The following is a 52,129-nucleotide window of genomic DNA, read 5'->3' on the forward strand; positions in this document are numbered from 1 at the left end:
CCGCGCCAAAATGCAGGTGGTCGTTGGTCGCGGCCAGCAGCACTTTTCCCGGCTCCGGGCGATCACCCTCGCGGGCGACGCGCACCGGCAACTTCGACTGCGCGTTCAGCCATTCGGCCATGCCGACGGCAAACGCCTGATCCACATGTTGCACGATCACGGTTGCGGGCGTGAAATTCGCGGGCAACGCGGCGAGCAGCACGGCAAGCGCCCCAGGACCACCGGCCGATGCCCCGATTGCGAGCAAATCCGTGCCGGATGTAATACGTGGCGCGGTATCGAACGGATTCGCGGCCGTTTTCGCGCGCTGCTGCGCCCCAACCTGATCGATCTTCGCAATCAATGCGGCAATCCCGCGTTTTGCATCAGGGCCGGCAAGCGCGGGGGTATCGACGGCATCGAGCGCGCCTGCGCCCATTGCCTCGTACACCCGCCACGCGTTCGCGCCCACGTCCACCGTCACGATCAGGATCGCGCACGGCGCCTGACGCATGATGCGGCGCGTGGCTTCCGTGCCGTCCACATTCGGCATCACGAGGTCCATCAGCACGACATCGGGCTTCTCCGCTACACAATAATCGACCGCCTGACCACCGTCCGTTGCCACCCAGATCACATCGAAATCATGCCGGGTCGCCAGCGCCGAGCGCATGGATTCCACCGCAAGCGGCATGTCGTTCGCAATTCCGATCCTCATTTTGCCCGCCCTCTCTGGTCTCTCTTTTTATATATACGGCTTTACGACTGTGCTTCGCCGATCAGATCGCGCACGGCGTCGAGCAGGGTTTGATCGTGAAAACTGCCCTTTGCCAGATAATAATCCGCGCCGGCGTCGAGCCCCCGCTGCCGGTCTTCCGCGCGATCCTTGTACGAGACGATCATGACCGGCGTGTCGCGCAGATGCGGGTCGCGCCGGATCAGCGCCACAAGTTCGATGCCATCGAGCCGCGGCATGTCGATGTCCGTGATCACCAGGTCGAAGCGATCCCCGCGCACCGCGTTCCAGCCGTCCATGCCATCGACGGCAATGGTGACGTCGTAACCACGGCCGGCAAGCAGCTTGCGCTCAAGCTCACGGACGGTCAGCGAATCATCGACCACGAGCACGCGCTTTTTCGGCGTCGCAACCGCGCGCGCCGTGCCCGCCGAAACGCGGCCGAGTTCGCCATCGACGACTAGTTTTTCAACCGCGCGCAGCCAGTCGTCGAGATCGGCGATCAGGAGCGGATCGCCGTTCTCCATCAGCGCGCCCGCCGCGATGCTCGGCACCTTGCCGAGGCGCTTGTCGAGCGGCTGCACGACCAGCATGCGCTCGCCCAGGAAGCGGTCGACCACCACGCCGTAACTCGCCGCGCCCTGCCCGATCACGACCACGTTGAGCGTCTCGCTGACCGTGCTGAACGTGCCGGAGCGCAGGATCTGGTGCGCCGTGACAATGCCCAGGCGCCGGCCTTCGAACTCGAAATGCTGATGACCTTCGAGCAGATCGATCGATGCACGCGGCAACACGAGCGTGCGCGCGACGTGGGCGAGCGGCAGGCCGTACGGTTCGCCATCGACTTCCACGATCAGGCTGCGGATCACCGACAGAGTGAGCGGCAGTTGCATCGTAAAGCGCGTGCCGGCGAGTTCTTCCTGGGCGACGCGCAAGGTTCCGCGGACCTGGCGCACAACGTCGTGGACCGCGTCGAGGCCGACGCCGCGGCCGGAGACGTCGGTGACGGTATCGCGCATCGAAAAGCCGGGGAGGAACAGGAATTCGAGCAATTCCGCTTCCGACAAACGCGCGGCCGTCGCTTCGTTCGACAAGCGTTTCTGCACGATCGCCCGGCGCAGCGCAGGCAGATCGACGCCGCCGCCGTCATCGCTCACGCTGATGAAAAGCGCGCCCGCGCTGTGGCGCGCTTCCAGCGTGATCGTGCCCTCGGGCGGCTTGCCGAGCGCGCGGCGCAGCGACGGCGCCTCGATGCCGTGATCCACGGCGTTGCGCAGCAAGTGGCCGAGCGGCGCTTCGAGCATGTCGAGAATGTCGCGATCCACTTCGGTGGCTTCGCCCGCGATCACGAGGCGCACCTGTTTGTCGAGCGAACGCGCGACGTCGCGGACCATGCGCGCGAAACCGCCGGTGGCATCGACGAAAGGACGCATCCGGCATTCGAGCGCTTCGTCGTAGAGCTGCTGCGAAAGATGCGTCGTGCGGCGATCGTAGTTTTCGAGCTCGGCCAGACGCTCGCCCAACTGGCGCTGCGCTTCGGCGTTCAGGCGGCGGATCTCGTCGAGTGCGGCGAGCGTGCGGACATCGAGCGCGGCCGTCGGCGTGACAGTTGCAGCCGACGTTGTACTCGTGCTGCGCGACGATTCCGTCAGCGATTCATGCAGGAAATCGAGTGCGCGACTGGCATCGCGCTGAATGCGCTTCACGCGCAGCATGGATTGCGCAAACGGCTTGAGCCAGCGTGATTCGACCAGCGATTCGCCCGAATGGCTGAGCAGCCGGTCGAGGGTTTCGGTGCGAACGCGCAGCATTCGGGTCGATTCGCGTTGCTCGGCGGCCGACCAGACAGGGAGCGGGCGCGCGGATTCGGACGCCGGCGCTGGCGATGGCGTCTCTTCAGGCAGCGGAGCCGCGAGCGTCAATTCCTTCGATAAATCGAAGAAATCATCGGATGTTGGCGGATCGAAGGCCGCCCCGGCCGACTCGACCGGCTCGCCGTTCATCCGTGCATTCAGTTCGTCGACAAACGCATCGGCGTCGGCCTGCGGCACGGTTTCGTCGCCGGAAGCCTGGCCAATGCGCACGATCAGATCGACGCCCGCCAGCAGCACATCGATCATGGCGGCGTCCACGTTCACGCGGCCCTGCTGCGCGCCGACGAAACAATCCTCCATCACGTGCGCGAGGCTCACGCCGACCGGCACGCCGACAATGCGCGCCGCGCCCTTCAGCGAATGCGCGGCGCGCATGCACGCTTCGAGCGTCACCGGATCGCGCGGCGCACGTTCGAGCGCAAGCAGGCCGTCGCTCAGGATTTGCGCCTGCGTGCGCGCTTCCTCGCGGAACAAATCGACGAGCGAAGCGCCGCTCATGTCAGGCTCCGGTTCAAGGTTTCGAAGAGCTTGGCGGCATCGAGCAAACCGACCGTCACGCCCTTCCACGCCGTCACGGCGATCGCGTGCGAAGCCGACATGCTTGCAATCGTCGCGGGAACTTCCTGGAAATCGGCGCGCGCAAATCGATGCACGCCATCGACGGCATCGACGGGAAACACGATCGGGTTCGCGAAATCGCCTCGTGGCGCACCATCGGCGGCAGGTTCGACGACCAGCAGGCGCGCGAGATCGCGTGCGTCCACGACTTGCTGCGCGGCGTCGCGCCGACCGTCCTGCGCAAACTCCGATGCAATCCCGAACAACCGTGCGAGCGACGCGCAAACCAGCAACGCGCCACGAATGTTCACCACGCCGAGCACCGCCCGATGACGCCGGTGCGGCAGCGAATGGATCGGCCGCATTTGCGCGACTTGCTGGAAGATCGCCGTGGGCAAGCCGAGCCATTCTTCGCCGATGCGAAACACGAGCCACGAGGTGGTGTCGGCTTCGCGAACGACGTGGCCGGGGAGCGAATGCAGCGGCTCGCGTTCGCGATCGATATCGACAGCCTGCTCGCGGTCGAGCACGCGCGCGGCGGCGGCATCGTGCACCGGGCAATTGCGGCAATGGATATAGCCGGCAAGACGCGTGCACGAGCCGTCGCCCCGCACGCCGATACGGTTCCAGCAATCATCGATCTGACCGGTTCGGGTTGCGTGCTGGAGTTCACTCATCGCGTTCCCCAGAAACGCGGCCCGCACGCGCCGCGCGCGCCAGCAACAACTGCGCGCCCGTGCGATCGCCTTCCAACCCGAGCACGGCGGCCAAGTGCGTCAACGCTTCACCATGTTCAGGATCGAGATACAGCGCGCGTTTGTAGTGGCCGCGCGCTTCGGTTTGCGCGCCTTGTGCATCGGCGATCACGCCCAGCAGGTAATACGCGTCCGCGCTCGACGGATTGTCCGCGAGATACGCGCGAGTCGCGGCGGCAGCTTCCGGCAACGACCCGGAGTTTGCGAGCGCGTGAGCTTGATGGAGCGTGCCCTGAGGTCCGGCAGCTGGTCTGGCCGCGGGCTGCGGTTCGTTCTTCGCAGCGGGCGCTGACCCTGACGCCGGACGATTTTCGTTCGTCTGGGAACCGCCCAGCAACGAACCCGCGCGCGATGCAAACGCGTTCGCCGCCGCCAAGCTGGCGCTCGTGGAAGCACTTCTTGGCGCAACACGATTCGCCGTTATTCCCAAGTCCTCTTCCGCCTTCGCGATCGCCGAATACAACGCCCGCGTTTTTGCGTCTTTCAGACGTGTATCGTCGATCGATGTCAGGCCGTTTTCCGGTCTCCGGAACGCGAACGCCAGCGCGAGTTTCGCCGACGTCATGCCTTCACGCATCATCAACCCGGTTTCCGCCGGCCCGACAAACAGCGTTGCGCCCGGCGCGAGAAGATCGTCGAGCACACGCACCGCGGCGCGCTGCATGTCGCGATCGAAGTAAATGAGGACATTGCGGCAAAACACGAAATCGAACGGCTCGAACGCCCGGGTGTCGAGCTTGAGCAAATTCGCCTGCCGGAAGCGCACGCGCTCGGCGACATCGGGGGAAAGACGCCAGTAATCGCCCGACGGCTTGAAATGCCGGTCCCGGAATCCGAGCGCGCGGCTTCGGAACGCGTTGCTGCCGTAACGCGCCTGGCGAGCGATATCGAGCGCGTGATGGCTGATATCGATTGCATCGATGGTGAAACGCTCCGGCGCAAATCCCGCGTCGAGCATGGCCATGGCGATGGTGTACGCCTCCTCGCCCGTGGAGCACGGCATGCTGAGAATGCGCAGCGGCCTGGACGGTTGATCGGCGAGCCGCGTGCGCGCGAGCGTCACCAGCGCGTTGAACGCCTCGCTATCGCGGAAAAACCACGTCTCCGGCACGACCACCGACTCGATCAATGCCTGCAGCAACTGCGGCGAGCCGTTCAAGGCGATCCAGAAATCGTCGATATGCTCCTCAGTAACCAACGCTGCCGACGCTGCCGACGCTGCCGACGATCCTGCATTGGCAACGCGCCACGCGGCGAGACGATCCGAGACGGCGCGCTCGATAGCGTTATCGCCGATAGACGCCGCATCCAGCCCGATCGTCCGATGCAGCAACGCCGCGAAGCGCGCGATCTGTGCACGGGAAAGCGGCTCGCGCACGCTTTCGTGGAGCGCGTCGAGCGCGCGGCGGGTCGGCCCGGAGATAAGGCTGTGTTTCACGCCGCGCTCTCCGCAAAGAGTTGCGCCTGGACCGGCGCGGGCAACACATGTTCGATGCGAACCCACTGCACGAGGCCTTCCGCGTCCCGTGCAATCGGTCCGAGATAGCGCGCATCCGTCGCTTCGACGCCCGCGTGGCCGAACGCGCTGGCATCGAGGGAAAGCGTGCGGGTCGCGCGTTCCAGCAAGATTCCAAGCCGTCGCGGCTCCACGCCCGTGCTGCTTTTGTGCGGGTAATACACCAGCGCAAGGCGCGTGGACAACCGTTCATGCGAACGGCGCCCGAGCGCGAGCGCGGCCAGATCGATGACCGGCACCGGCGCGCCTTCGTACTCGAAAATGCCAGCCACCCACGCGGGAACGCCCGGCATGACCTTCAGCGGCGCGAGCGGCAACACGCGCTCGATCTGCGAACTGTCGAGCACGTAGCGGTCTTGATCGAGTGTGAACTGGACGAAGAGCATGATTATTCGGGCCGATCAGGCCGTCGCGACCTTGAAACGCGATACACCCGTGCGCAGGCCGTTGGCGGTGTGCGTCAGGTCGTCGATGGCTTGCGTCGATTGCCGTAGCGACTCGGCCGTCTGCTGCGCGGCCTCGGACAATTGCGCGAGCGCCTGCGTGATCTGGTCGGCGCCGGTCGCCTGCGTCTGCATGCCTTCGTTGACCATCACGAAACGCGGCGCGAGGGTCTGAACCTGCATGATGATCTGCGACAACTGGCCGCCGACCTGCTGGACGTCGGTCATGCCGCGACGCACTTCTTCCGAGAACTTGTCCATGCCCATCACGCCGGCGGCAACCGCTGACTGGATCTCCTTCACCATCTGTTCAATATCGAAAGTCGCGACCGCTGTCTGATCTGCAAGACGGCGGATTTCGGTCGCGACGACCGCGAAACCGCGCCCGTATTCGCCAGCCTTCTCCGCTTCGATAGCCGCGTTCAGCGACAGCAGATTGGTCTGGTCGGCGACCTTCGTAATGGTGGCGACCACCTGATTGATGTTACTCGCGCGCTCGTTGAGAATCGCGAGCTTGCCGTTCACCGAACCCGCCGCTTCCATCACGAGACGCATGGTGTCTTCCATGCGCGTCAAGCCGATCTGGCCCGTGCCGGCCAGTTGCGCCGATTGTTCCGCGACGCCGGAGACTTCGTTCATGGTGCGGACGAGGTCGCGCGAGGTCGCAAAAATTTCCCGCGACGTCGCGCCGATCTCCGTGGTCGTCGCCGCTGTTTCGCTCGCCGTGGCTTGCTGTTCGCGCGCGGTCGCGGCGATTTCGGCCACCGATGTTGTCACCTGAACCGCCGATTTCTGCGCTTGGCCGACCAGACCCGTCAGTTCGTCGGTCATGCGGTTGAAGCCCGTGCCGAGCGTGCCGAACTCATCGCCTCGATCGAGATGCAGGCGCTGCGAGAGATCGCCGGTACGCATTGCATCGACGACTTCGACCAGGCGCTGCATCGGGATGGTGATGGCTCTGAGCAGCAGGAAACCCGCCCAGGCTGCCACGACGAACGTCACGAGCAACACGACCAGCAAAGTGATCTCGGCTTTCGAGACCGATTGCCGGATGCTCTGCGCCGACTTGATCTGCTGCGCGTTGTTCAACTCGACCAGTTCGCGGATGGCGGTCCGGCCTGCTTCCCAGATTGGCGTGAGATGCGTGTTGAACGCCGTTGCGGCCGTGGCCTTCGATGTCCCGAGGTCCGCCAGAATCTGCGCCTGAACCGGCGCGTAGAGCGTGCGTTGCTGCTTGAAATCGTTGAAGATGCGCCGGTCTTCATCATCGAAAATCGTGGCCGCGTATTTGTCCATCAGCTTGTCGAGCGACTCCTTCGTCTCCGCCGCGCGCTGCGTGTCGCGCCGAATCTGGTCGGGCTCGGTATCGATATAAATCAGGCGCTGCGTCACCGTGTAGTTCTCGAACCAGGACGCGCGGATCGTCGTTGCGAGATACACGCCTGGCGAGGAATCGGCTTCCTGGCTGTGCGCATCACGATCGATATCGCTGAATAACGCGTACGAGACGACGGCCATCACCAGCATCAATGCCAGGATCACGCCAAAGCTCGCAAGAATTCGGTTTCGAATGGTCAACTGCTTCACGCATGAACCTTTTTTAGTAATGGCCGGGACGTGCGCACAAAGGCGACGGACGAAGAACGCCGGCGCAATTTTAAGACGGAAAACAAAATAACTTGCGGATTGATGCGGAGATTTGTCGGTTATCTGCTACCCGTGCTTGATCATGATCACATTGCGGCAATTTTTACGTTCGCAGGATCGACAAAACTTATGCACAGAAACTGGGGACCAGTCTGTTGACAAGATTCTGATAAACGCCGAAGGCCGTTGATTGGAAAGCGTTTTCAAGGCCCGCTTCAAAGTGATCGAAACGCATTTGCTGGCGAATAACTTGTGCACACAAGCTGTTGATGGCCCTGTGGACAAGCATGAGCTAATGTCCGCAAACCGTTGATTATCTTGTGAAATAGGTTGGCGATTCTTTTTGATACACGTTGACGGTCCCGAAGAAGCACATCGAACCACGAGCAAGTTATCCCCAGAAAATGTGCGCAGGGTTGTTGATAAGTGCGGGAATTGAAACCTAACCTGTTGTCGCAACACGTATTAATCAACGTGACTCGGAACGCTCTTTTTGTCGCGATCACATGGGTTTATCGAAGGCCGCCAGCGGGCCGCTTCGGCTTCGTCACCGGCAGCGGACCCGTGCGACGAACCTCGCCGCGAATGCGGGAAAGCAGGTCGTCGGCTTGATATCGTGCGTCGGCGGAAAGCTGATCGGCGACGGCGTCGAAAGCCGCATCGATGCGCAACAGCACGGCTTCGGCCTCCCCGCGCTTCAGGCCCAGCCGTTCGCCATACGCCACGAGTTGCTCGGGTACGGGAAACACTTTGGACTTGTTCAGGTTCAATGCCATGCGGCCATCGAGCGATGGATAGATGCCCGTGCAAACGACGTCGTAAATAGGCGAGAGACGGCGAGGTCCGGTCGGATCCGAATACAGGATGCCGATGTTTTTCATGTGGGCATCGCCGTCGCGAAGAAAGCACGACAATGCCACGCGCTCGAACAGCCGGGCCGCTTGCGCACGGAAATCCGCGCCCGTGTAGACCTCGACGGCGCGCGCGATCATCTCGTAACTGCCGCGATATTTTTCGTTGCCGGTCAGCACGCTCATGTCTTCGAACCCAAGCGCGTCGCCTTCCGGCGTGCGGTCGAAGCGTGCCATGACGAAAAGCAGGCCATCGTCGGACAGCCAGAAATCCGGCACCTCGAAGCCCGCTTCCCGCGCCACCGACATGCACAAGTATTCATTGCGCGCGATGCCCGGATAATCGTCGCCCTCCGACTTCACGATCACCGTCTTGAGCGGCAGCGTGGCGTGTGAATCGATATTGGCGGACTCCGGTTCTGCTGGAACCAGCGGCACGACAGTTTTCGGCTGCACGCCCGAGATGCCCGAGCCGAGCGCATATTTGCTCACGAGCCGCTCGAACAGTTGCCCCGATGGCGACGACAGCAGTTCGTCCAGCCGTTCGCCCTCGCCCTCCGGCACCGCCTCGCCGCGAAGCGCGTATGTGAGCCGTCCAATCTGGTTCCGGCCAGCGAGGAACAGTAGAAACATATCGCTCGGCGTGCCGAAACGGGCCAGCCGCTCTTCGATGATGTAGCGCAAGTAGCCTTCGGGCCGGTTCATCGCGAAGACGTTCATCAACGCGCCGCTGCTGTAGCTTTTGCGGCGCACCGGCATAGTCAGCGAGACGGCAGCACTCGCCGCGACATCGGCGTAATTGAACACAAACGTGCTTTCCTTCGCCAGCAACCCGGCGATGCCTTGCGGCGTGTGGACATCGAGTTGGCGAATGCTGTCGAAAAGCTTTTCGATATTAAAAACCGCGGCGGGCGTGTTCATTCCTCCTCCCGGAAGAAGAAATCGAGGTCCTCGTAGACCACGGTGTCTTTCGGGCGCAAGGTCAGGTCGTAACCCAGCGCGTTCGCCATTCTGCAGAATTCATGCAGGCCGACGTTCTGCGCGGTTTCCGCGTTCGTGATCGTGCGCCGCGACACGCCCGCGCGGTCCGCAAGCGCTTGCTGGTTCATGCGAATTTCGCGCCGAAGCGTACGGAGCTCGGCGGCTACTCGCTCTGCGTTATTGATAGGATCGGATTTTTTGCGCGTCATAATGCTCAATTATACCTATTATTATATTTATGAGCAGTATTTTACTCATTTTTCTAAGTAGTCAGCACTAAAAAAAACCCGTCTTTTTTGAGCAACATTCTGCGCATTAGAAATAAAAAAGCGGTGAATGCGCATCTTAACGCGCATTCACCGCTTAGAACTTCTAAAACGACTTTCGATTCAGCTTCCTCGATACGCCGCCGCACTTGCGGGCGTCGGCGCAACAGGCTGCGCCTTGCCGCCCTTCGCTTTTGCAGGTGCCGGTGCCGAAGCCGCTGCTGGATTCGACACACCCGGCTCCATATATCCCGGCGCGCCCTTCGCCTTCTGTTTTTGCCCGGGAGGCGGCGCCGATGGCGCCTGACGCATGTCCGCCAGCATCTGCGTGCACGGCAAGGGCTTGTTATTGCTTGGCGCGATCAACGGGATAAGCGCGGCAAACGGATTCAACAGTCCGAGCCCGACCGCGGCCGCGCCACGTGCCGCCAGCGCACCCGCATCCACGCCCACGTGCGGGTCCTTGAACGTGCCCTTTACATACAGCGGCGAGCGCAACGAAAACACCCGGAAACCCTTCGTGTGCGGATGGATGCCCAGGTTCATCTCCTCGGTTTTGAGGTTGATCGTGCCATCCATATTGATGACCGCGTCGTCGGTATCGAGGGCAAAAACGCGAGACTCGAGCACGCCATTAGTCGCCACGAAATCAGCGGCCGCGCAATTGATCTTCACATCGCGTTTGCCGAACAACTTCTCGTACACAGCGTTCGCCACGTTCAAACCCGCCGCTTCCATGTACAGGCGGCTGACGGTGCCATCGGTGATGAGCGTTTTGACTTCACCGTTCATCGTGCCGGCAAGCGCCGCCGGGGAATTGCCGGTTGCCGACAACGCGGCGTCGCCGTTCACCTCGCCCAAAGCCGATTGCATCGTCTTGACGGTTGGCAAGAGTTGCTTGAGTTTCAAGTGGCGAGCCGATGTCGAGAAGCGGCCCTTCAACGGAGCGCTGCTGCCGTCGAGGTGAATGTCCGATGACAACGTGCCACCCGCCACCCCAAACTTCAGCGGCTCGAACGACAGCACGCCATCCTTCATTACCACGTGCGTATAAAGGTCCGAGATCGGCAATGCCGGATCCTTGACGATCTTGCGGCCGGTGAATTTCACGTCGGCGTCGACGGCTTTCCATCGATCAGTCTTGAACTCTTCGGTCGGCAACGCTTTTGCAGAAGGCTGTTTCTCCGTTTCGCCACGCTTGGCTTTGTTCGCGTTGGAATCGGCGCCGATAACCGGTGCGAGATCCGAGAACTGCAACAGATTCGATACCAGTTCGCCCGAGAGCAATGGCCGCGGCTTGCGCCCCACGAACGTAAGCGAACCGTTCAGGTCGCTGCCGCCCACACGGCCGGTGAAGTTCTCATACTTGAAGACGTTGCCTTCCTCGCGGAACTGGCCGACGAGCCGCCCTTCGGTGGCGTAAGGCGGCGTGGTCGGCAGCGTCACACCAACGATCGGATACAAATGATCGAGGCTTACGCCCTGCAACCACAGGCGCAAATCGAGCGCGGCCAGATGCGCCGGGTCCGTAACGGTCCCGACAAACGCTATATGCGTATCGCCGATACGAACATCCGCCTGCACCGGGAACGGCCGCATGGCGTCCTGCAACGCGAGTACGCCGCCCACCTTGCCGTCGCCGGAAACCGGCACGCTGTTGTATTTGCCCTTGACCGACCAGCCGATGCCGTACGGCGGCACAGGCGGTTTCGGCGCGTTCTTGGTCGTGATGCTGTTGTTGGCCGAAACGCTCGCCGGATTGGGCGCGCTTGCGTTCGCCGCGGCCGCAGCCGAAGCCGCCGATGCCGCCGCTGCTTCCGATGCAGCAGCTTTATCGACTTGCTGATTGAGCTTGCTCGCGCCGCTCTTGCCGACGCGCTCAGCCGAGGATTTCTGCGATGCCGCTTCCTGTTGCTTCATCACATCGCCGATCGGGATCATCTGGCCGAGCGTATTCACGACCGCCTGCATGTCGGCTTTCGTGATTTCATCGGCGTAGGCGATATTGCCTTTATTCAACGCGATGTCATGCAACTGCAAGTTCCACGTGGAGGGTTCCGTGGATTGCTTGAACTTGAACGTCCAGTTGTTGCGGTTATCTTTCAGGCGTTCGAGATCGACCGACGGATTCACCAGGTTGATCGATGGAATCACGATATTGCGCGCCAGGAGCGGCAGGATCTCGACCTGGAAATCGATCTCGTCGAGCGTCGCGAAATACTTTTGCTTGGTCCAGTCCGGATTGGCGACCGTAATTTTTTCGGCGGAAAAACGGGGCCACGGAACCCATCGGCGCCAACCGGTTTCGTTCGGCGGACGTTGCCAGCCGACCTTGAGATCGCCCGTAATCTGAAACTCACGGCCGATCGCCTGCGAAACCTTGTCGTCAATCCATGGCCGGGCGCGATTCCAGTCGAAGGTCAGGAACACGATCACGAGCACGGCGATCACCACGATCAAAATCGCGACGATCCAACCGATTATTTTTCCGATTTTCCGGCCAACTGCCATCGTGGCATCCTCGTTTTTTCTGTTGAATAACGGGGTCAGCACATCGCGTGCCCGCAGAATCACGGGGCGAGATCCGTCTGCGGAATTGGTTCGCATCTCTTGCAAGCTCGCGCTAAGTCCGGTGCCTTATCATTGCGCTCAAATAACAAGCCCCGCCGTCGACTCAATGCCCACACAAGCTGAAACGCCCATGCTGCGCGCCATCGGACTCACGCGCCGCGATCCTGTGCGTAACATCACTCTCCTGCATCCCGCCCGTTTTGCGCTCGCTGCCGGGGATCGGGCGGTGATCACGGGACCGTCGGGATCGGGCAAAAGCGTGTTCCTGCGAGCGTTGGCGCTACTCGATCCCGTCGATGACGGTTTCATTCAATGGCGCGGCCAGCCGATCGCGCGCGGCGGCATTCCGTCTTACAGGCGCCGCGTGGCGTACATCGCGCAACGGCCCGCCATGCTCGACGGCAGCGTTGAAGACAACCTGCGTTATCCGTTCTCGCTGAAGGTTTATCGCGATGTGCGCTTTGATCGTGAGCGTGTGGTCGCGCTTGCGAACCGCGCCGGCCGCGAACCCGATTTTCTCGATAAACGCGCAAGCGACTTATCGGGCGGCGAAGCGCAGATCGCCGCGCTCATCCGCGTGCTGCAAGTCGACCCGGACATCCTTCTCCTCGATGAACCCACGGCTTCGCTCGATCCCGCCTCCGCGCTCGAAATCGAAGCGCTGGTCGCAGCGTGGTTCGCCGATGGCCGCGGCGAGCGCGCGAGCATCTGGGTATCGCACGATCCGGCGCAGGCGCAACGCGTGGGCGAACGTCAGCTCGTCATGACCGCCGGGGTGCTGGCATGAGCGGCTACCAGACGCTGAGTCTTTTCGATATCGGCATTGCCGCTGCGCTGATCGTGGTGAACGGCGTGTTGTCGGTGATGCTGAAGCTCGATCTCGAACGCAAGCTGGCGTGGGCGGCGGTGCGGACCGTCGTGCAGTTGCTGGCGATTGGCTACGTGCTCGGCTGGGTGTTCCAGTTCGCGCGATGGTACGTCGTGCTGCCGCTGATGGCGTTGATGACGCTGATCGCGGGATTGTCGGCATCGAATCGTGGACGGCGCACTTACGCCGGACAGCGTGCGGACAGCATCGTGTCGATCTGGGTAAGTTCGTGGCTCGTGGCGGCGGTGGGATTGTTCGTCGTGATCCGCATTCATCCGTGGTACGAACCGCAATACGCCATTCCTATTCTCGGGATGATTCTCGGCAATACGCTGACAGGCGTGTCGCTTGGCATCGAGCGGATGACGGAAGAGCTGACGGCGGGACGCGGCGTGGTCGAGATGTCGCTTGCGCTTGGCGCCACGCGCTGGGAAGCGGCGCAAGGTCCGGCGCGGCAAGCGGTGCGCGCGGGCATGATCCCGACGTTGAACCAGATGACCGTGGTCGGGCTTGTCAGTTTGCCAGGGATGATGACAGGCCAGGTGCTGGCCGGACAGTCGCCGTTGCAGGCGGTCCGGTACCAGATCGTGGTCATGTTTTTTATTGCGGCTTCTTCGGCGCTCGGGACAGTGGGCGCGGTGCTGCTGACTTATAGAAGGCTGTTTTCGGCGGAGCACCGGTTCATTGCATCGAAACTGATCGAACGGCAAACCAAGCGCAACTTCGGCGCTTAAGCGCCCCGCCGCGCGATGGTGTGAATCAGCGCCTCGAGCCGCGCGAAATTTACCGGCTTGGTCAAGTGATCGAGGAAGCCGGCTTCGCGGCATCGGCGGATATCTTCGTCCATGCCGTAACCCGTGATCGCAACCGATGGCTTGCCCGGCTGCAACTCGGTCCAGGCGCGCGCGACGTCGAGTCCGCTGCCGTCGGGCAGACCGATATCGCTGACGAGCAGATCGAAAATGTCGGATCGGGCGAACGACAGCGCTTCCGCCACGGTCGTCGCGACGGCGACCTGATGCCCGAGCACTTCCAGAACCTGCGCCATGGCGGAAGACGTGTATTCGTTGTCCTCGACCAGCAGCACTTTCAGCGATTGCACGATTTCATCGGGATCTTGGGTAGCGCTCGGCGATGCCTCGTCTTGGGCGCCCGCCTTGACGAGCGGCAGCGTCAGCGTGAAGCGCGCGCCCTTGTCGCGTCCGTCGCTCTGGGCGGTGAGCGTGCCGCCGTGCTTCAGCGCCAGCGTGCTGGCAATGGCCAGCCCCAGTCCCAGGCCGCCGAACGCGCGCGTGATGGAATCGTCGGCTTGTTCGAAGGCCGAGAAAATACGCGGCAACGCCTCGGCGCTGATGCCGATGCCGTTGTCCGTCACCGAGATCGCAATAGTCGATGTATCCGGATTCCACATCCGCACCGCAATACGTCCACCCTTGGGTGTGAATTTCACCGCGTTCTTCATCAGGTTCCAGACGATCTGCTGCAACCGGGCGGCATCGCCGAAAACCAGCGTGGAACTGGCGCCCAACGTGGTTTCCAGCGTCAGGCCTTTGCCGCGCAGATCGGATTCGGACATGTCGAGCGCGCTCGACATCAGCGTTTCCAGCACCACGTTCGCGAAATTCAGCGAAAGCTTGCCGCGCGCGATGCTGGTCAGATCCAGCAGATCGTCGATCAAACGCGCTTCCAGTTCCACGTTGCGCCGGATCAGCTCCAGCGTGGGCTGTGCTTCGGCGGGTAGCGTGTGGCGCATTTCGAGCAGCCGGACGGCCGCGACGATAGGCGTCAGCGGCGTGCGCAATTCGTGCGACAACACGGCGAGAAAGTGATCCTTCGCGCGATTGGCGGTCTCGGCCTGCTCCTTCGCGACGCGCAGGGCGTCGGCGGCCATGTGTTCTTCGGTGACATCGCGGATGATGGTCGAATAGCCGATCAGGTCGCCGGTGTCCGTACGAATCGCCGTCGTCACGCCAGACGCGAAGAACGAGCGTCCGTCCTTGCGCCACAACCACCGGTCGGCGCTGCCGCTGCCCTCGGCGCGCGCGGTCGCGAGTTCCCTGGCGAAGACATCGGCGTCGCGATCTTCCTGGCCGTAAAACACTTCGGCCGAGCGCCCCACGACGTCATGCGCGGCAAAACCCAGAATACGCTCCGATGCCGCGTTCCACGTCCGGATCCGGCCTTCCTGGTCGAGCGTGATGACGGCGTAATCCTTCAGTGCATCGACGAGCAGCCGGAAGTGCGTCTCGGTTTCCCGCAACGCCCGTTCGACGGCAATGCGTTGCTGACGCTCCGTGCTTTCTGTCAGCGCGCGGCGAACGACCGCGGGCAAGCGCTGCAGGCGCTGCTTGAGCACGTAGTCGGTGGCGCCCCGCTTGAGCATGTCGACGGCATGTTCCTCGCCGAGAACCCCCGAAACGAAGATGAACGGCGTATGCGGCGCGCGTTCTCGCGCGATTGCAAGCGCTTCGACGCCGGAGAAAACCGGCATGACGAAGTCGGCGAGGATCACATCGAAACCGGATGCCTCCAAAGCCGCGACGAAATCCTGTTCGGTATAGACAATCTGCACGTCGATCTTGTAGTCGGCGCGCTCCAACTGGCTCAGGGTCAGCTCCGCGTCGAGCGCGTTGTCTTCTACGAGAAGCAGGTGCAAAGGCTGCATGATCACGGCTCAGGCGAACCGGCGCGCGCAGCAAGGCGCCGGACGGACAATGTTGTGCGTGTATTTCAACGGGCGCGCGTAGGTAAGGATCATTCTGAAACCGTTTGACGGCGTACCCGCATGGAACCGGGCGGCGGTTCGTTCAGCACCGCCCAGAACACGCCCAGATCGGCAATGGCTTCAACGAACTCGTTGAATTCAACCGGCTTCACCACGTAAGCATTCACGCCGAGCGCATAACTGCGCACGAGGTCCTGTTCCTCACGCGACGACGTCAGCATCACCACGGGAATGGCCTTCAGCGCATCGCTCGTGCGAATGGTTTCGAGCACTTCGAGTCCATCGATTTTCGGCAGCTTCAGGTCAAGCAGGATGACCGCCGGGTTACCGGGGTTTCGTGTGCTCCAGTCGCCTTCGCAACGAAGGTAATCGATCGCTTCCTGACCGTCGCGCGCCACGATCACCTCGTTGGCGAGCTGGCTTTTATCGAGTGCGACGAGTGTCAGTTCGAGATCACTCGGATCGTCTTCCACAAGCAGAATGGGTTTCAGCATGGTCTGGTATTTGACTGAGTTTGAGCTCGCGCCCCGCAAGAGCGCATTCAACTGGACGACGGCGCCGGGCGAGCCTTGCGAAGTCTGCCTTCCCCCGGATCCGTCTTGAACACCTTGGGCAGCGAGAAATGGAACGCGGCGCCCTCACCTTCGCGCCCTTCGGCCCACGTCCGGCCGTCGTGCCGCTCGATGATCCGGCGCACGTTGGCAAGCCCGATGCCGGTGCCATCGAATTCTTCCGCACGATGCAGGCGCTGGAACACCCCGAACAGCTTGTTCACATATTTCATATTGAAGCCGACACCATTATCGCGCACGCTGACTATGTATTCGTCGGCTGTTGAATTGACCGACAGTTCGATTCTCGCCGATTCCCGGGTGCGCGTGTATTTCACGGCATTCGAGAACAGGTTGCGCAGCGCGATCTGCAGGAACGCCGGATCGCCGGTGACATGCGGCAACTCCGGGATGATCCATTCGACTTTTCGGTTCGCCGTTTCAGTGCCGAATTCCTGAATCACCGACTGCACGAGCTGATTGAGGTCGACTTGTACCGGACGCAGCGCCGCGCGGCCCATCTGCGAAAACGTCAGCAAATCATCGACGAGCACGCCCGCTAGCCGCGCCGAGTCCAGCATGTTGTTGAGAAAGCGTTTGCTGCGCTCTGAAAGCGTGTCGCCGTCGGTCTCGCGCAGCAAGTCGCCATATCCGGCGATGTGGCGTAACGGCGCGCGCAAGTCGTGCGACACCGAATACGAAAACGCTTCGAGTTCCTTGTTCGCACGCGTGAGCTCGTTCGCGAGTTCGGCCAGCTCTTCGGCGCGGCGCAACACAATATTAAGCATCGATGCACGAAATTCAGCCGCTATTTCAAGCTCCACCGGCCGCCAGTGCAGCGACCGGTTGCGCACGATTTCGAGCCACGGAGCGAAGTCCTTGCGCGGCGCGACGCTGCCATCCTGACTCGATACACGCTTGACCGGCTCCCCGGCCCACTTGATCGTGCGGGCAGCTTCCGGCCGGAACCAGATCACGTAATTGCGGAAGATCTGCGAGATAGGCACGGCGAGAATGCCGCTCGCGGTGTCGATGTGACGAGACGCGCGCGGCCATTCCTCGGCTAACGAATCGGTTGCATAGACGCCCTTCGTGCTCGATTCGAGCCACTGCGCAAGCGCGAGCACGGTCTCGGCATCCGGCGTTGCGCCCACGAGCGACACCTTGCCGTCCGCGATGATCGCCGCGCCCCGCGAGCCGGCAAAACACAGCAGGTCATCGGGCGCCGATTCCAGCCCCTCGCGATAATCATCGTGCTCGGAAAGCCTTGCGATCAGCCGCGACATCGTGCTGCGCAAGCTCAACAAATAATCCGCCTCGGCGCGTTCTTCCTTCGCCTCGATCTGCAGCGACAACAGCTGTCCGAGATGCTCGATCGCCATGCGCACTTCAAACGGCACGAGCCGCGCGTCGTGATCGTGGCAGGAAATCAGGCCCCATAGCTTTCCGCGCACCACGAGCGACACCGACATGGACGCAAACGTGCCCATGTTGCGCATGTATTCGAGATGGATCGGGGAGAAGCTGCGCAGCGACGTGTAAGTCAGATCCGGCGGACGGCCGGTGACAGGACTGAGCGGCGGAATGATTCGCGCGGGCTTCGCATTGACGTCCGCGACCAGCCGCACGCGCTGCTTGACGTACAGCGCGCGGGCCTGGCGGGGGATATCGGAGGCGGGGAACGTCTGGTTCAAAAACGATACGTAGCTGTCGTCCTTATGCTCGGCGAGAACGTGGCTGCGGCCTTCCTCGTCGAAGTTATAAAGAAGCACGCGGCCAAAACCGGTCATGCGGCGAACTTCGCTCACGGCGAGTTGCGCCAGCTCGTTCACCGTTTCCACGTCTTGCAGGCTGCGCGTGAAGGTGCGTACGAGCGGGTACATCGATGCAAATACATCCGCGCTCGAATGCCGCGCGATCTCCAGCTCGACGATCAGGTTGCCGTCGTGCCGATGAATGGTGATGTCGAACTCGGGTCCATCGACGGATGCGAGCGGACGTTCCTGCGTGTCCCCTGGCCGATAGAGCACGTTCTCCGCCACGCCGATGTAAAGCGGCGCCTCGTCAAGCTCCGTGCTCGCCACAGCCTGCGCAATTTGCGCCGTTGCTGCCGCGCCGAGGAGTGCATCGACGGGTTGACCCAGCAATTGTTCAACCGGTCCCGCGAGCACCGCGAAGTTTTCGCTTGCCTGGAGAATCGTGAGCGTGTCGGACAGGCACAGCAGATATCCGTGAGGCTGAATGCCTCCGGGAATATGAATGGGCTCGGCGTCACATTGTGCGTTGGCCGCGCCAGCCGCGAGAGTGAGCTGGCGAGCTTTCATGTCAGGCAGCGACGAAGAAGACGAGATGTCGCTGTCTGCGACGTGCGCGGTCGCGCTCAGGTTCGACGTTGGCTCGGATCCGCCGCTCATGCCGTTGCCCCGGAATCCGCCCGAACCGCGCCGAGCCAGTCGTGCAGGCCATCGAACGTGGCAATCGCGGCTTCGATCGCAATGTCGTATTGATCGCGTGGCACTTCGGCACTCGCCGTCTCGCGAAACGCATTCCACATGCTGCCGGTGCGCGCGCCGTAGCCTTCGAAATAGGCATTGCCCAGGCCCGGTTCGAGAGCAAACAATCGTGCGACATGCGGCGCTATGAAACGCCCGCCGAGCGTCGAGCCTTCCATGACATACATGGATCCAAACACACGACCGACTGTGTTCATCGATGGCAATCGGCACGCTCTAGGCGCTGTCTGGGCGCGAGTCGAGTCGCCGGTGAGAAACGTCAGGTCCGCTTCGAGAAGCGCCGCTTTCCGGCGTGCATCGAAAAACGGCCGGAGATGCGCCGGCACGGAATGGGCCGCAGCCTCTTCCCATGGCGCGACGTAGCCGTAAAAGCCGTCGAGCAGCGCGACGTATTCTTCGCGCGGCCACTCGGGACGCATCAGGTCGAGCGCGTTTTCAAGCCGGGTATGACTCTCGGCGGTTGCGGTTTTCAGAAGGGACAGAAGATCGTATTGCATGGTCCGTTCATGGTTTTCACATGGGTTTGCGGCGCATTGGCCAACGTCGCTAGAGCGACGATGCAAGAGACACGCAGCCAGGCAGCGGACACCTCTATGCAAATGCAGGATCGGTTTTCGTACGCGGGGAAATCGGCAAAAACTACCTTCGTCCGAATTTCACTACTTCGAAAAAGGTAGGAATAACTTCAGCGACCTTCCGCAAGCGCCTTTACCACCTTGGCTTACGCGCGGTCGCACCGATTTTCGATACCGCGCGCCCATTCTACGCAAGAGGCGCTTTATTGACCACGGGCAGCAATCTCCCGCCAATCCGATCAAGGCTTTCGCGGACTGCTGGTGTTCGTGTTTCCATCGGCTTGCGTACGCTCCTGATAATCCGCGCCGCCCCGGCGATCCGTGTCTTCGAGGCCGCGCTCCAGATCCTCGTGCGCCTGTTCACCGACCTTGCGCGGCTCGCCGTCGTCCTGCGAGGCGGGACTTTCATCGGCTTCGTGCGGCAGGGACGGCTCCTGATCATCGCCGTGTTGGCTTTCGAGTTCGCGGCCGCCGTCCGTGGGACCGGTGCGCATGGTTTCATCGTGGGATGGCTTGCTTTGCTGCGTCATAACAACCTCTGTGCGGTGATTCACTTGATATCGAGCCGCTTTTTCATGGCAGCGGAAATGCGTTGTTTCGTCTTCGCGTAGTCGGCCCACGGATCGGCATCGAGTTCGTCGAGGCGCTCGTGCAGATTGCCGATGTTCCATTGATCACCGGCTGTGGTGGCATCGAGTTCGTCCCAGCCGATCGGGACCGATGCCCCCATTCCCGGCCGCGCGCGCAACGAATAAGCGGCGACCGTGCTGGAGCCACGGTTGTTGCGCAAGTAATCGACAAATATCTTGTCCTGCCGATTCTGTTTGCCCATCTTCGCGGAGAAATACTTCGGCAAGGCGTTCGCCATGTGCTGCGCGACGGCTTGCGAGAAACCCTTCACTTCGTCCCATCCGGCTTGCGGCGTGAGCGGCACGACCACGTGCAGTCCCTTGCCGCCGCTCGTCTTGCAGAACGAAACGAGGCCGAGTTCCTCCAGCAATTCACGCGTGAGGCGCGCCGCTTCCTTCATCCGGTCCCAGCCGAGTCCTTCGCCGGGATCGAGATCGAAGACCACGCGGTCGGGTTTCTCCAATCTGGCCGCGAGCGCGTTCCACGTATGCATTTCGATGGTGCCCATTTGCGCCGCGCCAACGAGCGCGCTGACGGTTTCGATCGTGATGAGCGCGGGGTGACCAGGATCGATGCCCGGATGCTGCTTCACATTCGGGATCGTGAGTTTCTCGCTATGCTTCTGAAAGAACAGTTCCCCGCCGATATCCCCCGGCGCCCGCACCAACGACACGGGGCGATCCTTCAAATGTGGAAGCATCCACGGCGCGACAGCTTCGTAGTAGCGCGCGCAGTCGAGCTTGGTCGCGCCCGTGGATGGATCGAGTATGCGATCCGGATGACTGATCTTCACGCCCTCCACCATTTCCACGCCAACCGTTTTTTTCACAGCGACTTTCTTGGCGGCAGTCTTTTTGGCGGCGACTTTTTTGACCGCGGGCGCGGGCTTGTTTTCCGCTTTCGCAACCGACTTCGAGGCAACTTTCTTCGCTGGTTTCGATGCGGCTACTTCCTCGTTCACAGCGACCTCCTTTGTCGGTTTCGGCTCCTCCTTCACAATCTCCTTCGCGGGTTTATCGGTTCTCAAACTCACGAACGATGCTTGGCGCACGATCCGCTCGGACGTCCATTCCGCGAAGTTGCATTCGGCGACAAGTTCGGGCTTGACCCAATGAACCGGCGTGCGGCTGCGTTCTTTCGGCGCCGACGCAAACGGTATTTTCTGGACCTCTCGCTTGTCCAGTTCCTTCTTGATATCGCGCAAGGTGTTTGCATTGAAGCCGCTGCCAACGCGACCGGCATATTGCAGCTTGCCGTCCGTGTCGTAGACGCCGAGCAGCAACGCGCCGAATTCCCCGCGGCTGCCAGTCGGCTCCGAATAACCGCCGACGACGAACTCCTGACGCCGCCGGCATTTCAGCTTGATCCAGCTATTGCTGCGCCCGGACGTATAAACGCTATCCCGGCGTTTGCCGATAATCCCTTCCAGCGCCATGTCGCACGCGCTTTTCAGCAGGCCGTCGGCGCCGAATTCGAAGTCCTCCGAAAAACGCAGCACGTCGTCGTCCAGTGGTTCGAGGAGCGCTTGCAGGATTGCCCGACGTTGCACGAGCGGCACGCCACGAAGGTCGTAACCGTTCAGGTACGGGATATCGAAGAAATAAATGGCGATGTCTTGCGGACGATTTGTATCGAAGGCGTTCTGCAGTTTCTGGAAATTCGGCAGATCGTTGTCGTCCAGCACGACCGCTTCGCCGTCGAGCCAAACGCTCTCAACATCGAGCTTGTCAAGCGCCTTGACCTGGCGGCTGAACTTATCTGTCCAGTCGTGGCCATTGCGCGTAAAAAATTGTGTCTGCGCGGCCTTCGCTGATTTGGTTTTGCCATCGCGATCGATGCGAACCATGATCCGATAACCATCGAACTTGATCTCATACGTCCAGTCATCGCTCGATGGCGGCGCGTCCACGAGCGTCGCCAGCTGCGGTTTCATGGTCGCGGGAAATTTTGCCTTGACCGCATCCTGGATAGCGGGGTTATCGGCGAGCGTACGCAGCGATTCGCTGCTCCTGTTGGCTACAATGTCCGGCCGCAGCCGCTCGGGACTCTTGCCCTGATCCTTCACGGCCGGACGTTTCGGCGGCGGCGCTGCCTTGGTCGTTTTCGTTGCTTTGGCCACGCTCTTGCGCTCGGTCCGCTCGCGCACTTCGCCGCTCTTCGTACGCGCGCCGAGCGATTCGCTCATCACGCTGCCTGGCTTCTTGAGCAGGACGTCGTATTCGGCTTCGTTGCGCGCTTCGTCGTCGCGTTCCTTGATCAGGAGCCACTGTTCTTTGTCGCTGGTGCCGCGCATGTGGCTGCGCACGAGCGTCCAGCCGCCCTCCAGCTTTTCGCCGTGAAGCACGAACTTGAGCTTGCCCTTTTCATAGGTCGCGCGCGCTTCGTCAATACTTCCGCTTTGCGGTTCCCACGTCCCGCGATCCCACACGATCACGCTGCCCGCGCCGTAATTGCCTTCGGGGATATCGCCTTCGAATGAGCCGTAATCGATCGGATGATCTTCCACATGCACTGCGAGCCGCTTGACCGCGGGATCGAGACTCGGCCCTTTTGGAACCGCCCAGGATTTGAGCGTGCCATCGAGTTCGAGCCGGAAATCGTAGTGAAGCCGGCGTGCATCGTGTTCCTGGATGACGAACGAAAGCGCGCTCGCCTGAGCTTTCTTCGATGCACGCTTCGCCCGGGCTTTTTCAGCAGCATCGCCGGAAGGTTCCGGCGTCTGGTTGAAACGCCGCATGCGCTGATAGGTTTCAAGTTTTCCGGCCATCGAAGGGTCGCCTGGCTATGGGACTGTTGCGCGCTTACGCGCGTTTGCGGCGCGTGGCTGTTTTGCGTGCGGGTTTTGCAGCTGCGGCGGGTTCTTCGGCCTCGGCTGCGTCGTCGCTTTCACTGGCCGCAGCTTTCGAGCCGCGCTTGACCGCCGGCTTGCCTTTTTTCAAGCTGCGTTTAAGCAACTCGGACAAGTCCAAAATTTCCGCCGATGACTTGCTCGGCTTGCCCTCTTCGACTTCGGACACTTCCTCGGTGTGGCCTTCCTTCACCTTCTTCTCGACGAGCGCCATGATGTCTTCGCGGAACGTGTCGTGGTAATCATGCGGATTCCACGAATCGCTCATGTCGTCTATCAGACGCTGCGCCATTTCGAGTTCCTTCGGGCTGACGCCGGCTTTTTTCGGGTCTTCATCGGGAAGCTTGAACTGATCGAAATCACGCACTTCATCGGCCCAGCGCAAGGTGTTCAGCGCCAGCGCCGGGCCGACCGGAATCAGCGCGGCGAGATGCTGCTTGTTGTGCAGCACCACGCTCGCGATGCCCACTTTCCCCGATTGTTTCAGCGCATCGCGCAACAGCGCATACACCTTCTCGCCCTTGCGGTCAGGCGCGAGGTAATACGGGGTATCGAGGGAGAGAAACGAAATGTCCGGCGCCTCGACGAACGCGAGGATATCGACGGTTTGCGTTGATTCAGGATTGGCCGAGCGGATTTCGGCGTCGCTCATCACAACGTATTTCCCTTTCTCGTATTCGAAACCGCGCACGATGTTGTCGCGCGTCACATCCTTGCCCGTGTTCTTGTTGAACTGCTTATAGCCGATGGGATCCATCGAGCGTTTATCGAGCAGATTGAATCCCACCTTCTCCGACTGCGTGGCCGGATAAAGCTGCACGGGGACGTGTACCAGCCCGAAGCTGATTGCGCCTTTCCAGATCATGTGTGGCATCGCGCTGTGACCTTCCGACGAACGGTTTATCGGCGTTGCGGTTGACGGTTTTTTTGCCCGCGCCGACGGGCGTGGACCGTCATAGCAACGCAGAAAACGTGCCAGATGGGAAAGCGCCGCGGGCTGCGGCTTTTTACTTGCGGCTCGCGCTGACGGTGAGTTTTGTGCCGTCGCTGAGCGTGACGGATTTCTCGGCGCCGCCGGTCGGCATCGTGAAATGCATCATCTGACTGAAGGAATTATCGGAGGGACACTGCAGCTTTTTGCCCGATACCGTCACCGCCGTCGCGGCGCGCGGCGTGTGACCCTGGAAATTCAGCTGGACGTCGGCGTCGCCGTTGCTTGCGATCACCGCCGAAAATCGGATCTTGACCTGCCGAACCGTCACGCCGCTGGCGTTGCGAATGGACCCAACATCCGGACATGCATCGGGCACGTTTTGCGCGCCGCCGGGAGGTTTGCTCTGCCACGTGAAGTCATCGGTTTGTCCCGAGCGGATGGTGCGGGTTTCCTGCTCGTTGCCCCATGCCTTCGATGCCATCTTGACCGTGTATTTGATCGGACCGTCGTTGGCGACTTCCGACATCACCTTGATGCCCGGCGTTGCATGCGCCTGTAACACGAGAAAGGACAGCGCCAGCGCCACGCCCGCAGGGAGGCAAATCTGGGCAAAACTCGAACGAACGATCATGCGTTGCCCTCCGTTGCAGCCATCACGCCAGAGAATATACCGGCGCCGAGGAGGCTCGGACCGCGCGTGAGGCGCGTCCAGTCTAGCGCGACGCGCGCTGCGGGCTTCTCATGGGAAACCCGCGGCGCTCGCAAGGTGCAACGCAACGGCCAACAGATTCGGTTGGCGAATCAGAACCCGGTCATGACCATCTTGCCGATCGCGCGGCCTTCTTCCAAAAGGCGATGCGCCTCGCGCAAGTTCGCCGCGTTGATCTTGCCGAGATCGCGGCCGAGCGTCGTCTTGATCGTGCCTGCGTCGATCAGTCGCGCCACTTCGGTGAGCAATTTGTGTTGCTCGATCATGTCCGGCGTGCCGAACATCGCGCGCGTGAACATGAATTCCCAATGGAATGCAGCGCTCTTCGCCTTCAGCAATTCGACGGGAACCGGATTGCTGTTTTCAACGATCGTGCAGATGCCGCCTTGCGGTGCAATGACAGCTGCGGCCGCCGGGAAATGTTTGTCGGTATCGTTGAAGATCAGCACGTAGTCCACTTGCTCGAAACCGGCGTCCTTCAGTTGCTTCGGCATGTCGCCGAAATGATCCACGATGTGATCCGCGCCCAGTTCGGTCGCCCATTTCGCCGATTCCGGCCGTGACGCAGTCGCGATCACCTTCAGCTTGGCCACTTTCTTCGCGAGCTGAATGCCGATGGAACCCACGCCGCCCGCGCCGCCCACGATCAGCACCGATTTGCCCGCGTCCTTCCCTTCCGCCGATACCCCCAGCCGGTCGAACAGCGCTTCCCACGCGGTGATCGTGGTCAGCGGCAACGCGGCGGCGTGCGAGAAATCGAGCGACGCCGGCTTCTTGCCGACAATGCGTTCATCGACGAGATGGAACTCGCTGTTCGTGCCCGGCCGCGTGATGCTGCCCGCGTAAAACACCGGATCGCCGACCTTGAACAGCGTGACGTCCGGGCCGACCGCTTCGACCGTGCCGGACGCATCCCACCCGAGCACGCGCGGCGACTCCTCGACTTTGTCCTTCGGCGCGCGGACTTTCGTATCTACGGGATTCACGCCGATGGCTTCGATCTTCACTAGCAAGTCGCGACCGGTTGGCGCGGGTTTATCGATTTCTACGTCCTCCAACGATTCCGGATTGGAAATTGGCAGGTAACGCGTGAGAGCAATGGCTTTCATGGGTGGCTCCTTTTGAGGTTGAGCATGCGTTGCAAGGTATGCGCCCATCTTATGGACTTCCAGCTTCGCGGAGAACCACGGTAATCGACAAAACATCTTCTGCAAAACAACGAATATGTTTATCCAATCTGACCTTCCCGGCTGATCGGTATAGGACAAAACCGGTATTTATCTCGAAAAAATGGAAATAGGAATTTGCTGATTTTTAGAGCCTTTCGCCACCTTGATTATTTGAGGTCGGATGCCGAAAAGTCCTTTAACAAAGCACGATTCACTATTTCATGGGTGTACAAAATAAACCTTGTAAATCACATTTTTTGGGGGTACATTATTAATGCCGATCTCGTATAACGCTTTAAAAAACGAGACAAACATCCGGGAACGCGGTCTGTCTTTCGAAGCTGTACGCGACCTGGACATGACGAAGGCGCTAATTGTCGAAGATATCAGGATGGCGTACGAGGAGCGGCGCTTCCAGGTACTCGGTTTGATCGAAGGGCGGCTGCACATGCTCGTTTTCACACCACGCGGCGGGAAGATGCACGTGATCAGCCTGCGAAAAGCAAATCCTCGCGAGATAAAGAGATATGAACAAGCACATTAAAGAAAGCAACGAACACGCGCCGGACGAGAATCCGGAATGGGGCGATGCGGATTTCGCCCGCGCACGCCCGGCCGCCGATGTATTGCCGGAACTTTACGGGCAGGAACGTGCGCAGGAACTATTGCGGCCGCGTGGACGGCCGAAGCTCGAAAACCCGAAGCTGCCGGTCAAGTTGCGCATCGATCCGGACGTGGTTCACGCGTACAAGTCGCAAGGCGACGGCTGGCAAACGCGCATGAACGCGGCTTTGCGGCATTACGCCATGTCGCATGGCCTGATGAGCTGAAGGGTGCGGCCGATCATTTCACCGAAACCGGCGCCTCCACGAAACCGCGAAACCGTGCGCGTTGAGCGCGCAATGGATCACCAGCCAGTCGAAACGCAGGGAAACGCGCGACAAACCTTCCGATCGCGATCCGCGCTTCAAGGCGCGCAAGCGACAAACCCGCGCACTGATGAATGCCAAAACCGAACGCGAGGTGCCGGTTAGGATCGCGGGTGATATCGAATATATCGGCATGATCGAACTGGTCGGAATCGCGGTTCGCCGCGCCAATGCATAGCGTGACCGGCGTTCCGCGCGCTACGTCGGTGTCCGCAATCCGCGTATCCGCCGTTGCGATCCGGTTGCCAAGCTGGTTCGAACTTTCGTAGCGCAGACATTCCTCAATCGTGCTTTCAATCAGCTCAGGCTGCGCCTCAAGCCGCGCACGCTGCTCCGGCCATTGCGCGAGCAAGACGATGCCGTTGCCAATCAGGTTCGTGGTCGTCTCGTGACCCGCGTTCAAAATGAAGATGCAGTTGTGCAGCAGTTCAGCTTCGTTGAGCTTTTCTCCATCGGACTCGCTTTGAATCAGCCGCGTCAGGACATCGTGTTGCGGATCTCCAGGATTGCTTCGGCGGCGTGCAACCAGCGTCACCAGATAATCGATGAACTCCGTCACCGCACGATTGCCCTTTTCGTGTTGCTGCGCGGTGAGCGCCGGTTCCAGCGCGCCGAGAATCGCTAGCGACCAGTCTCGCAACGGTTCGCGTTCATCGTGCGGAACATCGAGCAGATTGCCAATCACTTCAACCGGAATCGCCGATGCGAATTCCCCGATCAAATCGATCTGACCACGTCCGGCGGCCTGGTCCAGCAGATCATCGATTAGACGCACGAGGCCAGGTTCCATCGCGGCGATCGCGCGTGCCGTCAGCGCGCCTGCAATGAGTTTGCGCACGCGCGTGTGGCGCGGCGGATCGTTGAAAACGAGACTCGTTGTGTGATGCGCGAACAAAGGAGTATTGGCGCCGTACTTCGGGCCGAACTCCACGGTCTTGTCCGAACTGAAGGTTTTCGGATCGCGATACACCGCCTGCACGTCCTTGTATCGCGTGAGAAAAAGCGAGCCGTCGGGCATTTTCTTGATCGGCTCGGTTGCGCGCAATGCGTCGTAGACCGGATACGGATCGGCGTAGAAAGCCGCGTCGAGCTGGCGAAGATCGAAGGCCTGTGCGCGTTCGGTCGGGGTCATGCGGGTCTCCGTAATATCTTTCGACGTTCATGATAGCGGCGGCCGCCGTGCGTCCGCCATCGGTCGGGACCATTACAATGACGGTCTTTCGCCGCTTAAATCCCACGCCGCCTGCCATGAACCTCGTCATCCAAAGTCTGGACCCGATCGCCGATACCCACCTGAAGCCGCTCGCCGCCCTCGCCCGCTCGCAGCAAACAGAGCGTGCGGCGGACGACGAGACGGTGCTGCGGTTGCGCGGCGCCGATCCGTTGCAGCGTCCGGACATCGATGCCTACTGCGGCACGCACAGGCTGGACTACGCGTTCGTGGCGCCAGAAGCGCGTCTCGAGGACTTCGGTCTGATCGCGATGGACATGGATTCAACGCTGATCACGATTGAATGCATCGATGAAATCGCCGACTTCTGCGGGCTGAAAGCCGAGGTCGCGGCGATTACGGAGGCATCGATGCGCGGTGAAATCAAGGACTTCAACGAAAGCCTGACTCGACGCGTCGCGTTGCTGAAAGGACTCGACGCAAGCGCGCTCGAACGCGTCTACGAGGAACGCCTGCGTTTGTCGCCGGGCGCGGAAGTCATGCTCGCCGGCGCCCGGGCCGCAGGGTTGAAAACGCTGCTGGTTTCCGGCGGTTTCACGTTCTTCACGGAAAAGCTGAAGGCACGCCTCGGGCTCGATTTCACGCGCGCGAACACGCTTGAAATTATCGATGGAAAACTGACGGGCAATGTGACCGGCGAGATCGTCAATGCCGAGGTAAAAGCACGGACGTTGCGCGAAACGTGCGCTCAGCTTGGTATTGATCCGAAGCAAGCCATCGCGATGGGCGACGGCTCGAACGACCTGAAAATGATGGCGGACGCGGGGTTATCGGTAGCGTTCCGGGCGAAGCCAGTCGTGCGGGAAGCAGCGACGCTTGCGCTGAATTTCGTTGGCCTGGATGGCGTCTTGAAACTGTTTTGAACGCCGCCGTTATCTGATCTCAGCCGAGCAGTCCGTCCAGCGCGCGTTCAAGATCCGCACGCAGATCGGCTTCATCTTCCAGCCCAATATACAAGCGCACCAGCACGCCCTCGTGCGGCCACGCGCTGGCGGTGCGCATCGACTTGATGTTGTACGGCATGGCAAGACTGTTTGCTCCGCCCCAGCTCCAGCCGATCGCGAAGTTTTCGAGCGTTTCAACGAAGGTATCGATTTGCGCCGGACTGTAGCGTTGATCGAAGATCACGGAGAACAAGCCGCCCGCGCCCGTGAAGTCGCGCTCGAAATATTCATGTCCAGGGCAATCTTGCAAAGCCGGATGCAAAACCGCCGTGATTTCCGGGCGCGTCTTCAACCAGCGCGCCAGTGAGAGCGCCGTCCGGTCGTGCGCTTCGAAGCGGATCTTCATGCTCGGCAAACTGCGCAGCACGAGCGAACAATCATCCGACGACACGCCGATACCCATGCGCATCCGCGCGCTTTTGATCTGGGCGTGGAGGTTCTTGTCGACGGTGATGATCGCGCCCATCAGGATGTCGCTGCCGCCCGACTGATACTTCGTCAGTGCCTGAACCGAGATATCGACGCCATGTTCGAACGGCTTGAACGCGAGACCGGCGGAATAGGTGTTGTCGATCGCGGTCAGCACGTTGCGCGTTTGCGCGACCTTCGCGATCGCCGGCACGTCCTGCACTTCCATGGTCACCGAGCCCGGCGCCTCCAGCCAGATCAGCCTGGTGTTAGGCTGGATCAATGCATCGATACCCGCGCCGATCAGCGGATCGTAATAAGTCACTTCCAGCCCGAAATCCTTGGCCAGCCAATCGGCGTGCTCGCGGTTGGGTGAATAGGCGTTATCCGGAATCAAAACGTGATCGCCCGATTTGACCAGCGCGAAATATACGTTCGATATAGCCGATAACCCCGACGGCGCGAGCAACGCATGCTGGCCGCCTTCGATCACGGCAAGCCGCTGCGCCAGCGCAAGCGACGTGGGCGTGGCGTGAAGCCCATAGCGCCACTGGCTGTCGTCGTGCCAGACGAGCGCGCGCATGGTCGCGAGATCCGGAAACACGACCGTCGACGCACGCGTGACCGGCATCGAAAACGACTCGAAACCGGGCGTCAACTTGTCCTCGGGATGGACGATGCGGGTCTGCAAGCTGCGTTGTTTCGACGAGTGGCTGGTATCGGTCATGGTTGTCCTGCGTAGCGTGTATGAAAGAAAAAAGCGCCATCGCCGGAAGCCGATGACGCTCTATGCGAGGTCCGGAATCACTCGCCGATGATCACGTTGCTCGTGCCGCCCACTGCGTTGTTCGGCGTGGAAGGCGCGGCTTCGAGCGATGGCGCCACAGGCTTCGGCGCTTTTGGCGCAGCCGAACCCGTCATGGGCGGCAATCCGGCGCCGACCGGTTTCAGGTCGAACGGAATCGGATTCGAGTCGTCGGCGTTCATGCGCTCGCCGGACACGCTGCCATCGGCTGCAAATTTGCCGACCCAGTTGCCCGTGATATGCGTGCCGTCGGTCGACTCTTCGATTTCCAGCGTATCGCCGTCGCGGTCGCCGGCGACCACGATCACCGCCGGGCTTCCGGCGAACCGGTATTCGCCATGCACGCCCGACGCTTCGTCAGTCTTTGCGCCCAGCTTCATCTCGATCTGCCTGCCACCCAGCGTGCCCATGTACACCGGAAACCGCGCGAACGCAGGATTAGGCGTCAAGGGTTTGGCGGGTGGCAGCGCCAACGTTTCGATTGCTTCCGATGTCCCCGGCGCCCGCAGGCCCAGATCCCCCGGCGTAGCAGCGGCGCGTGCGGCGGAAACCGCGCGCGATCCGTCGGGCGGCATCGGGGAATTGCATCCGGCCAGCACCAACGCTGCCAGCATCAAGGCTGCCACTTTCAATTGCGTCATCGAATGATCTCTACTTGGTCTCAGCTCAGTCTCAACTCAAACTCGTTCAAAAATTGCCGCGATCCCCTGGCCGCCGCCAATACACATCGTCACCAGCGCATACCGGCCGCCCGTGCGCTGCAATTCGTACAGCGCCTTCACGGTGATCAGCGCGCCAGTCGCGCCGATCGGGTGGCCGAGCGAAATGCCCGAACCATTCGGATTGACCTTCGCGGGATCGAACCCAAGTTCCTTCGATACCGCGCACGCCTGCGCCGCGAACGCTTCGTTGGCTTCGATCACGTCGAGATCGGCGACGGTCAAACCAGCGCGATCCAAGGCCTTTTGCGTAGCAGGAACCGGCCCAATGCCCATGTACTTCGGATCGACGCCCGCGTGCGCATACGAGACCAGACGTGCGAGCGGTTTCAGACCACGCTTTTCAGCTTCGCTGCGTTCCATCAGCACGACAGCGGCCGCTGCATCGTTGATGCCCGATGCATTACCTGCCGTGACCGTACCGTTTTCCTTGACGAACACCGGCTTGAGCTTCGAAAAATCGCCAGGCGTGGCGTTAAAACGCACGTGTTCGTCGGTATCGAAGACGATGTCGCCTTTCTTCGACGCCTGCGTCACCGCCAGAATCTGCTCCTTGAAATACCCGGCTTCGATAGCCCGCGCCGCCCGCCTGTGCGATTCAACGGCAAGTTCGTCCTGCATCTCGCGTGAAATACCGTACTTCGCCGCAACGTTCTCGGCGGTCACGCCCATGTGGATGGAATCGAAGGGATCGTGAAGCGCGCCCAGCATCATGTCGATGAGCCGCGCGTCGCCCATGCGCTGCCCGAAACGCGCGGCCGGTGCGAGATATGGCGCGCGGCTCATGCTTTCCGCGCCGCCGCCGATGGCAATGTCCGTATCGCCGAGCAAGATGGATTGCGCGGCGGAAACGATCGCCTGCAGGCCTGATCCGCACAACCGGTTGACCGTCAACGCGGGCGCGTGTTGCGTGACGCCGCCGTTCAACGCGGCGACGCGCGCCAGATACATGTCCTTCGGCTCGGTCTGAATCACGTTGCCGAACACCACGTGACCCACGTCATCGCCGGATAACTCTGCCCGCGATAAAACCTCGCGCACCACCCGCGCGCCGAGATCAGTCGGGCTGAAGTCCTTCAGCGCGCCGCCGAAATCGCCGATTGCAGTCCGCACACCACTGACCACCACCACTTCACGCTGCGTCATGAAAGCTCCTTTATCCCGCTTTTAAACTTCGCCCCACAGGTCGTGGCCATCGGCGCCGGTGATTTTCACGGACACGAAATCGCCGGCCTTGTATCGTTTGGACGCCTTTTTTGCCGGCTCGATATACACCACGCCATCGATCTCCGGCGCATCCGCCGCCGTACGGCCGACGCCGCCTTCGGCGCTGAGTTCATCGACGAGCACTTTCAGCGTCTTGCCGACCTTGCGCTTCATGCGTTCCGCCGATAACTCCTCGGCCAGTTCCATGAATCGCGCGCGGCGTTCCTCGCGAACTTCGTCGGGCAACGCGCCGTCGAGCTCATTGGCCGTCGCACCTTCGACCGGCGAATACGCGAAGCAGCCAACCCGATCCAGATCGGCGATACGAATGAAGTCCAGCAGCGTCTGGAACTGCTCTTCCGTTTCGCCCGGGAATCCCGCGATAAACGTGCTGCGGATCGTCAGGTCCGGGCACATTGCGCGCCATTTCTGCACGCGTTCGAGCACCTTTTCGGCGTTCGCCGGACGCTTCATGCGCTTGAGCACTTCGGGATGCGCGTGCTGAAACGGCACGTCGAGATACGGCAGTACGTGGCCTTTCAGCGGACCTTCGGCCATCAACGGAATGACTTCGTCCACGCTCGGATACGGATACACGTAATGCAGGCGCACCCAGGCGCCATATTGCGCCGCGAGCTCGCCAAGCGCGCCGACGAGATCCGTCATGCGCGTCTTGACCGGCTTGCCGTTCCAGAAACCGGTGCGATATTTGACATCGACGCCATACGCGCTCGTGTCCTGCGAAATTACGAGCAGTTCCTTGACGCCGGATTTGAACAGGTTTTCCGCTTCGAGCATCACGTCGGCTATGGGACGCGAGACAAGATCGCCGCGCATCGACGGAATAATGCAGAACGTGCAGCGGTGATTGCAACCTTCGGATATTTTCAGGTACGCATAATGGCGCGGCGTGAGCTTGATCCCGGCCGGCGGCACCAGATCGATGAACGGATCGTGCGGCTTGGGCAAATGCTGATGCACGTGGATCATGACTTCGGCGGTCGCGTGCGGACCGGTCACCGCCAGCACTTTCGGATGCACTTCCTCGATCAGGCCCGTTCCGCTGGCGCTTTTTTTCGCGCCGAGACAACCGGTCACGATCACCTTGCCGTTTTCGTGCAGCGCTTCGCCGATGGCATCGAGGCTTTCCTGCACGGCTTCATCGATAAAACCGCACGTATTCACGACAACGAGATCAGCGCCGTCGTAGGAGCTGGAAATCTCGTACCCTTCGGCGCGCAGTTGCGTGATGATTTGTTCGGAATCGACCAGGGCTTTAGGGCAGCCGAGCGAAACGAATCCAACTTTAGGTGCCGATGAAGCCCGCGCGGCGGGGGAAATAGTCTGCGACATAGGTGAGTCCGGCGTATAGCGGTGACGATGGCGACAAATGGGGACGGTGCGGCAAGGCTCAGGCTTTGTTGTCCTTGAGGATCAAAGGCCGGACGGCGTCCCGCGCACGCAACCGCTTATTGTACCGCGCCCGCGATGGCGCAGCCGGCCAAGGGGCGAGGCGTTGACGCATCGGGTATCGGCGGATTACGAGGCAAAGCGCGCTCGATCACTTCGATAATTTCGTACGAATCATTCAGGCGCCGGATAGCTGCATGCAGCTCGTCAGCCTGCGGCCAGGTCCGTTTGAGATAGCTAAGCCACTTTTTGACGCGCCCGTGCTCGTGGCGGACCGCTACACGGCGCTGCAGTTTTCTCATGTAATCGGCAAGTTGGGCTAACACGGCCGGCCATTCCGCAGCGGAAGGCGTTCGGTCCATCAATCCGCGGATGCGCAAAGCCAGAAACGGGTCCGAAACCGCGCCACGCCCGATCATCACGTCTGCGCAGCCGCTGACCGCGCGGCATCGTTCCCAATCGCCCACGCTCCAGACCTCGCCGTTGGCGACGACCGGCACGCGTACGGCGTCGTCGATCAGCGCGATCCACTCCCAGTGGGCCGGCGGCCGGTAGCCATGATCACGCGTTCTGGCATGCACGACGAGGGAAGCGGCGCCGCCCTCCGCGAGCGCCGTTGCGCAGTCGATGGCGAGCGACGTATCGGACACGCCCAGCCGCATTTTTGCTGTCACGGCGACGCCCGAAGGCACCGCTGCGCGAACCGACGAAACAATGCGATGCAGTTGTTCAGGGTGCGCCAGGAGCATCGCGCCGCCGCCGTGCCGGTTGACGACATTGGCGGGACAACCGAAGTTCAGATCGATTCCATGCGGCGACACGCTGGCGGCCATGGCCGCATTCAGCGCCATCCATTCGGGATCGCTGCCGAGCAACTGGATGACCATCGGCGTTCCGTCGGATGTACGAGCGCCGTGGAGAACTTCGGGCGCTTCTCTTTCGTAGACACCGCGAGGAAGCACCGAGCCCGTGACCCGGATGAATTCGGACACGCAGCCGTCGAATCCACCGGTGCTGGTCAGGACGTCACGAAGAACGTAGTCCGCCAGGCCTTCCATGGGCGCGAGAAACAGCTGGCTCATGGGGGAAGCAGGCGCAAGTGGCGGCTCGCGTGGTTATCGGAGCGCGACAAAGCAGCCTTTTGAAGTGACGAGCGTGGTGATATGGGACATGTCGCGGTCCGACGATGTGAATGTCGCGCGGCGTAAGAGCCGGGCGGGCACGAGCTGACGAGCGCAGGGTTCGCCGCAGGGCGAAAATCCGCCATGGGCACTGCGCGATAACTGATTATTGTACTGTGAGCCACAACGGAAACCGCTGGCACCACCCGCCTCGCCCCTACTTCTTCTCCCCCGTCCCACCCGTCCCCGGCGGATTCGGAAACGGAAACGTGCTGAACATCGATTTCGCCTGATTCTGCATTTGCTCCTGCATCTGCACGAACATGTTCTTCGATTGCTCTATATAGCTCGTCATCATTCCCTGCATCATGGGCGCCTGCATGTTCATGAACTGCGACCACACTTCCGGGTTCAGCTGCGTGCCATTGCCGCCATCGATCAAACCCTTCGACTGATCGGTGAGCTTGTGCTGGATATCGATGAACGCCTGGATATTCTTCTCCAGGTACGTGCCCATCATCCCCTGCATGGCGTTGCCGTAGAAGCGGATGATCTGCGAAAGCATGACCGATGAAAACATCGGCAGCCCGCCGCTCTCCTCTTCAAGGATGATCTGCAGCAAGATGCTGCGCGTCAGGTCCTCGGACGACTTGGCGTCCATCACCTTGAACTCTTCCTGGTCGAGCACGAGCTGCTTGACGTCGGACAGCGTGATGTAGGTGCTGGTTTCGGTATCGTAGAGCCGGCGATTCGGATATTTTTTTATAAGCCGTTCGGCGGATTTCTTTGTAGTGGTCATGTAACGCCTTTAAACGCAAAACTCGAACTGTGCCGGCGGATTTCATGCGCTCCGGTTTCGAGCGCCGGGAAACCGCCGGTTCGTAGTGGGCGCCGGATACAGTGCCGGCGACACGGCGCGCAAGGTCTCCACGTTCTGTCGCGCGCGGTGCCTCGCGCCCTCAGCCCATGTGCAGGCCGCCGTTCAGCGAGAAGTCGGCGCCGGTCGAGAATCCCGATTCCTCCGATGCCAGCCACGCCACGATCGACCCGATTTCCTCGGGCCGTCCAAGCCGGCGAACCGGAATGGTCGCGACAATCTTCTCCAGCACGTCCGGACGGATGGACTTCACCATATCCGTGCCGATATACCCCGGCGAAATGGTGTTGACCGTCACGCCCTTGGTCGCCACTTCCTGCGCGAGCGCCATCGTGAAACCGTGAATGCCGGCTTTCGCCGTCGAATAGTTCGTCTGGCCGAACTGCCCTTTCTGGCCGTTCACCGACGAAATATTGATGATGCGCCCGAAGCCGCGCTCGACCATTCCATCGATTACCTGCTTCGTCACGTTGAAGAGACTTGTCAGATTGGTATCGATGACCGCGGTCCAGTCTTCGTGCGTCATCTTGCGGAACACGACGTCCCGCGTGATGCCAGCATTGTTCACCAGCACGTCGATCTCGCCGACTTCCGACTTGACCTTGTCGAAGGCGTTCTTGGTCGACTCCCAGTCGCCCACGTTGCCTTCCGACGCGATGAACTCGTAGCCGAGCGCCTTTTGTTCTTCGAGCCATTTGACCCGGCGTGGCGAATTCGGCCCGCAACCCGCGACGACCGTGAAGCCGTCCTTGTGCAACCGCTGACAGATGCTCGTGCCGATGCCACCCATACCGCCCGTTACGTACGCTACTCGTTTAGTCATTGCTCGCTCCGTTTATCTTTATGTGCGCTGGTTCAGCGCACCGTGCCCGTTCGCACGGCCTCCCTACGGACGCTCGAGTGCGAGCGCCACGCCCATGCCGCCGCCGATGCACAGCGACGCCAGCCCTTTCTTTGCATCGCGTTTCTGCATTTCGTGCAGTAGCGTGACCAGGATCCGCGCGCCCGACGCTCCAATCGGATGGCCGATTGCAATCGCGCCGCCGTTCACGTTGATCTTCGATGTATCCCAGCCCATTTGCTGATGCACCGCAAGCGCTTGCGCGGCAAACGCTTCGTTGATTTCCATCAGGTCCAGGTCGCCCACGGACCAGCCCGCGCGCTCCAGACACCGCTTCGATGCCGGCACCGGACCCATGCCCATGACCTTCGGGTCGACGCCCGCGTTCGCGTACGCCTTGATGCGCGCGAGCGGCGTGAGGCCGAGCGCATCAGCTTTTTTAGCCGACATCACGATGACGGCCGCGGCGCCGTCGTTCAGGCCGGAAGCATTGGCCGCGGTGACCGTGCCTTCCTTCGAAAACGCCGGTTTCAGCGATGCCAGCGATTCCGCCGTCACGCCGTGACGCACAAATTCATCGGTGGCGAAGCGCACGGGATCGCCCTTGCGCTGGGGAATCTCGACGGGCACGATTTCATCGTCGAAACGGCCGGACTTCTGCGCCGCTTCCGCCTTGTTCTGCGACAAGGCGGCGAACGCGTCCTGGTTCGCGCGCGAGATGCCGTATTCCTTCGCGACGTTTTCCGCGGTCACGCCCATATGGATGGAATTGAACGCGTCCCACAACCCGTCGACGATCATCGAGTCGATCAGCTTGGCGTCGCCCATGCGAAAGCCATCGCGCGAACCCGGCAGCACGTGCGGCGCGGCGCTCATGTTTTCCTGGCCGCCCGCGACCACGATGTCGGCATCGCCGGCAATGATCGCGTTCGCTGCAAGCATCACGGCCTTCAGGCCCGAGCCGCACACCTTGTTGATGGTCATGCCCGGAACGGCGTTCGGGAAACCCGCCTTGATCAGCGCCTGACGCGCCGGATTCTGACCGGAGCCGGCCGTGAGCACCTGGCCGAGGATCACCTCGCTGATCTGCTCCGGCTTGAGATTCGCGCGCTCCAGCACGGCGCGCAGCACGACTGCGCCCAGATCAGGCGCGGCGATCTTTGCCAGCGACCCGCCGAATTTGCCGACTGCCGTCCGTGCAGCCGATACGATCACTACGTCTGTCATTTTCAGTTTCCTCTGAGAGTCGAAAGTGGTGGCCCGCCTCGGGAGGCGGCGCCATTAGCCCGCTTGCCGTATTTACGTATTTCCGACGATGCACGCAGCGCGCCGAACAACGCCCGTGTCATGCGTAATTTCCCGCCTACTGTTGACCCGCCGCGGCTGAAATGCAATCGGGTCTGGTCCGCATGCCGCTCACTGGTCTCGCTGCAGGACATAGCGTCCCGGCGCCGGCTCGATCACCGGAAAATCGTCGGATCCCAGCGCCGGCTTCGGCTTCACTTTCTTGCCGCCGTAACCATCTAGCCAGGCGGTCCAGGTGGTCCACCAGCTTCCCGGATGCTCGGTCGCGCCTTCGAACCAATCGTCGGCATTTTCGGGAAGGGTTTTATCGTCGGTATCGAGCTTCCAGAAACTGCGCTTGTTCTTCGATGGCGGATTGATCACGCCTGCAATATGCCCGGAAGCGCCGAGAACGAAGGTCTGCGGCCCGGTAAGCAATGGCGCGGAGGCATAAGCCGCCGTCCACGGCACGATGTGATCCTCGCGCGATCCGTAAAGGAAAGTAGGCACGTCGATCAGCGACAGATCCACCGGCTCGCCACACGTCGTCAATTCGCCCGGATTGCGAAGGCGGTTTTCCAGATACGTGTGGCGCAAATACCAGACGAACATGGGCCCGGGAAGATTGGTCGAGTCGCTATTCCAGTAAAGCAGATCGAACGCCTGAGGCGTGCGGCCCTTCAGGTAGTTGTCGACCACATAGTTCCACACCAGGTCGTTCGGGCGCAGATACGAGAAGGTGTTCGCGAACTCGACGCCGCGCATCAGACCCGCCGCCGTCCCATCCTTGCCGCCAATGGTCTGCTCGCGCATCTTCACATGCTGCTCATCGATAAACACATCCAGCACGCCCGTGTCCGTGAAATCGAGCATGGCGGTGAGCAAGGTCATCGATGCCGCCGGATGTTCCCCGCGCGCGGCGAGAACGGCGAGCGCGGTCGCGAGCATGGTGCCGCCGACGCAAAAACCGAGCGTATTGATCTGCTCGCGTCCGCTGATCTGCTTGACCACATCGATAGGCGTCAACACGCCTTCGTCGATGTAATCGTCCCAGGTCTTGTGCGCAATCGACGCATCGGCATTACGCCATGAAATCATGAAAACCTGATGGCCGGCATCGAGCGCATGACCGACGAGCGAACCTTCGGGCTGCAGGTCGAGGATATAAAACTTGTTGATGCAAGGCGGCACGATCAGCAACGGCCGCTCGCGCACGGTGGCGGTATGCGGCGTGTACTGAATCAGTTGCAGCAGGTCGTTCTCGAACACGACCGAACCTTGCGTGGTCGCAATGTTCTTGCCGACCACGAAGCCGGATTCATCGCTTTGCCGAATCTTGCCGCGCTGCATGTCAGCGAGCAGATTCATCATGCCTTTTTGCAGGCTTTCGCCGCGGCTTTCGATCAACGCCTTTTGCGCATCCGGATTCAACGCAATGTAATTGCTCGGCGATGCCGCCGCCGCCCATTGCTGCACGGCGAAGCGGATGCGCTCGCGCGTCTTGGCATCGCCTTCGACCGCTTCCGCAAGCTCCTGCAAATACCGCGCGTTCAGCACGTACCACGCGGCGGCAAATGCGAAACCGGGCGTGGACTGCCAGGCGGGGCCGCTAAAACGCCGGTCTTTCAGCGTCGATAAATCGATGCTTTGCGCGCTCGCCTGCTTCACCAGTTCCGTGGCGTCGCGCGAGAAATTAGCCTGCAATTCCTGCAGGCGTTGCGGCGCGATTGCAGCCGTAGGGATTTTCGGCATGGCGGGGATGCCGGGTATCGACGGAAACATGGACTGGATGTTGCCGTTACCGCCGGGAAAACCCGCAAAGCCGGGGATGCCGCCGAACGCCGCGAAGGGATTCGCCGCCGGTGATGACGCCGAACCCGGATTGGCTTGCGCCGCGAGTTTTTGCCACGAAGAGGGATCGGCGACCGAACGCCATGTGTTGAGCCATTGCTCGAACATCTTTTGCACGGCGGCGGGATCTGCACCGGGCACGCTGAATGGCGTACTCGACGCTGCATCCGTGGCCTGATCCTTGGCAGAAGAACGTGACGAACCGGATGAAGATGAGGAAGACGATCTGGAAGCAGCCATATCCGCGTTTGACCTAAGCGTCCCGAAAGACTGAGTTGCTGATAGAGGCGTGACGTGGAGCCGCGTCGGGGATCATCGCGGGCGAAGTGCCGCGGGCTTTAATTGCTCGACAGATGCCCGACCGCGATGATGTGACCTTGCTAGCGCCGTGCGCTTTTGTGAAACATTCTTGCTCCACGGTGCAAGGTGTGTCAATGCATCGCCTTGATTTTGACGCAGTGCGATATTTTTTTCATCATCGTTTTCCCGATGTAATCAATCGATCGGACAATGAAATTTGCTGCGCACAATGAACGCGGCGCTGGCGTGTGCTTTGTTGCGTGCGCTTAGCGTAGAAAGGTTAATCGGCAAGCCAGATCATGGCGGCCATGCGCCCGGTCGTGCGATCCCGCCTGTACGAATAGAACCGCTCGGTTTCAGTCACCGTGCAATGTCCTCCACCGTGGACGTTCTCCGGGACGACGCCCGACAGTTCGAGCCGCAAACGCGCAAGCGCGTAAAGATTGGCGAGATATTTGTGTTTCTGCTGACGCGGGACGAAGGCGGCAGCAACCGCGTCGCGATGCGCAGGATCGGACGAACTCACGAAAGTTTCAAGTACGTCCTCGCCGACTTCAAAGGCCGTTGGTCCTATTGCAGGTCCCAGCCACGCATGCAGACTCTCCATCCGCGTGCCGGCCAGACTGGCAACGCGCGTCGCCGTTTTTTCGACGATACCGCCCGCCAATCCCCTCCAACCCGCATGAGCTGCGCCGACCGCGTGGCCGGCGGTATCGCAGAAAAGCACGGGGAGGCAATCCGCGACCATCACCGCGCAGACCGCGCCCGGGCGATCGGTCACGGCGGCATCGGCTTTGACCGGCAGCGCGGGAGACCCCGCACAACGGTCGATCATTTCGCCCGCGTCTTGAATCTCGACTCCGTGAACCTGCTCAAGCCACGCGACAGGCGCGCCCGTCAGCTCGACCACGCGGCGACGGTTTTCGAGCACCGCTTCAGGTGCGTCGCCAGTGTGCAATCCAAGGTTCAGGCCGCCGCGGCCGTTGGCGCCGCCAAATGGCCCTTCGCTCACGCCACCGTTACGCGTGGTCGCGAATGCGCGCACGCGCGTCGATACTTTCGAAACTCCGCTCGACCATTCGGGCCACAGGCAATCATCGTGACGAAGTGGCCGCGCCAGGAAATCCGCGTGGGAAGACTCGCTCACTGCGCTCACTCCTCATCGTCGTCTTCGTCGTATTCGATCGGCTGTGATTCATCCCAGCCGCCACGCGCGCTCGCGTCGTAACCCTCTTCCTGGATGAAATCCTCGTCTTCCGGATCGAGATCCGTCGATTCGTCGCGGCCAAGTCCCAATTCCGCCGCCAGCGCTTCAATATCCTCCGGCACATCCGCGCGCCAGCTTATCTCGCGGCCCGTCGTGGGATGGATCAGGCCAAGACGCCAGGCATGCAGTGCCTGGCGGTTGAAACCATCAGGTAGCGGCTGCACCGATCGCTTGCCGCGCGCGTGGCCATAAATTGGATCGCCGAGAAGCGGATGCCGGATATGCGCGCAATGCACGCGAATCTGGTGCGTGCGGCCGGTATCGAGATCGCAATGCACGGCGGACACGGGTTGCTGGTTCCACATCGCCCGGTCGATCGTGCGGTAATGCGTACGCGCATATTTGCCCGATGCGCTCTCCACCACCGCCATGCGCGTGCGGTCGCGCGGATCACGGCCGATAGGGGCATCGATCGTGCCTTCGTCCGGCATCGTCCCCCACACCAGCGCGACGTAGCGGCGCTTGACGGTGCGCGCCTGCAACTGGCGCGTGAGAATGGTCTGCGCCTCGAGTGTGCGCGCGACGACCATGAGCCCCGACGTCTCCTTATCCAGCCGATGCACGATACCCGCGCGCGGCAAACCCGCGGCGGCATCGCCGTATCGATAAAGCAGGCCGTTCAGCAACGTGCCGCTCCAGTTCCCGGCCGCCGGATGCACGACCATGCCGGCCGGTTTGTTGATGACCACGAGCGCGTCGTCTTCGTAGACGATGTCGAGCGGCACGGGTTCGGGCGTGAAGGCGAGCTGCTCGGGCAGCAGATCGGGAATCAGCGTGATGGTGGCGCCCAGCGGCACGGGCTGCCGGATCTTGGCGGGCGCGCCGTCGACCTGCACGCGCTGTGCATCGATCCACGTCTGCAAACGGCTGCGCGAGAATTCCGGAAACAGGCGGGCCATGACCTTGTCGAGGCGCTCGCCGGCGTACTCGTCCGGCACGGCAATCGTGCGCGGCGTTTCAGCATCGGCGCGGCGTGCATGAAGGTTGGTGGACACAGGTGTGCCGTGCGTTTCGGTTGCAGAGCCGGACGCCGCCGCGGATGCGGTCAAATCGTCCGGACGTGCGTCGTCGGCCGATGCGCTTGGGCTATAATCTTTGCTGCGATCTTTGGTACGACTTGTACTTGAGCGGGTCATTTAGACTGAAAGCTGGGAATTAGCCAGAAAGGCATGAGCTAGAAAATGCAAGCACTGATGCGAGCCGTGAATCAAGCTTTGAAAACCGTTTTGAACCCTGTGCGCCAGTTGATCAGCCTGCCAGGCAGGTTATTGTCGAACTCGTCTGTCAGGGTTGCTGCGATGGCTGCAGGTGCCGTCATTGTCGCAGGCTGCCATGGTTTGCCCGAGAAAACCGACGAAACGGCAACGTGGAATAACGGGAAATTATACTCGGAGGCGCAGGATGCGCTGACCGGCGGCGACTTCGGCAAATGCGCGAAGTATTTCGAGAACCTCGAAGGCCGTGACCCGTTCGGACATTTCGCGCAACAAGCGCAGATCAACGTTGCGTACTGCAACTGGAAAGACGGTGAAACCGCATCGGCAGATGCGGCGATCGACCGGTTCATCAAGCTGCACCCGGATCATCCGGACATTGCCTACGCGTATTACCTGAAAGGCATGATCCACTTCAATGACGACCTCGGTTTGTTCGGCCGTTTTTCCGGCCAGGACATGAGCGAGCGCGATCCGAAGTCGCTGCGCGAATCCTACGATGCGTTCAAGGTCGTGGTGGACCGTTATCCGCAAAGCAAGTACGCGCCGGATGCAGCGCAACGCATGCGTTATATCGTGAACGCACTTGCTTCGCATGAAGTTCATGCAGCGGATTATTACTATCGCCGTGGTGCTTATGTGGCTGCGATCAACCGCGCGCAACTTGCCATTCGCGAGTACAAGAACGCACCGGCAACGGAAGATGCGCTGCATATCATGATGCTGTCGTATGGCAAGCTCGATCAGCCGCAACTTGAAGGCGATACGAAGCGCGTGCTGGCTGCTACGTTCCCGGATAGCCCGTATGTGACCGGCAGGGCACGCCCAGGCAGGGACAACAAGTCCTGGTGGCAGATCTGGTAAGCGATTTCGTTCTCGCTGCAAATAAAAAACCCGGCTTTTCAAGCCGGGTTTTTTATTGCGCGCTCGGTTCAATCGATGCGCCGGGCTTACTCGTCCGCCTCGGCCACCGCCGTTTCCGGATCGGTGAAAAACGCGCGCACCACTTCTATCTCGCGTGTGCGCTTGAACGGCGGCAGGCTTTGCCAGATACGTCGGCCATAGGGTTTATCGACGAGACGTGTGTCGCAGATCATCAGCACGCCACGATCCGTTTCCGCACGAATGAGGCGGCCCGCGCCCTGCTTGAGGGTAATCACCGCTTGCGGCAACTGGTGCACGGCGAACGGACTCAAGCCCTTTTTCGTCAACGCATCGAGTCTCGCCGACAACACCGGGTCGTCCGGCGGCGCGAACGGCAACTTGTCGATAACCACCAGCGAAAGCGCGTCGCCACGTACGTCCACGCCTTCCCAGAAGCTTTGGCTGCCGACCAGGATTGCGTTGCCATATGAACGGAAACGATCGAGCAATTCGGTGCGGCTCGCGTCGCCCTGAACCAGCAGCGGGTAATCCCAGCCGCGCCGCTCGATAGTGTCCCGCATCCGGTTCGCGATGCGATCGACTGCGCGCAGCGTGGTGCAAAGGAAAAACACGCCGCCCTTCGATGCCTCGATGACAGGCAAAGCGGCATCGAACACGGCGTCGGTGAAATTCGGCGATGAAGGTTGCGGCAAGTTGCGCGGCACGTACAGCAAGCCTTGCTGGGGATAATCGAAGGGACTCGGCAGCGTCATGGAGCGCCGCGCGTTCAAGCCCATTTGTGCGGCGTAATGCGTGAAGTCGCCGCGCACCGACAAAGTCGCCGATGTGAAGATCCACGCGCGCGGCACGCCAGCGCGCTGCTTCGAAAAGATCGGCGCGACGGACAACGGCGTTTCGTGCAACTGAACCGTGTGCGAAAACACTTCGATCCATCGAACCATCTCGTTTGGATCGGCTTTTGCGGCCGCTTCTTTTTCTTCGGCGATGGCTTTTTCCGCGGCCGTTGGCGGCGCGGTCCAGCCGCCGAGCAAACCCTGAAGTTCGCGAGCCCGGCGCTGCAGCGCGCCCAGCGATTCCGCCCGTTCCGCATGTGCATTCAGTGCGGCTGTGAGCGCGTCGAGATGTTCTTCGAGCGTGTCGAGGGCATTGAATAGAGGATGATCGTCGGCGAGCTGGCCGAGCGACATGCGCACCGAATCTTCCCTGAACGCAAGCCGGACATCGCGCGCGGCGCGTTCGAGCGCGGCACCGAGCTTCGTCCAGTCGGAAAAGTCACGCGCGTGGCTCAGGCCTTCCGCGACGGCATCGCGTGCAAGTTCCAGAAACTGCGTGGTGGAAACGGTCTCGCCGAAAAACAGCGTCGCGGTTTCGGGCAGCTGATGCGCTTCGTCGAAGATGATGGTGTTCGCGGTCGGCAGCAATTCGGCCATGCCGGTGTCGCGAAGCATGACGTCGGCGAAAAACAAGTGATGGTTGACCACCACAATGTCCGCCTGCTGCGCCTCGCGGCGTGCCTGCATGACAAAACATTCCTTGTAATGCGGGCAATCCTGGCCGAGGCAATTGTCGCGCGTGGATGTGACCATCGGCCAGACTGGCGAATTCTCCGGAATGCTCGCGAGTTCGGCCTTGTCGCCGGTATGCGTGATCTTCGCGAAGCGGATGATCTCCTGCAAATGCGCCGTGTCCTGGCGCGTCGGCAAGCGGCCGTTATCGGCGGTGCGCTGTAAATAATAATGGCACAGATAATTCGCGCGGCCTTTGAGCATCGCGACGGAAACCGGCACGGCAAGCGCGTCGCGCACGGTCGGAATATCGCGCTGGAACAATTGGTCCTGCAAGTGCTTGGTGCCGGTCGAGACGATCACCTTGCCGCCCCACAACATGGCCGGCACGAGATACGCGAAGGTCTTGCCCGTCCCCGTGCCCGCTTCCACGATCAACGTGTTTTCACCGCCATCGACGCCTGTGGACGCAGTGGCGAGGCCAATTTCGTCGCCGTTTTCTTCGACCACGACCGGCGCATCCGATGGCCCCAGCTTGCGTGCCGGGCGGCGTTGCGCGTCGAGCATGGCGGGCTCGGGCATGGCGCGGCCGGACGCTTCCATCGCGGCGGCGACTGCGCGCGCCATGTCGATCTGCGATGCGCGCGAGCGATAGCCATCGATTTGACGCGCCAGCAGACCCTCGGCGGCAAAAATCGCGTCGAGTTCGATGCGGCGTTTTGGTGCGAGCGTGAGCGAGAGCGATGTGTCGGCGACACCCGCTTTCGCGGCCGGCTTCAGCACGGATTCCGCGTGGTCCATGGGGGCGTTGTCGGGCGAATTCAAAGGGACGTTCCTGCTTTGTAGCTTGGGCTTTGGTGCCGCGTGCGGGCCAACACTGTTCGACGCACGCGTTGCTGAATCGCGCAACGCCGTTTCAGCGCGCGTCCGGTTCCAACTGTAACTGCAGCAGGATGATCGTATCCTTGACCTTGAGCTTGCGCTTTTTCAGGCGCCTGATTTCGAGCTCATTGATGCCGGGCACGTCCGCCATCTTTCCGATCAAGCTGTCCAGGCCGTGGTGCTCTGCCTGCAACTGCCCTATACGCTCGCGGATCGTGCCGGCATCCACTTCTGCTGCAGGATATGCATGCATGTTCGGCTCCTCTCGTCGCGGCAAAACGCCGGGAAATACTGGCGGCGTCGCCCGAGGTTGCTGTCCACATCCAGAGTTTCGAAAGCTTACTTCGGTTGTTGCTGTTGTTGCTGTTGTTGCTTGAGCTGCTCTTGATGCGCCCGATCCGCGGCGTCCTGGGCGGCACGCTGCTGCTGTTTCGCAGCAGCTTCCTTCTGCCGGGCCTGAACCTCCGCCTGATGTTCGGCGGCGTCGCGCTGCTTCGCCTCGAATCGCTCAGCCTTTGCGTCACGATCGCGCGCGTCCTGCACGCCGCGCGCGGCGGCGTCGTCGAGCTTCTTCTGGTAGTCCGCCTGCTTGCGGTCGTAGGCCGCCTGATTCTGAGCGCGCTGCGGCGCTTCCGCGTTGCGCTGTGCTTCGGAAAGCGCGTTCTGGCGCTGCTTCTCCGCGAATGACTCCGCGCTCGCTTTTTCGGTCGCTGCGCGTTGCGGCGCATCCGCATCGTACTGCGCGCGCTTGATCGCGGTCTGCTGATCGCGCTGCTGCGCGTGTGCCAGCCGTTGCTCGTCGTCGAGTGCCAGCTGTTCCTTGCGGATTTCCTGGCTCACGTCGCGCTTGGCCGCGCGCGCGGCATTAAGGCAATGATTGACGAAAAAATTGCTGTAGCAATCGTGCTGCTGGACCGCATAACGATAATTGTTTTCTTCGCTGCGCACATCAAGCGCTTTCTGACGCGCGCCGAAGCCGTTCGTGTCCGCAGTTGGGTCCGCGGCACTGGCGCCGTTCGCTCCAGCGCTGTCGAGCGGAGACTCGGTAACCGACGTATTCGGGTTGATCGGCTTCGGCGTCTGCGCCATCGCGCCTTGCACGAAACCCGCGCAAGCAAGCACGACCGAGGCGGCCGCAAGCGGACGAAACCATCGTGAGAAAAAACGCACGGCATCGCCCGATGCGGTCAGACCGGTCGAGGCGAACGATTCGACTGGATCAGTCGGCAAAATGGACGAGAGGCGGGAGGTCGGCAACGTGATAGCCAGCGGGTTGGACAAAGTATGAAATGCAGCTTCTACGATGCCGAAATTCTATCACCGCGCGCCGGAGCCCTCCGGCATTTATGGCAAAATGCCCCGCTTCACCAACCCGGCAAACGTGTTCGCGCGGATTCAAGTGAAATGCGCGGCATGGAAACGCCCCTGATGAGCCAGCAGGCAGACGCAGACACCCATGACGGAAACCGTAGCACTCAAGATTGTCCAGCGCATCGCCACCGAGTTGAATGTGCAACCGCGCCAGGTCGCCGCGACCGTGCAGCTTCTCGATGAAGGCTCCACCGTTCCGTTCATCGCCCGTTATAGAAAGGAAGTGACCGGCAATCTCGACGATACGCAATTGCGCAATCTCGAGGAACGCCTCGTCTATCTTCGCGAACTCGAAGACCGGCGCGCGGCGATTGTCCAGAGTATCGACGAACAGGGCAAGCTCACGCCCGAACTGCGCGCAGCCGTTGAGCGCGCCGACAGCAAGCAGGTGCTCGAAGACCTGTATCTCCCGTACAAGCCCAAACGCCGCACCCGCGCGATGATCGCCCGCGAAGCTGGCCTGCAGCCGCTCGCGGACGCCCTCCTCGCCGATCCGAAGCTCGATCCGCAAACCGAAGCCGCGCGTTATGTGGACGCAGAAAAAGGCGTCGCCGACACGAAAGCCGCGCTCGATGGCGCCCGCGACATTCTCTCCGAACAGTTCGGCGAAACCGCGGAAATCCTCGGCAAGGTTCGCGAATATCTGTTCAAGCAAGGCAGCGTGATCTCGACCGTTGTCGAAGGCAAGGAAACCGAGGAAGGCGAAAAATTCCGCGATTACTACGACTATTCGGAAACCATTCGCACGGTGCCGTCGCATCGGGCGCTGGCGCTGTTTCGCGGCCGTAATGCGGGCGTTCTGTCCGTCAAGCTGGGCCTCGGCGGGGAACTCGATGCACAAGTGCCGCATCCGGGCGAAACGCTGATTGCGAACCACGTTGGTATCGCCAATCAGGGCCGCCCCGCCGATAAATGGCTCGCCGACGTCTGCCGCTGGTGCTGGCGCGTGAAGGTGCAGCCGAATATCGAAAACGATTTGCTGACGAACTTGCGGGAAGAAGCCGAAGGCGAAGCGATCCGTGTGTTTGCGCGTAATCTGAAGGATCTCTTGCTGGCGGCGCCGGCAGGCCCGAAAGCGGTTATCGGACTCGATCCGGGCATGCGCACAGGCGTGAAGGTCGCCGTGGTCGATCGCACCGGCAAGCTGCTTGCAACAGACGTCATCTATCCGCACGAGCCGCGTCGCGACTGGGACGGGTCGCTTGCCAAGCTTGCACGCATCGCCGCACAGACGCAGGCTGAGTTGATCAGCATCGGCAATGGCACCGCATCGCGCGAGACGGACAAGCTTGCAAGCGAGTTGATCGCGAAACACCCCGAGTTGAAGCTGCAGAAGATCGTTGTATCCGAAGCGGGAGCATCGATTTATTCGGCGTCCGAACTGGCATCGAAGGAATTTCCTGACCTCGACGTGACCTTGCGCGGCGCGGTTTCAATCGCACGGCGTTTGCAGGATCCGCTTGCCGAACTCGTCAAGATCGACCCGAAGGCAATTGGCGTCGGCCAGTATCAGCACGACGTGAATCAGCGCGACCTCGCCCGTTCGCTCGATGCTGTCGTCGAGGATTGCGTGAACGCGGTTGGCGTGGACGCAAACACTGCTTCGGTGGCCTTGCTCGCGCGCGTGTCGGGCTTGAATGCGACGCTGGCGCGAAATATCGTCGATTTCCGCGATGCCAACGGCCCGTTCGCTTCACGCGACCAGCTGAAAAAAGTCCCTCGTCTCGGCGATAAAACCTTCGAACAAGCCGCCGGGTTCTTGCGCATCAACAATGGCGTGAATCCGCTGGACCGGTCGTCGGTGCACCCGGAAGCGTATCCGGTTGTTGAACGGATTCTGGCAAAGATCAAGAAGCACGCCGCTGACGTGATGGGCAAGCGCGAGGCCTTGTCGGGCTTGTCGCCGGCAGATTTCGTCGATGAACGTTTTGGCTTGCCTACTATCCGCGACATTCTGACCGAGCTCGAAAAACCCGGCCGCGATCCGCGTCCCGAGTTCAAGACGGCCACGTTCCGCGAAGGCGTCGAGAAGCTTTCGGATCTGGCGCCGGGAATGATCCTGGAAGGCGTGGTCACGAACGTGGCGGCGTTCGGCGCGTTTATCGATATTGGCGTGCATCAGGACGGTCTCGTGCACGTTTCCGCGATGTCGACGAAGTTCATCAAGGACCCGCACGAGGTGGTGAAGGCCGGTCAGGTGGTCAAGGTGAAAGTGCTGGAAACCGATGTGAAGCGTCAGCGGATCGCGCTGACCATGCGTCTTGACGATGACTTCGCGCCCGAGGGCGGTTCGCCGCAGCAACAGGCTCGTGGCGGGCAGGATCGTCGTGGTAGCGGCGGTGGTGGTGGCAGCGCGCGCGATGAGCGTGGCAACGGCGGCGGCCGGCGCGAGCCGGAAACAGCCAGCAGCGCAATGGCAGCGGCATTTGCGAAGCTGAAGAAATGAGCTATCGCGAACCAGCGCAGCGAAAGTGAAAACGGCCCGTCGAAAGACGGGCCGTTTTTTTATGACTCAATCAAACGCAACACTCAAATCTCGATCTTCGTTCCCAGTTCAACCACGCGATTGGCGGGAATACTGAAGAAGTCGGTTGGCTTCGCGGCGTTCTGATGCATCCATGCGAACACGCGTTCACGCCACACTGACATGCCCGGCAACTGCGTCGGCACAACGGTCTCGCGGGCCATGAAAAACGACGTATCCATCAACTCGAACGTCATGTCGTGCGTTCGCCCGATTTCGAGCAAAACAGCCTTCACGTCGGGCGTTTCGTTGAAACCGTATTGCGCCTTGACCAGGAACAGACCACCGCCAGCATCCTTCACTTCCACGCGCGTGGCATCGTCCACATAGGGGACATCGCGCGTCGCGAAGTTCAGGAAAATGGTGCGCTCGTGCAGCACTTTGTTGTGCTTCAGGTTATGCAACAGGCTGACCGGCACGAGCGAATCGCTGCCCGTGAGATAGATCGCCGTGCCTGAAACACGATGCGGCGGATGCGCCAGCAATCCCTGAAGGAACGGCATCAGCGGAATACCATCGGCGGCGGTCCGGTCCTTGACGATCATGCGTCCCTTGAACCACGTCATCAGCAGGAAGAACAACACCCCGCCGATACCCAACGGCAACCAGCCGCCCTGCTCGATCTTGAGCAAGCTCGCGCCGAAGAATCCGACATCGATGATAAAAAACACGCTGATGATCGCGCCCACCAGGAACTTGTTCCATCCCCAAAGCTTGGTCATGACAACCGACGCGAGGATGGTCGTAACCAGCATGGTGGCGGTAACGGCCAGCCCATAAGCCGCCGCGAGATTTTCAGAACTCTTGAAGCCAATCACGATGCACAGGATGATGAACAGCAGCATCCAGTTCACGACCGGAATATAAATCTGTCCGATAGCCAGATCGGACGTATGCAGGATCTTCATGCGCGGCACGTAACCCAGCTGAATAGCCTGGCTCGTCAGCGAATATGCGCCAGAAATCACCGCCTGCGATGCAATCACGGTCGCAATCGTCGACAAGATCACGAGCGGCAGCAACGCCCAGTCGGGCGCCATCAGGAAGAACGGGCTTTCGCGCGCTTCGGGCGAATGCATCAGAAGCGCGCCCTGGCCGAAGTAATTGAGCAACAGCGATGGCATGACGAGGCCGTACCAGCCGTATCGAATCGGTTTCGCACCAAAGTGCCCCATGTCGGCATACAGCGCTTCAGCCCCGGTCAGCACCAGCACGACCGAACCCAGCACAATATACGCTTGCAACACATGCGCCTGCATGAACGAAAACGCGTAATACGGGTTCAGGGCGACCAGCACACGCGGCGCCTGGACGATGTGAAACACGCCCATTACAGCGAGCGTCACGAACCACACCAGCATGATCGGGCCGAACAGCTTGCCAACTACCGACGTGCCCCGTCGCTGGATCCAGAACAGCATGATCAAAATGACGATGGTGATCGGAATCACGTAATTCGCGAGCCGCGGCGAGGCGATTTCAAGTCCTTCCACCGCCGATATCACCGACATGGCCGGCGTAATAACCGCGTCGCCATAAAACATGCAGGCGCCGAAGATGCCGAGCATCATCAGCACGCCGGTGGCGCGGCCGGACTCCTTCAGCGTGCGCAGCGCCAGCGTCATGAGCGCGAGCACGCCGCCTTCGCCGTTGTTATCGGCGCGCATGACGAACAGCACGTATTTGATGCCCACCACGATCACGATCGCCCAGAACAGCAGCGAAATGACCCCAAGGACGGAAGCTTCGTTCAGTTCGATGCCATGCGACTTGCTGAACGCCTCTTTCAGCGCGTAAAGCGGGCTCGTGCCAATGTCGCCGAACACTACGCCGATAGCGGCAAGCGCCAGAGCAGGCAGTGGTTGTTTGCGCTCGTGCGCGTGGGTCATTGTTGTCATAAACGCGGGGGAGCCGTCGTGATCGGAAAAAACGAACGCCATTCTAACGCTGCACCTGCCGCCCCACCGCCGTGTTGTGATACCGCGACGACGGGCGCAATAAACCGATTTGACATTGCAGGGAAGCCCCTAAGGTGCATGGCGATAATCGCAAAAATGCCGTTCGAGCATGCTAACAGGCAATCGAACGGCAGTTTGCCTAGAACGGCATCACGGCGAAGATGCGGAAAGGAAAGTGGAAGGAATCAGCTGCGTTCGTCGTGCAAGCCCCGCTTGATCCACGCACCGAGGTTGTGCGGCCGGACAGTGTCCCATTCTTCGAACGGCTGATGAATCCAGGGGTTGGTTTCGAGAAACTGCACGAAATAGTCAGGCTTCACCTTCGAACAGCCTTTATACCAAAGCACCGCCGAGCGCACTGCCGTCACCGCCGGATAACGTTCTTTCAAATGCTGCTGAACACGCGACAGCGTGACGCCTGAATCGACCAGATCGTCAACGAGCAGCACATTGCCGGCGAGCTCGCCGCGCGTCATGGTGATGTATTGGCCAATATCGAGCGCGCCCTGCTCCGTTCCCGCCGCCTCACGATACGAACTCGTCGCCAGGATTGCGAGCGGCAAATCATAAATGCGCGAAAGCTGGTCGCCCACGCGCAAACCACCGCGCGCGAGGCACAGGATGTTGTCGAATTTCCAGCCTGAGTCGTGCACGGACAGCGCCAGCAGTTCGATCAGCCGGTGATATTCGTCCCAGCCTACCCACAGGTTACGGTCGTCGTTGCGCGGATCTTTCATCGCGATCATGATCAAGCTCTTTTAAATACCTACAGCGGTTGAAAATGCAAAGTGGCCGCACATTGAACTGACCCCGCGAAGTTGGACAGTTTTCGGCTAGGGCCGAGTGGGCTGAGTTCTGTACATCACAGGACTCAGCCCGTTTAGTTTGAGCTTGATGC

General features: G+C 61.0%; 42 protein-coding genes (1 of these 42 running past the window's edge). 7 read left to right on the top strand and 35 right to left on the bottom strand.

Going from position 1 to position 52,129, the window contains the following annotated elements; all coding sequences use genetic code 11:
• The 9 genes from ASG35_RS05355 to ASG35_RS05395 form a co-directional block, all read right to left on the bottom strand.
• On the bottom strand, positions 1-697 hold the 5' portion of the coding sequence (locus ASG35_RS05355) for a chemotaxis response regulator protein-glutamate methylesterase (RefSeq protein WP_056353620.1). It extends 326 nt beyond the left edge of the window; 697 of the gene's 1,023 nt are visible here — the first part of the coding sequence; the start codon lies at positions 695-697; the stop codon falls past the left edge of the window.
• Between the two features lie 41 nt (positions 698-738).
• The gene (locus ASG35_RS05360) at positions 739-3,087 is read right to left on the bottom strand and encodes a hybrid sensor histidine kinase/response regulator (RefSeq protein WP_056353623.1); all 2,349 of its coding nucleotides are present in this window, start codon (positions 3,085-3,087) and stop codon (positions 739-741) included.
• Positions 3,084-3,824 carry a chemotaxis protein CheW gene (locus ASG35_RS05365; RefSeq protein ID WP_056353856.1) on the bottom strand — a complete coding sequence of 247 codons (741 nt, stop codon included), beginning with the start codon at positions 3,822-3,824 and terminating at the stop codon, positions 3,084-3,086. The genes ASG35_RS05360 and ASG35_RS05365 overlap by 4 nt, the downstream gene beginning before the upstream one ends.
• Positions 3,817-5,340 carry a CheR family methyltransferase gene (locus ASG35_RS05370; protein WP_235527452.1) on the bottom strand — a complete coding sequence of 508 codons (1,524 nt, stop codon included), beginning with the start codon at positions 5,338-5,340 and terminating at the stop codon, positions 3,817-3,819. The genes ASG35_RS05365 and ASG35_RS05370 overlap by 8 nt, the downstream gene beginning before the upstream one ends.
• A complete protein-coding gene (locus ASG35_RS05375; RefSeq protein ID WP_056353626.1) occupies positions 5,337-5,804 on the bottom strand; it encodes a chemotaxis protein CheW in 468 nt (155 codons plus the stop codon). Before ASG35_RS05375 ends, ASG35_RS05370 begins: the two co-directional genes overlap by 4 nt.
• 15 nt (positions 5,805-5,819) lie before the next feature.
• Positions 5,820-7,448, bottom strand: coding sequence for a methyl-accepting chemotaxis protein (locus ASG35_RS05380; RefSeq protein WP_056353630.1), 1,629 nt, complete (start codon positions 7,446-7,448; stop codon positions 5,820-5,822).
• A gap of 572 nt (positions 7,449-8,020) precedes the next feature.
• Positions 8,021-9,280: a type II toxin-antitoxin system HipA family toxin gene (locus ASG35_RS05385; RefSeq protein WP_056353633.1), complete on the bottom strand. Its 1,260-nt coding sequence runs from the start codon at positions 9,278-9,280 to the stop codon at positions 8,021-8,023.
• Positions 9,277-9,549 carry a helix-turn-helix transcriptional regulator gene (locus ASG35_RS05390; RefSeq protein ID WP_056353636.1) on the bottom strand — a complete coding sequence of 91 codons (273 nt, stop codon included), beginning with the start codon at positions 9,547-9,549 and terminating at the stop codon, positions 9,277-9,279. Before ASG35_RS05390 ends, ASG35_RS05385 begins: the two co-directional genes overlap by 4 nt.
• A 180-nt stretch (positions 9,550-9,729) precedes the next feature.
• Positions 9,730-12,117, bottom strand: a complete 2,388-nt coding sequence (locus tag ASG35_RS05395; RefSeq protein WP_056353639.1) for an AsmA family protein — start codon at positions 12,115-12,117, stop codon at positions 9,730-9,732.
• Between the two features lie 166 nt (positions 12,118-12,283).
• Here ASG35_RS05395 and ASG35_RS05400 point away from each other — a divergent pair, with 166 nt between their 5' ends.
• Positions 12,284-12,964 carry an ABC transporter ATP-binding protein gene (locus tag ASG35_RS05400; protein WP_056353642.1) on the top strand — a complete coding sequence of 227 codons (681 nt, stop codon included), beginning with the start codon at positions 12,284-12,286 and terminating at the stop codon, positions 12,962-12,964.
• Positions 12,961-13,779 carry an ABC transporter permease gene (locus tag ASG35_RS05405; RefSeq protein ID WP_056353645.1) on the top strand — a complete coding sequence of 273 codons (819 nt, stop codon included), beginning with the start codon at positions 12,961-12,963 and terminating at the stop codon, positions 13,777-13,779. Before ASG35_RS05400 ends, ASG35_RS05405 begins: the two co-directional genes overlap by 4 nt.
• Here ASG35_RS05405 and ASG35_RS05410 read toward each other — a convergent pair.
• From ASG35_RS05410 to ASG35_RS05450, 9 genes are all read right to left on the bottom strand, one after another.
• On the bottom strand, positions 13,776-15,710 hold the full coding sequence (locus tag ASG35_RS05410; RefSeq protein WP_056353649.1) for a hybrid sensor histidine kinase/response regulator: 1,935 nt from the start codon (positions 15,708-15,710) through the stop codon (positions 13,776-13,778). The genes ASG35_RS05405 and ASG35_RS05410 overlap by 4 nt on opposite strands.
• Positions 15,711-15,799: 89 nt before the next feature.
• Positions 15,800-16,264 carry a response regulator gene (locus tag ASG35_RS05415; protein WP_056353862.1) on the bottom strand — a complete coding sequence of 155 codons (465 nt, stop codon included), beginning with the start codon at positions 16,262-16,264 and terminating at the stop codon, positions 15,800-15,802.
• A gap of 47 nt (positions 16,265-16,311) precedes the next feature.
• A complete protein-coding gene (locus ASG35_RS05420; RefSeq protein ID WP_082508234.1) occupies positions 16,312-18,735 on the bottom strand; it encodes an ATP-binding protein in 2,424 nt (807 codons plus the stop codon).
• Positions 18,732-19,331 carry a biliverdin-producing heme oxygenase gene (locus tag ASG35_RS05425; RefSeq protein ID WP_056353652.1) on the bottom strand — a complete coding sequence of 200 codons (600 nt, stop codon included), beginning with the start codon at positions 19,329-19,331 and terminating at the stop codon, positions 18,732-18,734. Before ASG35_RS05425 ends, ASG35_RS05420 begins: the two co-directional genes overlap by 4 nt.
• Before the next feature lie 317 nt (positions 19,332-19,648).
• Positions 19,649-19,939: a hypothetical protein gene (locus ASG35_RS05430; protein ID WP_056353655.1), complete on the bottom strand. Its 291-nt coding sequence runs from the start codon at positions 19,937-19,939 to the stop codon at positions 19,649-19,651.
• 20 nt (positions 19,940-19,959) lie between these two features.
• Positions 19,960-22,806, bottom strand: a complete 2,847-nt coding sequence (ligD, locus tag ASG35_RS05435; RefSeq protein WP_056353659.1) for a DNA ligase D — start codon at positions 22,804-22,806, stop codon at positions 19,960-19,962.
• A gap of 34 nt (positions 22,807-22,840) precedes the next feature.
• Positions 22,841-23,761 (bottom strand): non-homologous end joining protein Ku, encoded by a 921-nt coding sequence (ku, locus tag ASG35_RS05440; protein ID WP_056353663.1) that lies wholly within the window; start codon positions 23,759-23,761, stop codon positions 22,841-22,843.
• 133 nt (positions 23,762-23,894) lie between these two features.
• Positions 23,895-24,452 carry a DUF6013 family protein gene (locus ASG35_RS05445; RefSeq protein ID WP_056353666.1) on the bottom strand — a complete coding sequence of 186 codons (558 nt, stop codon included), beginning with the start codon at positions 24,450-24,452 and terminating at the stop codon, positions 23,895-23,897.
• Positions 24,453-24,622: 170 nt separating this feature from the next.
• Positions 24,623-25,639 carry a zinc-binding alcohol dehydrogenase family protein gene (locus ASG35_RS05450; protein WP_056353870.1) on the bottom strand — a complete coding sequence of 339 codons (1,017 nt, stop codon included), beginning with the start codon at positions 25,637-25,639 and terminating at the stop codon, positions 24,623-24,625.
• A 334-nt stretch (positions 25,640-25,973) separates the two neighbouring features.
• On the opposite strand from ASG35_RS05450, the gene ASG35_RS05455 reads away from it, so the two are divergent.
• Complete coding sequence (locus ASG35_RS05455) at positions 25,974-26,243, top strand: BrnT family toxin (RefSeq protein WP_056353668.1); 270 nt, start codon at positions 25,974-25,976, stop codon at positions 26,241-26,243.
• Positions 26,227-26,529, top strand: a complete 303-nt coding sequence (locus ASG35_RS05460) for a BrnA antitoxin family protein (protein ID WP_056353671.1) — start codon at positions 26,227-26,229, stop codon at positions 26,527-26,529. The genes ASG35_RS05455 and ASG35_RS05460 overlap by 17 nt, the downstream gene beginning before the upstream one ends.
• A gap of 13 nt (positions 26,530-26,542) precedes the next feature.
• On the opposite strand, the gene ASG35_RS05465 is transcribed toward ASG35_RS05460, so the two are convergent.
• On the bottom strand, positions 26,543-27,760 hold the full coding sequence (locus ASG35_RS05465; protein ID WP_056353674.1) for a cytochrome P450: 1,218 nt from the start codon (positions 27,758-27,760) through the stop codon (positions 26,543-26,545).
• 116 nt (positions 27,761-27,876) lie between these two features.
• Here ASG35_RS05465 and serB point away from each other — a divergent pair, with 116 nt between their 5' ends.
• Entirely contained in the window at positions 27,877-28,722 is an 846-nt protein-coding gene (serB, locus tag ASG35_RS05470; protein WP_056353873.1) for a phosphoserine phosphatase SerB, read from the top strand.
• 19 nt (positions 28,723-28,741) lie between these two features.
• On the opposite strand, the gene ASG35_RS05475 is transcribed toward serB, so the two are convergent.
• From ASG35_RS05475 to ASG35_RS05525, 11 genes are all read right to left on the bottom strand, one after another.
• Entirely contained in the window at positions 28,742-29,938 is a 1,197-nt protein-coding gene (locus tag ASG35_RS05475; protein ID WP_056353677.1) for a cystathionine beta-lyase, read from the bottom strand.
• A 77-nt stretch (positions 29,939-30,015) separates the two neighbouring features.
• Positions 30,016-30,657 carry a hypothetical protein gene (locus ASG35_RS05480; RefSeq protein ID WP_056353680.1) on the bottom strand — a complete coding sequence of 214 codons (642 nt, stop codon included), beginning with the start codon at positions 30,655-30,657 and terminating at the stop codon, positions 30,016-30,018.
• Between the two features lie 36 nt (positions 30,658-30,693).
• Positions 30,694-31,881 carry a beta-ketothiolase BktB gene (bktB, locus tag ASG35_RS05485; RefSeq protein ID WP_056353683.1) on the bottom strand — a complete coding sequence of 396 codons (1,188 nt, stop codon included), beginning with the start codon at positions 31,879-31,881 and terminating at the stop codon, positions 30,694-30,696.
• A 21-nt stretch (positions 31,882-31,902) separates the two neighbouring features.
• Complete coding sequence (gene rimO / locus ASG35_RS05490; protein ID WP_056353685.1) at positions 31,903-33,294, bottom strand: 30S ribosomal protein S12 methylthiotransferase RimO; 1,392 nt, start codon at positions 33,292-33,294, stop codon at positions 31,903-31,905.
• 116 nt (positions 33,295-33,410) lie between these two features.
• The gene (locus ASG35_RS05495) at positions 33,411-34,433 is read right to left on the bottom strand and encodes a tRNA dihydrouridine synthase (RefSeq protein WP_082508235.1); all 1,023 of its coding nucleotides are present in this window, start codon (positions 34,431-34,433) and stop codon (positions 33,411-33,413) included.
• A gap of 256 nt (positions 34,434-34,689) precedes the next feature.
• Positions 34,690-35,271: a polyhydroxyalkanoate synthesis repressor PhaR gene (phaR, locus tag ASG35_RS05500; protein ID WP_056353687.1), complete on the bottom strand. Its 582-nt coding sequence runs from the start codon at positions 35,269-35,271 to the stop codon at positions 34,690-34,692.
• 160 nt (positions 35,272-35,431) lie between these two features.
• On the bottom strand, positions 35,432-36,172 hold the full coding sequence (locus ASG35_RS05505; RefSeq protein WP_056353691.1) for a 3-ketoacyl-ACP reductase: 741 nt from the start codon (positions 36,170-36,172) through the stop codon (positions 35,432-35,434).
• Positions 36,173-36,235: 63 nt separating this feature from the next.
• Complete coding sequence (locus ASG35_RS05510) at positions 36,236-37,417, bottom strand: acetyl-CoA C-acetyltransferase (RefSeq protein ID WP_056353693.1); 1,182 nt, start codon at positions 37,415-37,417, stop codon at positions 36,236-36,238.
• A 189-nt stretch (positions 37,418-37,606) separates the two neighbouring features.
• Complete coding sequence (gene phaC, locus ASG35_RS05515; RefSeq protein ID WP_082508236.1) at positions 37,607-39,565, bottom strand: class I poly(R)-hydroxyalkanoic acid synthase; 1,959 nt, start codon at positions 39,563-39,565, stop codon at positions 37,607-37,609.
• Positions 39,566-39,905: 340 nt separating this feature from the next.
• Complete coding sequence (pgeF, locus tag ASG35_RS05520) at positions 39,906-40,772, bottom strand: peptidoglycan editing factor PgeF (RefSeq protein ID WP_235527454.1); 867 nt, start codon at positions 40,770-40,772, stop codon at positions 39,906-39,908.
• 5 nt (positions 40,773-40,777) lie between these two features.
• Positions 40,778-42,028 carry an RluA family pseudouridine synthase gene (locus tag ASG35_RS05525; RefSeq protein ID WP_056353696.1) on the bottom strand — a complete coding sequence of 417 codons (1,251 nt, stop codon included), beginning with the start codon at positions 42,026-42,028 and terminating at the stop codon, positions 40,778-40,780.
• Between the two features lie 162 nt (positions 42,029-42,190).
• Between ASG35_RS05525 and ASG35_RS05530 the strand changes: the two genes are divergently transcribed.
• A complete protein-coding gene (locus ASG35_RS05530) occupies positions 42,191-42,970 on the top strand; it encodes an outer membrane protein assembly factor BamD (RefSeq protein ID WP_235527455.1) in 780 nt (259 codons plus the stop codon).
• Positions 42,971-43,056: 86 nt separating this feature from the next.
• On the opposite strand, the gene ASG35_RS05535 is transcribed toward ASG35_RS05530, so the two are convergent.
• From ASG35_RS05535 to ASG35_RS05545, 3 genes are all read right to left on the bottom strand, one after another.
• A complete protein-coding gene (locus ASG35_RS05535; protein WP_056353701.1) occupies positions 43,057-45,297 on the bottom strand; it encodes an ATP-dependent DNA helicase in 2,241 nt (746 codons plus the stop codon).
• A gap of 115 nt (positions 45,298-45,412) precedes the next feature.
• Positions 45,413-45,631, bottom strand: coding sequence for a DUF465 domain-containing protein (locus ASG35_RS05540; protein WP_056353704.1), 219 nt, complete (start codon positions 45,629-45,631; stop codon positions 45,413-45,415).
• Positions 45,632-45,717: 86 nt separating this feature from the next.
• A complete protein-coding gene (locus tag ASG35_RS05545; RefSeq protein WP_235527456.1) occupies positions 45,718-46,635 on the bottom strand; it encodes a colicin transporter in 918 nt (305 codons plus the stop codon).
• 199 nt (positions 46,636-46,834) lie between these two features.
• Between ASG35_RS05545 and ASG35_RS05550 the strand changes: the two genes are divergently transcribed.
• Positions 46,835-49,195 (top strand): Tex family protein, encoded by a 2,361-nt coding sequence (locus tag ASG35_RS05550; protein ID WP_056353708.1) that lies wholly within the window; start codon positions 46,835-46,837, stop codon positions 49,193-49,195.
• A gap of 83 nt (positions 49,196-49,278) precedes the next feature.
• Here the strand turns inward: ASG35_RS05550 and ASG35_RS05555 are convergent, their stop codons facing one another.
• Together ASG35_RS05555 and ASG35_RS05560 are read right to left on the bottom strand one after the other, a co-directional pair.
• Positions 49,279-51,171: a potassium transporter Kup gene (locus tag ASG35_RS05555; protein WP_056353889.1), complete on the bottom strand. Its 1,893-nt coding sequence runs from the start codon at positions 51,169-51,171 to the stop codon at positions 49,279-49,281.
• Positions 51,172-51,416: 245 nt separating this feature from the next.
• A complete protein-coding gene (locus tag ASG35_RS05560; RefSeq protein ID WP_056353712.1) occupies positions 51,417-51,977 on the bottom strand; it encodes a phosphoribosyltransferase in 561 nt (186 codons plus the stop codon).
• Positions 51,978-52,129: the final 152 nt, after the last annotated feature.

This window comes from Burkholderia sp. Leaf177, from assembly GCF_001424345.1.
GTDB lineage: Bacteria > Pseudomonadota > Gammaproteobacteria > Burkholderiales > Burkholderiaceae > Caballeronia.

Coding starts and splice junctions, on each gene's coding strand:
- ASG35_RS05360 (WP_056353623.1), bottom strand. CDS start 3,087: ATGAGCGGCGCTTCGCTCGTCGATTTGTTCCGCGAGGAAGCGCGCACG.
- ASG35_RS05365 (WP_056353856.1), bottom strand. CDS start 3,824: ATGAGTGAACTCCAGCACGCAACCCGAACCGGTCAGATCGATGATTGC.
- ASG35_RS05375 (WP_056353626.1), bottom strand. CDS start 5,804: ATGCTCTTCGTCCAGTTCACACTCGATCAAGACCGCTACGTGCTCGAC.
- ASG35_RS05385 (WP_056353633.1), bottom strand. CDS start 9,280: ATGAACACGCCCGCCGCGGTTTTTAATATCGAAAAGCTTTTCGACAGC.
- ASG35_RS05390 (WP_056353636.1), bottom strand. CDS start 9,549: ATGACGCGCAAAAAATCCGATCCTATCAATAACGCAGAGCGAGTAGCC.
- ASG35_RS05395 (WP_056353639.1), bottom strand. CDS start 12,117: ATGGCAGTTGGCCGGAAAATCGGAAAAATAATCGGTTGGATCGTCGCG.
- ASG35_RS05400 (WP_056353642.1), top strand. CDS start 12,284: ATGCCCACACAAGCTGAAACGCCCATGCTGCGCGCCATCGGACTCACG.
- ASG35_RS05405 (WP_056353645.1), top strand. CDS start 12,961: ATGAGCGGCTACCAGACGCTGAGTCTTTTCGATATCGGCATTGCCGCT.
- ASG35_RS05410 (WP_056353649.1), bottom strand. CDS start 15,710: ATGCAGCCTTTGCACCTGCTTCTCGTAGAAGACAACGCGCTCGACGCG.
- ASG35_RS05415 (WP_056353862.1), bottom strand. CDS start 16,264: ATGCTGAAACCCATTCTGCTTGTGGAAGACGATCCGAGTGATCTCGAA.
- ASG35_RS05420 (WP_082508234.1), bottom strand. CDS start 18,735: ATGAGCGGCGGATCCGAGCCAACGTCGAACCTGAGCGCGACCGCGCAC.
- ASG35_RS05425 (WP_056353652.1), bottom strand. CDS start 19,331: ATGCAATACGATCTTCTGTCCCTTCTGAAAACCGCAACCGCCGAGAGT.
- ASG35_RS05430 (WP_056353655.1), bottom strand. CDS start 19,939: ATGACGCAGCAAAGCAAGCCATCCCACGATGAAACCATGCGCACCGGT.
- ligD (WP_056353659.1), bottom strand. CDS start 22,806: ATGGCCGGAAAACTTGAAACCTATCAGCGCATGCGGCGTTTCAACCAG.
- ku (WP_056353663.1), bottom strand. CDS start 23,761: ATGCCACACATGATCTGGAAAGGCGCAATCAGCTTCGGGCTGGTACAC.
- ASG35_RS05445 (WP_056353666.1), bottom strand. CDS start 24,452: ATGATCGTTCGTTCGAGTTTTGCCCAGATTTGCCTCCCTGCGGGCGTG.
- ASG35_RS05450 (WP_056353870.1), bottom strand. CDS start 25,639: ATGAAAGCCATTGCTCTCACGCGTTACCTGCCAATTTCCAATCCGGAA.
- ASG35_RS05455 (WP_056353668.1), top strand. CDS start 25,974: ATGCCGATCTCGTATAACGCTTTAAAAAACGAGACAAACATCCGGGAA.
- ASG35_RS05460 (WP_056353671.1), top strand. CDS start 26,227: ATGAACAAGCACATTAAAGAAAGCAACGAACACGCGCCGGACGAGAAT.
- ASG35_RS05465 (WP_056353674.1), bottom strand. CDS start 27,760: ATGACCCCGACCGAACGCGCACAGGCCTTCGATCTTCGCCAGCTCGAC.
- serB (WP_056353873.1), top strand. CDS start 27,877: ATGAACCTCGTCATCCAAAGTCTGGACCCGATCGCCGATACCCACCTG.
- ASG35_RS05475 (WP_056353677.1), bottom strand. CDS start 29,938: ATGACCGATACCAGCCACTCGTCGAAACAACGCAGCTTGCAGACCCGC.
- ASG35_RS05480 (WP_056353680.1), bottom strand. CDS start 30,657: ATGACGCAATTGAAAGTGGCAGCCTTGATGCTGGCAGCGTTGGTGCTG.
- bktB (WP_056353683.1), bottom strand. CDS start 31,881: ATGACGCAGCGTGAAGTGGTGGTGGTCAGTGGTGTGCGGACTGCAATC.
- rimO (WP_056353685.1), bottom strand. CDS start 33,294: ATGTCGCAGACTATTTCCCCCGCCGCGCGGGCTTCATCGGCACCTAAA.
- ASG35_RS05495 (WP_082508235.1), bottom strand. CDS start 34,433: ATGAGCCAGCTGTTTCTCGCGCCCATGGAAGGCCTGGCGGACTACGTT.
- phaR (WP_056353687.1), bottom strand. CDS start 35,271: ATGACCACTACAAAGAAATCCGCCGAACGGCTTATAAAAAAATATCCG.
- ASG35_RS05505 (WP_056353691.1), bottom strand. CDS start 36,172: ATGACTAAACGAGTAGCGTACGTAACGGGCGGTATGGGTGGCATCGGC.
- ASG35_RS05510 (WP_056353693.1), bottom strand. CDS start 37,417: ATGACAGACGTAGTGATCGTATCGGCTGCACGGACGGCAGTCGGCAAA.
- phaC (WP_082508236.1), bottom strand. CDS start 39,565: ATGGCTGCTTCCAGATCGTCTTCCTCATCTTCATCCGGTTCGTCACGT.
- ASG35_RS05525 (WP_056353696.1), bottom strand. CDS start 42,028: ATGACCCGCTCAAGTACAAGTCGTACCAAAGATCGCAGCAAAGATTAT.
- ASG35_RS05530 (WP_235527455.1), top strand. CDS start 42,191: ATGGCTGCAGGTGCCGTCATTGTCGCAGGCTGCCATGGTTTGCCCGAG.
- ASG35_RS05535 (WP_056353701.1), bottom strand. CDS start 45,297: ATGGACCACGCGGAATCCGTGCTGAAGCCGGCCGCGAAAGCGGGTGTC.
- ASG35_RS05540 (WP_056353704.1), bottom strand. CDS start 45,631: ATGCATGCATATCCTGCAGCAGAAGTGGATGCCGGCACGATCCGCGAG.
- ASG35_RS05550 (WP_056353708.1), top strand. CDS start 46,835: ATGACGGAAACCGTAGCACTCAAGATTGTCCAGCGCATCGCCACCGAG.
- ASG35_RS05555 (WP_056353889.1), bottom strand. CDS start 51,171: ATGACAACAATGACCCACGCGCACGAGCGCAAACAACCACTGCCTGCT.
- ASG35_RS05560 (WP_056353712.1), bottom strand. CDS start 51,977: ATGATCGCGATGAAAGATCCGCGCAACGACGACCGTAACCTGTGGGTA.